Source organism: Acetobacter garciniae, assembly GCF_017377735.1.
Classification (GTDB): Bacteria; Pseudomonadota; Alphaproteobacteria; order Acetobacterales; family Acetobacteraceae; genus Acetobacter; species Acetobacter garciniae.
Genome location: NZ_JAFVMH010000001.1, coordinates 399350 through 456601, shown reverse-complemented (window position 1 = coordinate 456601; position 57252 = coordinate 399350). Strand labels below are relative to the sequence as shown.

Genomic DNA, 57252 nt, shown 5'->3' with positions numbered 1-57252 from the left:
GCCCGATAAGAGCCTGTTTCGACAGTTGGGGGTGGAGTGCTGGCGAGGGATTTTTTCGCCACAAAAGACGCGCCGAGGTCCACCTGACTGACTTTTGAACCCCTCTCCAGGCCCGCCGGGGCGGACCGGCCCTGCCCCCGCGCGCCGTCCGGGCGTAAGGGATGCGTGCCAAAGACCCGTACCGCCACACCCGCCCCTGCCATATGTGCGGCGGGTGGGGCTGTTCTTCCCCCGGGCCGCCTTTTCGCCCGGCAGAGCATGTGATAGACTGGGCGGAGTACAATATTGGACTGACCATGACCCGTTTTCCGCGCCTTGTTTCATCCGCCCTGCTTGCCTGTAGCCTGTCGATGCTCGCCACCGCACCGGCCTGGGCTTCTGACGAGGAAGATCAGGCCGCTGCCGAGGAAGCCCAGCAGAAAGCCGAGAGCGCGAAAGCCGCCAAGCGTGCTGCTCCCCCGGCTGCCATTCCGGGTGCAGCGGGCATGGATGAGGATAGCGGCGACCATGCCAGCCGGGATGTGGAGCCGACAGTCGCCCTGTTCGACGCCATCAACCGGGGCAGCGTAACCGCGGCGCGCGAAGCCATCAATCGCGGTGCCGATCTGCACGGCCATAATATTCTGGGACAGACGCCGCTGGATATGTCCATCGACCTGAACCGCAATCCCATCACCTTTTTCCTGCTTTCCCTGCGCGGTTCGGATAGCACGGTCGGCGGTGCAGGCACCACCATGATCGGTAACGACATGGACGGGGCGACTGGCGATAACGGATCGTATGGTGGCAGGCATGGCGGCCGGGCGGAAAATACGAGCGGCATTCCGCAGCCCAGCATCGGCTTTCTGGGCTTTGGCGGAAGCTGAACAGGACCGTTCAAAGCCGCCATTCGGGGTAGAAAGAGCGATTACGTGCCCGTTCAGGCACAAAAGACCGCCCCTGCCCGATCCGCTTGCCCCGCGAACAGCGTAAGCCCTGGTGAACCGCCTGCTGCGGCATGCACCCCATAACAGCGTATATATCGCAGCAGGGCGTGCAGATGCCGCCTCTACCGGACAAGTTCAGGCCGCGGGGCTGAGTTTTCCTTGCCCCTGCCGCGGTTCAGCCCGCGGCCATGGCGCGCAGGCTTTGCTGGCGCAGATCGTCGAGCGGGCATAGCACGCCCCCACGCTCGAAATGCCAGAAGGTCCAGCCATTGCAGGACGGGGCATTGGTCAACAACGCACCGATCTTGTGGATGGAGCCGCGCTGCGCACCGCTGACCAGTGTTCCGTCAGGGGCCACGGTCGCATTGATACGCTGGCGCTTGTCGTACACCACCGTGCCCGCCACGATCAGCCCCTGTTCCACCAGGCTGCCGAATGGCACGCGTGGGGCCTCGCGCTTGTCCTGCGTGGTCTGGACCGTATCGTCCGCCAGCGGCACTTCACGCGCGACACGGGCCATGGCGGCCTCGACATAGTCGGGGTGGCGTTCGATGCCGACAAAATGGCGGCGCAGGCGGCGGGCCATGGCCGCAGTCGTGCCCGAACCCGAAAACGGGTCGAGCACCACGTCCTTGACCGTGGTGGACGCCAGCAGCACGCGATGCAGCAGGCTTTCGGGCTTCTGGGTCGGATGCAGTTTCAGCCCGTGTTCGTTGCGCAGCCGTTCATTGCCCGTGCACAAGGGCAGGTACCAGTCCGAACGCATCTGCACGTCATCGTTCAGGGCCTTCATGGCCTGGTAGTTGAAGCGATAACGGCTATCCTGCCCGCGTGCCGCCCAGATCAGCGTTTCATGGGCATTGGTAAACCGCCGCCCCCGGAAATTGGGCATGGGGTTGGATTTGCGCCAGACGATATCGTTCAGGATCCAGAACCCCAGATCCTGGAGAATGGCGCCAAGGCGGAAAATATTGTGATAGGAGCCGATCACCCAGATCGTGCCGTCCTTGTGCAGAAGGCGGCGCGCCTCGCCCAGCCAGGCGCGGGTAAAACGATCATATTCCGCAAGGTCGGAGAACTTGTCCCAGTCGTCATCCACCCCGTCGACCAGCGAGTCATCGGGGCGGCGCAGTTCGCCACGCAGTTGCAGGTTATAGGGCGGGTCGGCAAAAATGCAGTCCACCGAACCGGTCGGCAGCGTGCGCATGACATCCACACATTCGCCACGCAGGATCTGATCGAGCGGAAGCTCCATGGAAACCGATTTTGCCCCGCTCATACCTGCTCCTCCGTCAAGATCATGCTCATCCGCAACCGCACCGAGCCGAATGTTTTTCTGTGGTGGGGGGAAATACCCGCCCGCTCCAGCCCCTGCTGGTGCGCGTCCGTGCCGTAACCCGCGTTGCGGGCCCAGCCGTAATGCGGCCAGCGGGCATCAAGCCGCGTCATGATGCGATCACGCAGCACCTTGGCGACGATCGAGGCCGCGGCAATGGACAGGCTGATGCCGTCCCCACCAACCACGGCCTGCGCGCTGCATCCGAAATCGGGCATCTTGTTGCCATCCACCAGCACATGGTCGGGCACGCGCGGCAGGCGGGCCACCGCGCGCAACATGGCCAGATGCGCCGCATGGTAGATGTTCAGCCGGTCGATTTCGTTGCAGGACGCGGCACCCACGCCAATTTCCACCCCCGCCACCTTGGGCAGGCGGGCGGCTATGGCTTCGCGCAGGGCGGGCTTGAGTTTTTTGGAATCATCGATGATGGCGGCAAGGTCATGCGGCACACCGGCCCCGAACACCACGGCAGCGGCGACGACGGGACCGGCCAGCGGGCCACGGCCCACTTCGTCCACTCCGGCGACTCGACCACCATGCTTTTGTTCGAGCAAAAGGCCCGGCATTGCTTCTCCATCCATCCATTTGAAGCGACTCGGCTAAAATTGCCGAGTCGCTTCAACCGCGACTCCGCGGACAAGGAGAAGCATTTTTTTACCCGGGAGCGCAAGAGTCCGGGCAAAATGATTTTTTAAAGATCACTTGCGGCGGGGGATCAGCAGCCAGCCCAGAAGCAGGCTGACAGCCGAAACAAGCCCGATGGAGAGCAGGGGCTTGTCGCGCACGAAGGTCACGGCTTTTTCCACCACACCTTCGCCTTCGTCGTAAAGATCGGCGAAATCCTGCTGCATATGGCCCGTGAACTGGTCGAACTTGCCACTGACCTGCAGACCGATATCCCCTGTAAGGCCACCGGCGGCATCCTTGACATGCCCCTTGATATCGGTAGCCACACCTTCGATCTTGTCTTCGGTTTTCTTGATTTTATCGTCAGCCATGACGTAGTCCTTCCATCGTTGAACCGTGCGGCCTTCGGGCCATGGCGCCTTGGGTGCAGCCCCGGGCAGCACGATTGTGTGTTGCATCAGACCGCAAAAACACGCCTCTGGCTAGGCATGGCTAGTGTAACACATTCGCAGCTCACCGCGCTGACTGTCTCATCCATGCTGTTCATGGAGCAGATGGACGGCACCGTGCTGGCCACGGCCCTGCCCTCCATCGCGCAGTCGCTGCATGTGGGCACGGTCGCAACGTCGGTCGCACTGACCTCCTACATTATCGGGCTCGCCATTTTCATTCCCGCGTCCGGCGCGCTGGCCGACAGGCTGGGCAGCCGCACGGTGCTGATGGCGGCCATCGGCATGTTCGTGTGCAGTTCGCTGCTGTGCGCGCGTGCGCAGTCCCTGCCCTTTCTGGCGGTCATGCGCATGCTCCAGGGCGTGGGCGGGGCCCTGATGGTGCCGGTCGGGCGGCTGGCCATTATTCGCGGCACCCCGCGCGACCAGCTCGTGCGCGTCATGACATGGATGATGCTGCCCGCGACCCTGGGCCCCCTGCTGGGTCCGGTGGTAGGCGGCTTCATTACCACCTGGCTGTCTTGGCGGTGGAATTTCTACCTCAACGTGCCGGTAGGGCTGCTGGGCCTGGCCATGACATGGCGTTTCATTCCCGAAATCCGGGACACCGATACCCCGCCCTTCGACCTGAAAGGCCTGTGGCTGGCCGGGGGCGGGCTGGCTGTCCTGTCCATTTTCGCCGAACTGTTCAGCCATGCGCAGGGAAGCTGGGCGCTGTGGCTGGGCCTGCTGGGCACGGGGGGGCTGCTGCTCGGGCTCTATGCCCGGCATGCAAGCCACACGACCGCCCCGCTGCTGGATTTCGGCCTCATGCGCTTTGCCACCTTCCGCATATCGGTCCTGGCGGGGGCGGCATCGCGCATTGCGGTGGGGTCGCTGCCGTTCCTGCTGCCCACCTTCCTGCAAATCGGGACGGGGCTGAACGCCGCGCAAAGCGGGATTGTCACCTTTGTCGCCCCTGTGGGCGCCATTGTCACACGCCCGCTGGTGCCCGCCGTGCTCAAACGCTGGGGGTTTCGGCGCGTGCTGATGGTCAACGGCGTTTCGGCGGCGGTCATTTTCATCATGATCGCGGCATTCCAGCCTTCCCAACCGCTCTGGACCCTCTCCCTGATCCTGGTGATCGCGGGGGGTGCGCAGGCGGTGCAGTTTACGGCGTACAACACCGTGGCGTATGCGGATATTCCCGCAGCCCATATGAGTGCGGCCACCAGCCTGTATTCCACCATGCAGCAGATCATGCTCTCGGGCGGGATCTGCGTGGCGGCGGGCACGCTGACCGTCATGGGCAGCCTGCAAGGCCATGCCGAACCGACCTTGGGCGATTTTTCGACCGCGTTCCTGGTAACCGGCCTTGTCTCCCTGCTGGCGGCCCCGCTTAGCGCGCGGCTTTCGCCCTCGGCCGGGGCGGATATGAGCGGCAACCGCGGCTGACCCGCGACTGCCCGACGCCCGGATAGACTGCGCACCCTGCCGCTGGGCCTGCCCTTGATCCCAGGCCGTGCCCTTTGGCTTTGGCCTTTGACCTTGCCTTCTGGCCGCATTCCGGCCCGTACCCGGCCCGCGTACGGGCGGCACTTGCACGGCGCATTCGCGCGCTGGCACATACCCCCGCAATTTTTAACGATATTACGTAATTATAATTTGGATTTTATGTTGTAAATTTCGGCAACAGACTTGATCTTCTCCTCCCGGCCCCGCACAGAAGATATGACGTACGATAGACATAATCAGACAATATTTCCCCTTGTGCCCAGGCCACTCCTGTCTGCCCCATAGAATTCAGGTAAACGAGAAACGCGCTGCATGGACGAACACAGTCAGGCCACCCCTTCGCCTTCCCCTACTGCCATCCCGCCCGCTCCACGCAGAAAATGGCTTATGCTTGCGGGCGTGGTCCTAGTCGGGGCTGGTGTGCTCGGCTTTGCCTTCCTGCGCCCCCACAGCAGCACCACCGGTTCGCATGGCGGCCGGCACAGCCGTAGCGGCGGTGCCGGCAGCACGGCCCAGCCCGTGGCGGTGCAGACCGTCCATGCCGGGGCCATGCCCGTGGTGCTGACGGAACTGGGCACGGTGGTGCCCGTCACCAACGTGACCGTGCAGACCCGCGTGGACGGCTACCTGACCGATGTGCTGTTCACCGAAGGCCAGCATGTCCATAAAGGCGACCTGCTGGCGATCATCGACCCCCGCCCCTACCAGGTTCTGCTAGACCAGTACCAGGGCCAGCTTGACAGCGCGAAGGCGCAGTTGGAGCAGGCGCGGGTGGACAATGCGCGCTACCAGCGGCTGATCAAGCAGGACAGTATCGACGCCAAGACCGCGCGGGACCAGGAATTCACGGTCGAGCAGCTTGAAGGGACGGTCAAGGCCGACCAGGCGCTGGTGGATAATGAAAAACTGCAACTGATCTACTGCCATATCACCGCCCCGGTCGATGGGCGCATTGGCATTCGCGCGGTGGACCGCGGCAATTACGTGACGGCCGCGCAATCGGGCGGACTTGCGATTTTGACGCAAATGCAACCGATCTCGGTCATCTTCACCCTGCCCCAGGACCAGCTTCCCCAGGTGCTTGACGAATTGCAGGCCAACAGGCCGCTTGCGGTCGAAGCCTGGAACAGTGCCAACACCCAGAAAATTGCTGATGGCACGGTCAGCGCGCTCGATAGCGCCATCGACACCGCAACGGGCACCGTGCGCCTGCGCGCCATTTTCCCCAATGCGGATGAACATCTGTTCCCCAACCAGTTCGTCAATGCGCGCCTGCTGGTCAAGACGCTGGACAACGTGCTGCTGCTGCCGGTCACGGCGTTGCAGACGGGCCCGTCCGGCCAGTTTGTCTATGTGGTCAAGCCCGACAGCACGGTAGGTGTGCAGCCCGTCGCCACCACCGTGTCGGACGGAACCAACACGGTCGTGACCACGGGGCTGAAGGATGGCGATCGCGTGGTAACGGACGGCACCGACCACCTGCGCGACGGCTCGAAGGTCACCATACCCGACGCCACCCCTGCCAGCGCGCAGGGCAGCACGGCGACGCAACCGCAGACCCCTGCGGCCCCTGACGCGGCGCCTGCCGGCACCTCCGCCATTCCCTCCGGCACGCCTTCTGGCGCTCCTTCTGGCACGTCTTCCGGTTCGGCTCCGGGTGTTCCGGCTGGCTCACCGCCGGGCACGCCCCCCGGAACGTCGCCCGCCCAGGGCGGCGCCCCCGGTAGCGCGCAGGGTGGTTCGACACCGTGAACCCTTCAGCCCTTTTCATCCGCAGGCCGGTCGCCACCACCCTGCTGATGCTGGCCATTTTCCTGGTCGGCCTGCTGGGCTACCATTTCCTGCCCGTATCAGCCCTGCCGCAGGTGGATTACCCCACCATTACGGTGCAGACCTTCTACCCCGGCGCCGGCCCCGACGTGATGGAAACCTCCGTCACCGCGCCGCTGGAAACCCAGTTCGGGCAGATGCCCGGGCTGGACCAGATGACATCGCGTTCATCGGGCGGGGCATCCATCATCACGCTGCGCTTCGGGCTGTCCATGTCCATGGACGTGGCGGAGCAGGAGGTGCAGGCCGCCATCAACCAGGCCAATTCCCTGCTGCCCACCGACCTGCCCGCCCCCCCGATCTACGCCAAGATCAACCCGGCTGACGCGCCGGTGCTGACACTGGGCATTTCATCCTCCACCATCCCCCTGCCGGAGGTGGAAGACTACGTGGACACCCGCCTGGCGCAGAAGATCAGCCAGATTTCGGGCGTGGGGCTGGTGACCCTGTCGGGCGGCAACCGCAAGGCCATACGGGTGCGGGTGAACGTGCCCAAGCTGACATCCTACGGCATCGACATGGACACGCTGCGCACGACCATCGGCAACGTGAACATCAATTCCCCCACAGGCACGTTCGACGGGCCCAAGCGGGCGGCGACCTTGCGGGTCGATGGCCAGATCACCAACACGGACATGCTGCTCAACCAGGTGATCGCGTATCAGGATAGCGGGCCGGTGCGCGTGCGCGATATCGCCACGGTGGTGATCGGGGCGGAAAACACGCAGCTTGCCGCGTGGTCGAACCTGACCCCGGCCCTGGTCATGAACGTGCAGCGCCAGCCCGGTGCGAACGTGATCGAGGTGGTGGACAACATCAAGGCCGCTCTGCCCGCCCTGCGCGAAACCCTGCCGCCGGGCATCGATGTCACGCCGCTGACGGACCGCACCACCACCATCCGCGCATCGGTGGCCGATGTACAGGTCGAACTGTTTCTAGCCCTTGTGCTGGTCGTGGCCGTCATTTTCGTGTTCCTGCGCAATATCCCGGCCACCATCATCCCCAGCCTGTCCGTGCCGCTTTCCATTATCGGCACGCTGGCGATCATGTACCTGCTGGGCTTTTCGCTCGATAACCTCTCGCTCATGGCGCTGACCATCGCCACCGGCTTCGTGGTGGACGACGCCATCGTGATGATCGAGAACATCTCGCGCTACGTGGAAGCGGGTGAGGACCGAATGACCGCGGCCCTCAAGGGTTCGGGGGAGATCGGGTTCACCATCATCTCGCTGACGATCTCGCTGATCGCGGTGCTGATCCCGCTTTTGTTCATGAGCGACGTGGTGGGCCGCCTGTTCCATGAATTCGCGCTGACCCTGTCTGCGACCATCATCATTTCCGCCGTGGTGTCCCTGACACTGGTGCCCATGATGTGCGCGCGCATCCTGTCCGAACGCCCCCATGACACGACGCAGGCCGCGACATTCTTCCAGCGCCTGTCCGCGCGGATGGAGATCGCGACCGAAAAGCTGATCGCGGGATATGACCGCATGCTCGACGTGGTCCTGCTCCACCGGCGGCTTACACTCGGGGTGGCCGTGGGCACGCTGGTGCTGACGGGCATTCTGGGCTGGTTCATTCCCAAGGGGTTCTTTCCCGTGCAGGATACGGGGATCATCCAGGGCATTTCCGTTGCGGAACAGACCATTTCCTTCGACAGCATGAAGGAACACCAGCAGGAACTGGCCCGCGTCCTGCTCAAGGACCCCGATGTGGTCTCGCTCTCCTCCTTCGTGGGGGTGGACGGGCAGAACGCGACCCTCAACCAGGGCCGTTTCCTGATCAACCTCAAGGCCCATGACGACCGCAGCGGATCGGCAACGCAGATCGCCCAGCGCTTGGAACAGGAAACCGCACAGGTGCCCGGCATCAGGCTGTATCTGCAACCCGTGCAGGATCTTTCGCTCGATACGACCGTAACAGCGACACAATACCAGTTCCTGCTCGAAAACCCCGATTACAACGCGTTCAAGACCTGGGTGCCCAAGCTGATCGAGCGCCTGCAGGCCGAGCCCTCGCTCATGGACGTGACATCGGACCTGCAGGCGGCGGGGCTGGTCGCGCGCGTCACGCTGGACCGGGCGACGGGGGCACGCTACTCCATTACCCCGCAGACGGTCGATAACGTGCTGTATGACAGTTTCGGCCAGCGGCAGATTTCCACCATCTATACCCAGGCCAACCAGTACCGCGTGATCCTGGAGGCCGATCCGCGCTTCCAGCGTTCGCTGACATCGCTCGACCAGCTTTACCTGCCCGGCATCAGCGGCAATGCGGGGGAAAGCTCGTCCGGCCCCACGCGTTCGCCCACCTCCGGGCTGGTGCCGCTGGCCGCCGTCACCACCGTCACGCGGGAGACGGCCCCCCTGCTGCTGACCCATTTCGGGCAGTTCCCGGCCACGACCATTTCCTTCAACATCCGCCCCGGCTACGCGCTGGGGGATGCGACGGCGGCCATCCGCCGGGTGGAAAAGGAGATCGGCCTGCCGTCGGCCTTCCAGACATCGTTCCAGGGAACGGCGGCGGCCTTCGAAGGCTCGCTGGGCAATGAAATGTTCCTGGTGGTGGCCGCCCTTGTCGCGGTCTATATCGTGCTGGGCGTTCTGTACGAAAGCTTCATCCACCCGATCACCATCCTGTCCACGTTGCCATCGGCGGCTATCGGCGCGCTGCTCACGCTCATGGTCGCGGGGGCGGGGCTGGATGTCATGGGCATTATCGGCATCGTGCTGCTGATCGGCATCGTCAAGAAAAACGCCATCATGATGATCGACTTCGCCCTGGATGCCGAACGCGAACACGGCATGGATTCCCTGCAATCCATCCGAACCGCCGCAACCCTGCGTTTTCGCCCTATCCTTATGACGACACTGGCCGCCATGCTGGGGGCGGTGCCCATGGTCATCTCGCACGGGACGGGTTCGGAACTGCGCTTCCCGCTCGGGCTGGCCATTATCGGCGGGCTGGCGCTGTCGCAACTGCTGACGCTGTTCACGACACCGGTCATTTACCTGACACTCGACACCTGGGCGCATAAATGGAAGACGCGCCACCCGACCCCACCGGCCCAACCCACGACCGGGCCCGCTCACCCGTGAGCATCAGCCGGTTTTTCATTGCCCGGCCGGTCGCCACCACCCTGCTGGCCATGGCGCTGGTCCTGGCGGGGCTGCTGGGCTATCGCAGCCTGCCGGTCTCGGACCTGCCCAATGTGGACCTGCCGGTGATCCAGATCCAGGCGCGCCAGCCCGGTGGCTCGCCCGAGGAAGTGGCGAGTGCGGTGGCAGCCCCGCTGGAGCGCCATCTGGGCCAGATTGCCGATGTCACGGAAATGACATCCCAGTCCTCGGACAGCCAGACGCGGATTACGCTGCAATTCTCGCTCAACCGCGATATCAACGGCGCCGCGCGCGATGTGGAGGCCGCACTCCAGGCCGCGCGGGCGGACATGCCCTCCACCCTGCGGCAGAACCCCAGCTACCGCAAAGCAAACCCCAACGGCGCGCCGATCCTGATCTTCACGCTGACATCGGCCACCCATACCCGCGCGCAGCTTTACGACTACGCCACCAATGTGCTGCTCCAGCACCTTTCCGCCATTGACGGCGTGGGCCAGGTCGATATCAGCGGCAGCGCCCTGCCCGCCATCCGGGCCGAAATCAACCCCCTGCCCCTGTTCCGCTACGGTGTCAGCTTCGAGGATATCCGCGCAGCCCTTGCCTCGGCCAATGCGCATACGCCCAAGGGGATCATAGACCAGAACGGCATGCGCTTTACCCTGGACACGAACGACCAGGTCAGCCAGGCCCAGGGCTATCGCGACCTGATCATTGCCTGGCGCAACAGCCGCCCCGTCCGCCTGGCCGACGTGGCCGAGGTGCGCGACAGCGTGGAAGACCTGCGCAACGCCGGCTATTACAACGGCCAGCCTTCCATTATTGCCGTGGCCTTCGCCCAGGCCGGGGCCAACGTGATCCGCACGGTCGACCAGATCAACGCGCAACTGCCCATGCTGGAATCGGCCCTGCCCGGCGGGGTGGACCTGCATGTGGCCCTTGACCGGTCGCTGACCATTCGCGCGGCCTTGGCGGATACGCAGCTCACGCTGATCATTTCGGTGGTGCTGGTGGTGCTGGTGGTGCTGTTTTTCCTGCATTCGGCCCGCATGACACTGATCCCCGCCGTGGTGGTGCCCACATCCATCATCGCGACCTTCGGCTTCATGGCGCTGTGCGGCTTTTCGCTGGACAACATGTCGCTCATGGCGCTGACGGTCTCCACCGGCTTCGTGGTGGATGACGCCATCGTGGTGACGGAAAACATCGCCCGCTACATAGAGCAGGGCTTCCCCCCGCGTGAGGCCGCCATCAAGGGCAGTAGCGAGGTCGCCTTTACGGTTACCTCCATTTCCATCTCGCTGGTGGCGGTGTTCCTGCCCATCATGCTCATGGGTGGGCTGGCGGGGCGGCTGTTCCATGAATTCGCCATCACCATCACCATCACCATCATGATCTCGCTGGTGCTGTCGCTGACCCTCACCCCCATGATGGCGGCGTATCTGCTGCGGCCGTCTGGCAAGCCGGCGGGTGGGACGACGGGGGGATCGAGGCTCTACCGCGCCATCACCGGCGGCATCCTGCGTTTTCTGGACATGTTGCAGGCAGGCTATGCGCGTTCGCTGGACGTGGCCCTGCGCCACAACCGGCTGGTGCTGTGCAGCATACCCGCGACACTGGTGCTGATCGTGGCGCTGTTCCTGCAAATGCCCAAGGGGTTTTTCCCCGTCGAGGATACGGGCATCATGATGGGCCACCTGATGGGTGACCAGTCGGTATCCTTCGCGGCGCTGAGCGAAAAGCTGACCGGCGTGCAGGATGTGCTGATCCACGACAAGGACGTGCAGAGCGTTTCGTCCTTTATCGGCGGCCGTGGTTCTTCCAACCAGGCCAACCTGTTCCTTCAGCTCAAGGACAAGAGCGAACGCACCGACACCCCAACGGACCTGATCGCCCGCGTCAACCGCAAGCTGCGCAAGCTGGTGGGCGCGCAGTTCTTCCTGATGGAGCCGGGCAGTATCCGCACCGGGGCGCGCCAGAGCAACGCGGCCTACCAGTATTCGCTCTCGGGCAATGACGCCACAAGCCTTTATAGCTGGACGGACAAGCTGCTGGCGGCCCTGCGCACCCACCCCGAACTGACGGACCTGTCGTCGGACGTGCAGGAGGCGGGCAGCGCGATCAACACCCAGATCGATCGCGATACGTCATCACGCGTCAATATCACGCCCCAGCTTCTGTCCAACACGCTCTACGATGCATTTGGCCAGCGTTCGGCATCGGTCATCTACAACCGGCTGAACCAGTACCGTGTCATCATGGAAGCCGATCCCGCCAAATGGTCCAGCCCGGAAAGCCTCAAGCAGGTATGGATCAGCGTGTCGGGCGGTTCGGCGTCCGGCGGCACGGCGTCGAACACCATCCGTGTCAGAAACGCCACCGACACCAGCGTCACCAGCACATCGACCAGCCAGAGTGCGCTGTCCTTCAAGAACCAGATCGCCAACTCCCTGGCGGGCGGGGCCGGGGCTTCCAGCGGCTCGGCCGTCAGCACCTCGTCCGAAGCCATGGTGCCGCTGACACTGGTCTCGACCCTGGTGCCCACGCATACGGCCCTGTCGGTCAACCATGACGGCCAGGCCGTGGCGGCGACCATCTCCTTCAACCTGGCCAAGGGTGTCTCGCTGGGGCAGGCAACCCAGATCATCAACGAAACACGGGTCGCCCTGCATATGCCCAATACGGTGCAGGGCAGTTTCGCAGGCAATGCGGCGCAGTTCCAGAAATCGGTCAATAACGAACCGGTGCTGATCCTGGCAGCGCTTGTTGCGGTCTATGTCACGCTGGGCATCCTGTACGAAAGCTACGTGCATCCGCTGACGATCCTGTCCACCCTGCCTTCGGCCGGGGTGGGTGCGCTGCTGGCGTTGCAGATGGCGGGGGAGGAATTCTCCCTTATCGCGCTGATCGGGGTTATCCTGCTGATCGGTATCGTCAAGAAAAACGCCATCATGCTGGTCGATTTCGCCATTACGGCCGAGCGCGAGGGCGGGCACACGCCGCTGGACGCCATACGCTCGGCCTGCCTGCTGCGCTTTCGTCCCATTATCATGACCTCGGCCGCCGCAGCGCTGGGGGCGGCCCCCCTTATCGTCGCCCATGGATACGGGTCCGAATTGCGCCGCCCGCTGGGTATTGCCATTGTAGGCGGGTTGATTGTCAGCCAGGCGCTGACCCTTTACACCACGCCTGTCATTTACCTGACACTCGACAGATTACGACTGCGAGCCCTGAACCTGCGCCTTCGCCCGTTCTTTTTCCGCACCACCAAGCAGGATAGCTGATGCCTCCGTCATCTTTCTTTTCGTCCCGTAGCGGCTTCTGGCGCATTGGCACGCTGCTGACCCCGCTGGTCCTGACCGGGTGCATGGTCGGGCCGAATTACAAGCGGCCCGCAGCCATTGTTTCCCCCCAGTTCAAGGAACTGCGCCCTGCCCCCGGCTGGGACTACGCCAAGCCGCAGATGGCCAGCCTGCCCAAGGGGGCGTGGTGGACGATCTATAACGACCCGGTGCTGAGCGGGCTGGAAGCCCAGGTCGAAATCAACAACCAGAACGTGGCGCAGTACGAAGCCCGCTACCGCAATGCACGTGCGACCATCAACGCCGTGCGCGCGCAGCTTTTCCCCACCCTGAGCGGGGCTTTGTCCTTCAACCGCCAAAGCTCCGGGCGTGGTTCGCGCTCTTCTGGCACCATCATCAATTATGGCGGCACGGAAACCAGTGCGGCCTCCAATTCGACCGAGAACACCTATGCCATGGGGCCCACCGCATCGTGGGATCTGGATCTGTGGGGCAAGATCCGCCGCCAGATCCAGGCCCAGGTGACCGAGGCCCAGGCCAGTGCGGCCGACCTGGCCAATGCCAGGCTGTCCTACCAGGCCCAGTTGGCCACGGCCTATTTCAACATGCGCTACGAGGACAGCCTGCGCGACCTGCTGGACCGCAACGTGGCGTTTTACGAACGCTCCTACCAGATCACCCAGAACCAGTATAACGCGGGCACGGCCGACCCCACGACGCTCATGCAGGCCAAGACCCAGCTTGAACAGACACGGGCCCAGGCCACCGCCACAGATGCCGCGCGCGCGCAGTACGAACACGCCATCGCCATCCTGATCGGCAAGCCCCCGGCAGAACTTTCCATCCCGCGCGGCGCGCTCTCTCGCACCATTCCGCCCATTCCGGTGACTGTGCCCGCCCAGTTGCTGGAACGCAGGCCCGATATTGCGGCGGCCGAACGCCGGATGGAGGAATATAACGCCCAGATCGGTGCAGCCATTGCCGCCTTCTACCCGGATGTGAAGCTGACGGCCTCCTATTCCTACAGCGGCGACCCGGTGGGCGCGCTGGTGCAGGTGGCCAACCGGATCTGGTCGCTGGGCGCTTCGGCCACGGAGACCCTGTTCTCGGGCGGTTCAAGAACCGCCGCGGTGCGTGAGGCGGATACGAATTACGATTACTATACCGCCGCCTATCGCCAGACGGTCCTGACCGCCCTGCAGGAAGTGGAAGACCAGTTGGCCAATCTGCGGGTGCTGTCGGACCAGGCCACCCAGCAGGCCGTGGCCCTGGACGCCGCCACCCGCGCGGCCAGCATTGCGTTCAACCAGTATATGGCGGGCACACAGATCTATACCACCGTCATCACGGCCGAAGTCACGGCCCTGTCCAATGCACAGACCGCGCTGTCGATCCAGCAGAGCCGCATGCTGGACTCCGTCAGCCTGGTCAGCGCGCTTGGCGGCGGGTGGGAGGCATCGGAACTGCCCAGCAAGGATTCCATGCAGACGGACAATCCGTTCCTGCCGTCCTTTATCCAGAAAGACAAAAATTAACCCGGGCACCGATTACCGGCACCCGGGTTTTGTCATTCCTGTTGCTGAAAGCCTGAAAAGCCCACCGCGCGGTCTTCTCGTGCGGTGGGCTTTTTGCTGCGTTTTTTCCCGCGCGCCCTATTTCATGACCGAACGGCCGAAGAGAAGGGCGACCACGAGAAAGGCCACGAACAGAATGATGGCCAGGAAAAACAGGATTTTCGCCACTCCTGCCGCCGCGGAAGAAATGCCGCCAAAGCCGAACACACCCGCGACAAGCGAGACGACAAGAAAAAATAAAGCCAGTTTCAACATACGAGACAGCCTCCTGTTTTTCCCCTGCCATCCCCCAAGGGAAGGGCAGGACCAATTATTGACGGCGTTTGAGCAAGGCCCCGGCAAGGAAGCCCGCGAAAGCGCTGGTGGCAAGAGCAAGGCCCGGCTGGTCGATCACGATATCCCTGCACGCCTCGCTTGCCGCACAGCGTGAGTGGGGCTGCAAGGCATCGTAACTTTTCAGCCGGCTGAAAAGACCCTCCACGCCATCCTGCACACTTCCAACGCCCTCTTCCAGCACATAATGAACTTTACGATCAGCGCTCATTGAAAAACGTCCTTCCACACAAAGGGTTTAGGGAGCGTTAACATAACGGCACCCTTGCGTTCCGCCCATGCCCGGCCAGGCTACCCCAGCAGCGCCACAACGTCATGCTAGGCCAGGGCACGTGCCGGGGCTAACGCCAGTCCTGTAACGCCTGTCCTGCCGGCCCGGCCTTCCCTAGATTTCGGCCGAACGCCAATATGGCGCACCACCCGGATCGGGCTCACCCCCGATCATGGCCCGCAGCCGCGCCGCATAGGTTCTGAAAGCGGGGCTGTCGGGGCTACGGTCAGGCAGATTCAGCACGATCTCGCCCGTTATATGGGCGGGCGGGCCGCCGGCCAGCACCACCACACGGGTCGCCAGACGCAGGGCTTCCTCTATGTCGTGGGTCACGAACAGAACGGTCTTGCGTGTCTGCGCCCAGATCCGGCCCAGTTCTTCCTGCAAGCCGCTGCGCGTTATGGGGTCCAGGGCGCCGAATGGTTCGTCCATCAGCAGCAGGTCGGGGTCCACGGTCAGTGCCCGGGCAACCCCCACGCGCTGCCTCTGCCCACCTGACAGGCGCCGGGGCCAGCGCGTGGCCTCACCTTCCAGTCCGACCAGTTGCAGCGCCTTCAACGCCCGCTCACGCCGGGCCGTAGCCGCAAGGCCAAGCCCTTCAAGCCCGAATTCCACATTGCGCATGACCGAACGCCACGGCATCAGCCTGGCGTCCTGGAACACCATGGCCCGGCTGCGTCGTCCGCCCTCCACCTGACCGGACCCCACGGCACAGGCCCGCCCGCCCACCAGCCCTTCGGTCGGGCGGACCAGCCCCATCAGCACCCGCAGCAGGGTGGACTTGCCAACGCCCGACGGACCCAGAACGGCCACGAATTCCCCATGCCGCAGGCTGAGGCTGACATCGCGGAAAACAAAGCTTTTCCCGCCATCATGCGAAAAGCCCACCTTGTCCAGGCGGGCCACCATGTCTGCCTCGGTCATGGTTGCCACCGGAGAACCCAGTTGCGAACGAGACCGAACAGGAAATCGGTAATTGCGTACAACAAAGCCATGGTCAGCATGTAAACGACGACCACGTCCGTCGCCAAGAGGCTGGATGCCTGCATCATGCGTGCGCCAATGCCCGGCACGCCGAAAAGCTCCGCCGCCACCACGGACATCCACCCCTGCCCTAGCCCGGTGCGCAGCCCTGCCATGATGCCGGGCGCCGATGCGGGCAGCACGACCTTGAGCAACCGGCCCCAGAAACCGCCATGCCCGAAGGCTGCCGACAATTCGAACAGTTCCGGGTCAACCCCGCGCACAGCACTATGGGCGGCGTAGAAATTGATCCAGAAAACCGAGATCGCGATCACGAAGGTCGCCCCGGCGGTGTTCAGCCCGAACCACAGAATGGCAAACGGCACCCAGGCCAGGCCGGGCACCGGCCGCAACAGGCGCACCACCCCTTCGAGCAGATTGTCCAGCACGGCACCCATGCCGCACAGAATACCCATGCCAGCCCCTAGGACGGAGCCGATCAGCAGCCCGAGGCAATAATGGTGCAGGCTGTCCAGAATGGCCTGCTGCCAGAAACCGCCGCGAATTTCGGCCAGCCAGGCCGGTCCCAGATCGCTTGGCGCGGGTACCATGCCAGCCGGCAAGGCACCCAGACGCACGGCAATTTCCCACCCGCCGAAGAAAAGAACCAGCCCGAGAAGACTCAGCCCGATACGCGTTGAACGACCCAATCCTTCCTTCACTGCTGGGCCTGCCGCCATAATGTGAGGTCAAACAGGTCTTCCACCGGCTGTTCCTGGCGCAGCAGCCCCTGGGCTACCTCGAAAGCCTGAAGCTCCTTCACCGAGCCTTCGATCCGCGCGGGATCGCTGACAAAATCCGGGGCCGAACGCTCCAGCGCCTTTTTCATGATATCATCGCTCAGCAGGCCGCCGCCCAATGCCTTCTGCACGTAAGGTGCCGCATCGTCGGGCTTTTGCGCCAGCAGGGTGGTGGCCCGCACGAACAGGGCGGTCAGCGTCTTGGCCCAGGCCTGGTGATCGGGCGTATTGGGGCGGACAATCGCCAGCACGGACCCCGGCTGATCGGGCATCATGTCATGCCCGGTGGCAAAAATCCGCGCACCGGGAACGCGCGCCGTCACCACCGTCACCGCAGGTTCACGCAGGACGGCGGCATCCACCGCACCCGCCAGGAACGCCTGCTGCGCCGCGTCGATATCCAACCCGACAATGGACGCCACAGAGTTGATATCCGCAACGCCAAGCTGCTTCTTCAGCCAGTAGCGCGCCAGCGTGTCCGGCACGGAACCGGGGGGCTGGGCAGCCAGCTTCGCTACATGTCCCTGCGTCTTGCTGAACTGGCCCAGCGCGTCCTTCATGCCCTGCGCGGACAGCCCGCCCGCCGATCCAGCCTGCTGGCCAACCTGCTGGGCGGCTGCGGCAAGTGCCCCGCGTGCGACGACCGAGAGTTCCTCGACCGAGCCCACGGCCACCACCTTGACATCCACGCCGTGCGCGCGTGCCTGCAACAGCGGCAGAACGCCCGCCACATAGGCATCGATCCGGCCTGACACCAGGGCCTGAATGGCCTGCGGGCCAGAGGTAAAGCGTACAAGCTGCACGTCCAGCCCGGCCTGTTTGGCCCAGCCCATTCCGTCCAGAACGAACAGGGCAGACGAACCCAGAACCGGAATGTAACCGACACGCACGGTCTCATTCGCTTCGGCCCGGCCCGACACCCCTGCCGCGAACAGGCTGACACCCACAAGCAGCTTCAGAAATAAACGTCTCATATCATTACCACCCCGCCCTGGCAGGCTATATACTCACCACACATCGTGGAGCGCCACATTATCTCACACTTTATATAAGTGAAAATATAAAATTTCCTTGTTTTTACAGAATTTAGATCACTTCCACGCTTCAAAATCGACTGAACATAAAAAAAGCCGGCCCGAAATTCGAGCCAGCTTTTTTAAAAGCAACGGGTTAGTGCCGATCAGGCAGCCAGATCCTGCTTATCTTCAACCTCAGGGCGGGGGCCGCTATCCTGGCCCTTCGCGCTGACATCGCGATCCACCAGTTCGATCACCGCCATCGGGGCCGCATCGCCATAGCGCACGCCAGCGCGCAGGACGCGCGTGTAACCACCCGCACGGGCCTTGTAGCGCTCGGCAATTGCCGCAAACAGCTTGCGAACGATCACATCGTCACGCAGCACGGCATGGGCCTGACGACGGGCGTGCAGGTCGCCGCGCTTGCCGAGCGTAATCAGCTTTTCCACCACGGGGCGAAGTTCCTTCGCCTTGGGCAGGGTCGTGGTGATCTGCTCGTGCTTGATCAGGGCCACAGCCATGTTGCGGAACATGGCTGCACGATGGGAAGAAGTAACGCCGAGCTTCCTGCCGGCAATACGGTGACGCATGGTTCAGTTCCTAGATGTCTGAAAAGGTGACTTAAAACGGCTCATCAAGCCGCTTGGCCAGCTCTTCGATATTTTCCGGCGGCCAGGCCGGCACATTCATACCCAAGGACAGCCCCATGGAGGTCAGAACTTCCTTGATTTCGTTCAGGGACTTGCGGCCGAAGTTCGGCGTGCGCAGCATTTCCTGCTCGCTCTTCTGAACCAGGTCCCCGATATAGATGATGTTGTCGTTCTTCAGGCAGTTGGCACTGCGCACCGACAGCTCAAGCTCATCGACCTTGCGCAGCAGGTTGCGGTTGAACGGCAGGTCATCTTCCGGCTCATCCGCCTGGACCGGGCGCGGCTCATCGAAGTTGATGAAGAGCTGGAGCTGGTCCTGCAGGATGCGCGCGGCCAGGGCCACGGCGTCTTCCGGCGTTACCGCGCCATTCGTCTCAACCGTCAGCAGCAGCTTGTCATAATCGGTGACCTGCCCCACACGCGTGGGCTCCACCTTGTAGGACACGCGCTTGACGGGCGAATAAATGGCATCCACCGGAATAAGGCCGATCGGCGCATCTTCCGGGCGGTTGGACGCCGCCGCAACATAGCCCTTGCCCGTATTGACGATGAATTCCATGCCAAGCTTCACGCCGTCATCCAGCGTGCAGATCACGAGATCGGGATTCATGATTTCGATATCATGCCCGGTCTGGATCTGGCTGGCGCGAATTTCGCCCGGGCCGGTCGCCGTCAGCACCATGCGCTTGGGCCCTTCGCCGTGCATGCGCAACGCCAGCTGCTTGATGTTGAGGACGATGTCGGTGACATCTTCGCGCACACCCGCAACAGACGAGAACTCATGCAGCACGCCGTCGATCTGCACTGCGGTGACAGCCGCCCCCTGAAGGGAAGACAGCAGCACGCGACGCAGCGCATTGCCCAGCGTCATGCCGAAACCGCGCTCCAGAGGCTCCGCCACGACGGTTGCGATGCGGGCGGGCTCGACACCGGATTCGACTTCAAGCTTCTCTGGCTTGATCAGAGATTGCCAGTTTTTCTGAAGGACCAAGGTACCGGCCTTTCAATAGGAAAAATCACTGCCGGGCAGCGATTTCTCTGAAGTGGACACAACAACTGAAAAGCGGCCCCTGCGCAGGGGGCCGCTTCCCGCTCAGGCGTTAGACGCGACGGCGCTTGCGCGGCCGGCAGCCATTGTGCGGAACCGGCGTCATATCACGAATGGAGGTAATGACAAAACCAACAGCCTGCAGTGCCCGAAGAGCGCTCTCACGCCCCGAACCGGGACCGGAAACTTCGATCTCGAGCGTTTCCATGCCGTGTTCGCGGGCCTTGCGGCCGGCATCCTCGGCAGCCACCTGCGCCGCATACGGCGTGGACTTGCGTGACCCCTTGAAGCCCTGCGCACCAGCGGAAGACCAGGAGATCGCATTCCCCTGCGCGTCCGAAATGGTGATCATGGTGTTGTTGAATGTGGAGAGCACGTGCGCCACGCCAGAAATAATGTTCTTACGTTCTTTTTTGCGAACACGCGGTGTTGCGGCTTTCGCCATGTCTTTTCTACCCCAGCCCCTGCCCGGATCCTGCATGTGCAGGCCGGGCTTTTAGCAAAAATTGGATTAACGCGTGACTTTCTTCTTGCCGGCGATCGCCACGGCCTTGCCCTTGCGGGTGCGGGCGTTGGTGTGGGTCCGCTGACCACGCACCGGCAGGCCACGACGGTGGCGCAGGCCACGGTAGCAGCCCAGGTCCATCAGGCGCTTGATGTTCATCGCCACTTCGCGGCGAAGGTCGCCCTCCACGCGGTAATCGCCATCGATCACTTCGCGCAGCTTCTGGATTTCATCGTCGCTCAGCTCGTTCACGCGCTTGGCTTCGGAAATACCCGTCGCCTTGCAGATGTCCGCAGCCCTTGTCGCGCCAATCCCGTAAATATACTGAAGCCCGATCACAACCCGCTTGGTGGTCGGGACATTCACGCCGGCAATACGTGCCACGCCTTATACTCCTGTTCGCCCGCCTTGTCGGCGAACGGCTCATAGCCCTTCTATGGGCGGATTTCACTTGGTGGCCGCGAAATATACCGACCACCGGCACAAGTCAACGAAAACTGTTCACTTCTTCGTGAGCGCAGGGTTTTCCCCAAGCGCTGCTTCGATTTCCGCGGTCACGCCTTCAGCGGGAAGCATCCCGTTTATGGTGTGGAGAAGACCCAGTTTTTCATAAAACGGTAGAATCGGCGCCGTCAGCTTCCGATACTCCTTCAACCGCTCCACGACTGTCTCACGCTTGTCGTCGGCACGGCGCTTGAATTCATGGCTGCCACAGGCATCGCACACGCCGGCCTGCTTGGGCGGGTTGGAGACCTCGTTATAGGTCCGCCCGCAATTCGCGCAGGTGAAACGACCGGAAATCCGGTCGGCCAGGATTTCCTCATCCACGTTCAGGAACAGCACCACGTCGATGCGCTTCCCGTCCGCCTTGAGCATCTGGTCCAGTTCCTCGGCCTGCGCGAGCGTGCGCGGAAAGCCGTCTAGGATAAACCCGTTCTGGCAATCCTTCTGGGCGATACGATCCTTGAGCATGGCAATGATCAGGGCGTCGGGCACGAGCTTGCCGGCATGCATCAGGGCCTTCGCCTCCGCCCCGATGGCGGAGCCGCTGGCCACTTCGGCACGCAGCATGTCCCCGGTCGAGATCTGTACCAGCCCATAACGCTCTTCCAGCAGTTTGGACTGTGTTCCCTTGCCGGCACCCGGGGGGCCCAGGAAAATGATGTTCATCGCCGGATAATCCTCTGCTTCCTCGCACCCCGTCCCTTGCGCATCAGACCCTGGTACTGGTGCGCCACCAGGTGCGATTGAATCTGCGTGACCGTATCAATCGTGACCGAGACGATAATGATCAGGCTCGTCCCGCCAAAGTAGAACGGCACATTATAGTGGCTGATCAGTATCTGTGGCAGAAGACACACGGCAACCATGTAGGCGGCGCCGATTGTCGTCAGCCGCGTCAGTATCCGGTCGAAATAGGATGCCGTCGCAGCGCCGGGGCGCACGCCGGGAATAAAGCCACCCTGCTTGCGCAGGTTATCGGCCGTTTCCGTCGGGTTGAAAGTGACCGCCGCATAGAAATACGAAAAGAAGATGATCATCAGCGCATAGAACAGCATATAGAGCGGCTGCCCCTGCCCCAGTTCCTCACCCAGGAAGGACACCCAGCCCGGCAGGGACTTCCCGTTCATCAACCCCGCCAGCGTGACGGGAATAAGCAGCACGGATGAGGCGAAAATGGGCGGGATGACCCCGGCCGTATTCACCTTGAGCGGCATATGCGTCGTATCGCCGCCGAACATGCGCTGGCCCATCTGCCGTTTGGGATACTGGATCACCACGCGACGCTGCGCCTGTTCCATGAAGACGATGAACATGATCGTCACCGCCGCCAGGACAAGGAACAGCAGCACGAAAATAGGTGAAAGTGCCCCGGTGTACCCCAGTTCGAAGAGGCTGGCCAAGGCGTGCGGCAGGTTGGCGACAATACCGGCGAAAATGATCAGCGATATGCCGTTGCCCACGCCGCGCGACGTAATCTGCTCGCCCAGCCACATGAGGAACATGGTACCCCCCACCAGGGCGGTCACACAGGTGACCAGGAACAACGGGCCAGGATTGACCACCGCAGCCCCGCTCTGCACGTTCTCCAGCCCCAGGGCGATGCCATAAGCCTGGAAGACGGCGATCAGCACCGTCAGGTAGCGCGTGTAGGCGTTGAGCTTCTTGCGCCCAGACTCCCCTTCCTTCTTGAGCGATTCAAGCGAGGGGATGGCGGTCGACATCAACTGCACGATAATCGACGCTGAAATGTAGGGCATGATATTCAGGGCGAACACCGTCATGCGCCCCAGCGCACCGCCGGTGAACATGTTGAACATGCCCAGAATACCGCCCTGATGCTGCGCAAGCAGCTGCCCCATAACCGTGGCGTCCACTCCGGGAACCGGAATGTAGGTGCCCAGGCGATAAACAATCAGGGCACCCAGCGTAAACCAGATCCGCTTCTTGAGTTCTGTCGCCTTGGCGAACGAGCCGACGTTAAAGTTGGCAGCCAGTTGTTCGGCCGCGGAAGCCATGCATCCGTCCTTTCACACAAACAGCGCCACCACGGGGTGTGGCGACGCTGGCATGTCGGCCCGGAAAATCCAGGCCGCATTTCCGATACGAACAGGAAAAAGGGAGAACAGTTGCAAGCACCGTTCTCCCCTGCCCATGATCAGGAGGCGCTGGCTTCCACCACCGGAGCCGCCAGCAGCGTGATGCTGCCGCCGACCTTCTCGATAGCCGCCCGGGCCGAGGCCGAAACGCCCGACACTTCGAACGTGACGCCCTTTGTCAGCTCACCCTCGCCCAGGATACGCACCCCGGCGTACTTGCCGGTGCCGACTAGGCCAGCCTTCTTGAGCGCTTCTTCCGTCACCGGAGCACCGTTTTCAAGCTTGCCATCCGCCAGGGCCTGTTCGATCGCACCCAGATTAACGGGGGCATAGACCTTGCGAAAGATGTTCTTGAAACCGCGCTTGGGCAGACGACGATAGATGGGGAGCTGACCACCTTCAAACCCGTTCAGGGACACACCCTCACGTGCCTTCTGGCCCTTCACACCCTTACCGGACGTCTTGCCCTTGCCGGAACCGATACCGCGCCCAAGGCGCTTCTTGCGGTAGCGCGAGCCTTCGTTATCGCGAAGTTCATTCAGTTTCATGTCAATCCTCCACCTTCACCAGGTGGGCTACCTTGCGGACCATACCCCGTGTGGACGGGGTATCTTCCAGAACCTTCTCACGGCCGATCTTGTTCAGACCCAGCCCGATCAGGGTTTCTTTCTGGCCGGGCTTGCGACCGTTTCCGGAGGCAACCTGCACGACCTTGAAGGTTTTTTTCTCAGACATCGGCGGCCTCCGCACCGGCAGCCTGGTCACGCTTGCCGAAAATCTCAGCCACTTTCTTGCCACGACGGTTGGCGACAGCACGGGGGCTGGCGCAGCGCGTCAGGGCGTCGAACGTCGCCTTGACCATGTTGTGGGGGTTCCGGGTCCCCAGGGACTTGGCCACCACGTCATTGATCCCGAGGCTTTCAAACACGGCGCGCATCGGCCCACCCGCGATGATACCCGTCCCGGCTTCCGCCGAACGCAGGATCACCTTGCCGGCACCGAAATGGCCCGCCACGTCATGATGCAGCGTGCGCCCTTCCTTCATGGGCACACGGATCATGGCGCGCTTGGCACGTTCCGTCGCCTTGCGGATCGCCTCAGGCACTTCACGGGCCTTGCCCGCGCCGAAGCCCACACGCCCCTTCTGGTCACCAACGACGACCAGAGCAGCAAAGGCAAAGCGCCGACCACCCTTCACAACTTTCGCGACGCGATTGATGGTAACCAGCTTGTCTACCAGCTCATCAGCTTCGCGCTCACGCTCACGGCCGCCACGACCGCCTTCTCTTGGTTCACGAGCCATTGCGTGATCCTTTCCTCAGAAGGAGAGACCGCCCTCTCGGGCCGCCTCCGCCAGGGCCTTCACACGCCCGTGATAAAGATAAGATCCCCGGTCGAAAACAACCTGGGAGACGCCAGCCGCAACGGCACGCTGTGCAACCAGCTTGCCAACAGCACCAGCGCTGTCCTGCGTTGCGCCGGTCTTGAGGCCAGCCCGCAGTTCCTTATCCAGCGTGGACGCCGAAGCGAGGGTGATACCCTGCGCGTCGTCGATCACCTGAGCGTAAATATTCTTGCCAGACCGGAAGACCGACAGACGAGGACGGCCACCAGCCTTGCGGCGAAGCTGGAAACGAAGGCGCGCACGCCGCCGGTTCCGCAATTCCTGCTGAGTGCTCATTATTTCTTCTTGCCTTCCTTGCGACGAATGGTCTCCGTATCATAACGCACGCCCTTGCCCTTGTAGGGTTCCGGCTTGCGGTAGCTACGAATGTCCAGTGCCACCTGACCCACACGCTGCTTATCAATCCCCTCTACCACGACAGCCGTCGGCCGCGGGGTGGAAATCTTGATACCAGCCGGGATCGGATAGACCACGTCGTGGGAAAAACCGAGATTGAGCACCAGGTTGGAGCCCTGCACGGCTGCACGATAACCGGTGCCGTTGATTTCCAGGGTCTTGGAGAACCCTTCGGAAACACCCTTGACGGCAGACGCGATCAGCGCACGCGTGGTGCCCCACATCATGCGCGCCTGGCTGGCGGTGCCAACCGGCTGCACGACGACCTTGCTGTCCTGCACTTCCGCGGTAACGTGCGAGGAAATCGGCAGGGACAACTCGCCCAGCTTACCTTTGGCCTTGAACAGGCCATCCACGATGGAAACGCTGACCCCTGCCGGCACATCCACGGGATACTTGCCTACACGTGACATGTATGTATCCCCCTTAGAATACGCGGCAGAGGACTTCGCCGCCAACATTGGCGGCCCGTGCCTCTACATCGGACAGAACACCACGCGGCGTGGACAGGATGGAAACACCCAGCCCGGCGCGCACGCGCGGCAGTTCCTTGATTTTGGAATAAACGCGGCGGCCAGGGCGGGAAACGCGCTGGATTTCACGAATGACCGGCTCACCCTCGGCGTATTTCAGCTCGATGTGAAGCTGAGCGATACCCTTGCGGATTTCCTCACGCTTGTAGCCACGGATGTAACCCTCGCGCTGCAGCGCCTCAAGCACATTGGCACGCAGGCTGGACGCCGGAGCCACGCAGGAGTTGTGACGCGCACGCTGAGCGTTACGAATACGGGTGAGCATATCACCCAACGGATCAGAAAGTGACATGTCCCGCCCTTACCAGCTTGCTTTCACCACTCCCGGAATCTGGCCGGTAGACGCCAGATCACGGAAAGCGATACGACACAGCTCGAACTTGCGGTAGTTACCGCGAGAACGGCCGGTCAGCTTGCAACGCAGCCGAACGCGCACGCGAGAGCCGTTACGCGGCAATTCAGCCAGTTTCAGGGACGCGTCAAACCGGTCTTCCACGGGCAGAGACCGGTCCATTACGATATTCTTGAGAGCGGTACGCTTCTCTTTATCCCGTGCCGCCATGCGCGCGCGCTTCGCATTACGCAGGATGGCAGATGTTTTAGCCATACAACTTTACCTCCGGAACCCTTCGAAAACCTTCGATGGTTTTCCAAGATCACACAATTACGCCAGCCTGTATCACCCCACGAAGGGAAGATCAAATGCCTTCAGCAGAGCCTTGGCTTCCGCATCGGTTTTAGCGCTGGTTACAAACACGACGTCCATGCCGCGCACATCATCCACCTTGTCGTAATCGATTTCGGGGAAGATGATCTGCTCTTTCAGGCCCAGCGCGAAGTTGCCGCGTCCGTCAAAGCCTTTTGTCGCGGGCAGGCCGCGGAAATCGCGGATACGCGGCATGGCGATCGTCACCAGGCGGTCGAGAAATTCGTACATTCTCACCCGGCGCAGGGTCACCTTGCAGCCAATCGGCAGACCTTCACGGATCTTGAAACCCGCGATCGCCTTCTTGGCCAGCGTCTTCACGGGCTTCTGGCCCGCGATCAGCGTCATTTCCGCAACAGCGGCATCAAGCTTCTTCTGGTCACCCGCGGCTTCGCCAACGCCCATGTTCAGGACGATCTTCTCGAGCCGGGGCACCTGCATTTCATTGCTGTAGCCAAACTGCTCTTTCAGCTTGGCCCGCATTTCGTCCTTGTAGCGCTGTTGAAGGCGCGGAAGGGAACGACTTTCGTTATGCGCACTCATTCCAGGTCTCTCAGCTTTCAATCACTTCGCCAGTTGCTTTCGCAACACGAACTTTCTTGCCGTTTTCCAGCACCCTGAAACCAACGCGGGTCGGCTTCTTGGAGGCCGGATCAACCAGCTTCAGATTGGAGAGATGAACGGGCGCTTCACGAGCAATAATGCCGCCTTCTTCACCCATGCGGGTCGCACGCTGGTGGCGCTTGGCAATCGCCACGCCACGAACCACGGCGCGATCCTCGGAAGGACGAACTTCCAGAACCTCTCCCTGCGTCCCCTTGGAGGAACCGCTGATGACGAGAACCGTATCGCCTTTTTTAATACGGGCAGCCATTACAGCACCTCCGGCGCCAGAGAGATGATCTTCATGAACTTCTTTGCGCGCAGTTCACGCACAACCGGTCCAAAAATACGCGTGCCGATCGGCTCCTGCTGCTTGTTGATCAGCACGGCCGCGTTCCGGTCGAAGCGGATGGCGCTCCCATCGGGACGGCGGACGGGATAAGATGTCCGCACGATAACCGCCTGGTGAACGTCGCCCTTCTTCACCTTCCCACGGGGGATGGCTTCCTTGACGGAAACGACGATCACGTCGCCGACCGAGGCGGACTTCCTCTTGGAACCGCCCAGCACCTTGATGCACTGCACCTGACGCGCGCCGGAATTGTCGGCGACCTCAAGGTTGGTCTCGGGATGGATCATAACCTAATATCCTTACGTTAGGCCGAAGCGACCGCTTCCGCGCCCACGGCGTCGCCGTTGCGGGAAACCACGGTCCACGTCTTGCGCCGCGAAATGGGAGGACATTCCTCAATCCGCACGGTATCCCCGACCTTGCAGATATTGTCTTCGTCATGCGCCGCGTACTTCTTGGAACGGCGAATGAACTTCTTATACAGCGGATGCATGACGCGCCGATCGACAAGAACCGTAACGGTCTTGTCCATCTTGTCGCTGGTCACACGCCCGGTCAGGACGCGCTTGGGCATCGGCTAACTCCTCAGGCATTGGCGGCGGATGTTTTTGCACCCGCCACTGGCTTAGTATTTTGCGCGACAATCGTCTTGATGCGCGCAATTTCACGACGAACCGTACGGATACGGCTCAGGGACTCGTTCTGGCCCGTGGCCTGCTGGAAACGCAGGTTGAGCTGTTCACGCTTCAGCTCGACAAGAAGGCTCTGCAGCTCGTCAGCGGTCTTCGCACGCAAATCAGCCGGCTTCGTTGCCTTTGCCATCTCACGCATCTCCAATTCGGGTCACGAACTTGGTCTTGATCGGCAGCTTTGCCGCACCAAGAGCCAGCGCTTCACGCGCCAGTTCCGGCGGCACACCTTCGATCTCGAACAGGATGCGACCAGGCTTCACACGGGCCACCCAGTATTCCGGGGAACCTTTACCGGAGCCCATACGCACTTCCGCGGGCTTTGTCGAGACCGGAATGTCCGGAAAGATACGAATCCAGACACGACCGGCACGCTTCATCGCGCGGGTGATGGCCCGGCGGGAAGCTTCGATCTGGCGCGCGGTGATCCGTTCGGGCTGAAGCGCCTTGAGACCAAACGTGCCGAAGTTCAGCGTGGTGCCGCTTTTGGCAAGACCGTGAATGCGGCCTTTATGAGCTTTACGGAATTTTGTCCGCTTCGGGGAAAGCATTGTATTTTATCCCTCTCCTCAGCGCTGAGGAGCCTGTTCGGCCGCCCTGCGATCCTGAGCCAACGGATCATGGGCCAGAATTTCGCCCTTGAAGATCCAGACCTTCACACCGCATGCACCATAGGTGGTCATGGCGGTTGCCGTGCCGTAATCAATATCGGCGCGCAGCGTGTGCAGCGGCACGCGACCTTCGCGATACCACTCGATGCGGGCGATTTCCGCCCCGCCCAGACGGCCGGAGCAGTTGATACGAATGCCCTGCGCGCCAAGGCGCATGGCGGACTGCACGGCGCGCTTCATGGCGCGACGGAAAGCCACACGACGTTCGAGCTGCTGGGCGATGTTCTCGGCCACCAGGGTCGCGTCGATTTCCGGCTTGCGGATCTCGACGATGTTCAGCGCAACATCGGTGCCAGCCATACGGGTCAGCTCCTTGCGCAGCGCGTCGATGTCCTGACCCTTCTTGCCGATCACCACGCCAGGACGTGCCGCGTAGATGGTCACGCGCGGCTTCTTGGCCGGGCGTTCGATCACCACGCGGGACACACCCGCACCCGCCAGCCGACGGCGCAGGAAGGCGCGCAGCTTCAGGTCTTCGTGCAGCAGGCGGGAATAGTCGCTGTCTGCGTACCAGCGGCTGTCCCACGTGCGGTTGATACCGAGCCGCAGCCCGATCGGATTGACTTTATGTCCCATACCTCAGGCCGCCTTCTGCTCGGTGGAAGCCGCTTCAGGCTCGACCGCCCGCTCAGCTACAACAATCTTCAGGTGACTGAAAAACTTCTCAACGCGTGCGGAACGGCCACGCCCACGGGCGTGGAAACGCCGCATGACAATGGACTTGCCCACTTCGGCCGTCTTGACCACCAGCTGATCGACATCGAGCTGATGGTTGTTTTCCGCGTTGGCGATCGCGCTTTCCAGCGTTTTCTTGACCTGCTGGGCAATGCGACGCTTGGAGAATGTCAGCGTCGCAATTGCCTGGGAGGCAGGTTTGTTGCGGATCAGGCCGGCCACAAGATTAAGCTTGCGGGGGCTGACCCGGATATTACGCGTGATAGCTTGCGCTTCTGTTTCCGCGAGCGTGCGCGGATGCTTCGGCTTGCTCATCTGTGGTCTCAGCCCCGCTTCGACTTCTTGTCAGCGCCATGCCCGTGAAAGGTGCGGGTGGGAGAAAATTCGCCAAACTTATGGCCAACCATGTTCTCCGTCACCTGCACAGGCAGGAACTTCTGACCGTTGTAAACACCGAATGTCAGTCCCACGAACTGAGGAAGAATCGTGGAACGACGTGACCAGATCTTGATCACTTCATTGCGGCCCGATGCGCGGGATGCCTCAGCCTTGCTCAGCAGATACCCGTCGACGAACGGACCTTTCCAGACGGAACGTGCCATCTTCTATTGCCCCTTACTTGCCGGTCTTCCGGCGACGGATAATCAGACCGTCCGTCCGCTTGTTGACCCGAGTTTTGTAACCTTTGGTGGGCTTGCCCCACGGCGTAACCGGATGACGGCCACCGGACGTACGTCCTTCACCACCACCATGCGGGTGATCGACCGGGTTCATGACGACGCCGCGGTTATGCGGACGACGACCCAGCCAGCGACCGCGACCGGCCTTGCCCATGTGCTGGTTCATGTTGTCGGGGTTCGAGACCGCGCCAACCGTCGCCATGCATTCACCGCGCACGACACGCAGTTCACCGGACTGGAGCTTGAGCTGGGCATAGCCCGCGTCCTTGCCCACCAGCTGCGCATACGTGCCGGCCGAACGTGCCATCTTGCCGCCAGCGCCCTGCTTCAGCTCGATGTTGTGCACGATGGTCCCCACCGGAATGGCGGCCAGCGGCATGGCGTTGCCCGGCTTGATGTCAACGCGCGCACCCGCGATGATGGAGTCGCCCACCTTCAGGCGCTGCGGAGCCAGGATATAAGCCAGTTCGCCGTCTTCGTACTTGATCAGCGCAATGAACGCCGTGCGGTTCGGATCGTATTCAAGACGCTCCACCGTGCCGACAACGTCGAACTTGCGACGCTTGAAGTCGACATAACGGTAGGACTGCTTGTGCCCGCCGCCACGGAACCGCGACGTGATACGGCCATTGTTGTTACGGCCGCCCGTCTTGTTCTTGCCTTCAGTCAACTGCTTGACCGGCTTGCCCTTCCAAAGGTCGGACCGGTCGATCAGAACCGTACCACGCAGGCTGGGCGTGACAGGATTAAAGTGCTTCAGTGCCATTAGTTTCTACCCCTGGTCACGCCAGCTTTGCCGTCAGATCGATCGACTGACCTTCGGCAAGCTGAACAAACGCCTTCTTCACGTCGGAACGCTGACCCAGACGCCCCTTGAAGCGCTTGGCCTTGCCCTTCTGGATCAGGGTGTTGACGCCAACAACCTTCACCCCGAACAGCGTTTCGACGGCGACCTTGATTTCAGGCTTGCTGGCCGACATCGCGACCTTGAACACAACCTGGTTCTTTTCGGAAAGCGCGGTCGCCTTCTCGGTAATCACGGGAGTGCGCACGATATCGTACAACGCCTCCCGCGAGAGACGCGCGGCTTTCTTGCGCAGCGCAAGAATGTTGGTCATGCCAGGCGCTCCTTCAGTCCTTCAAGGCCGGCCTGCGTGATCGCAAGCACCTCGTGGTTCAAAATATCGTACACGTTCGCGCCGATCGTGGGCAGAACGTCGATGCGCGGCAGGTTCCGCGCGGCGCGCACGAAGTTCTCGTCAACCGCACCGTCGACAATGAGCGCCGACACCAGGCCAAGTCCCTTGAGCTTGACAGCCAGTTCGCTGGTCTTGCTCACGCCGGTCGCGGACTGCAGGACGATCAGCTTGCCGTCGCGTGCCTTCTGCGACAGGGCGGAGATCAGACCCAGGCGACGGACCTTCTTGGGCAGGTCGTAGCCATGATCGCGCGAAACGGGACCATGCACCGCACCACCTGTCCGGTACTGCGGCGCGCGCAGCGAACCCTGACGTGCGCTACCCGTGCCTTTCTGGCGGTAGGGCTTCTTGGTCGTGCCGGACACTTCGCCCATGCCCTTGACCTTGTGCGTGCCCGCACGGCGCTTGGAAAGCTGCCAGTGCACGACGCGTGCCATGATGTCCGCGCGGGGTGCGACGGCAAAAATCTCGTCAGGCAGCGTGGCGGAGCCAGCGGTGCCGTTATCAAGTGTCTTGATTTCGATTTCCATGATCTCAGCCCTCCGCCGTCACAAGGCCGGCCGGATAAGGCGCGTCACCATGGCGGGCTTTCTTGATCGCGTCACGGATGAGAACGACACTGTTCTTGGCACCGGGAATGGAGCCACGAACCATGATGAGATTCTTTTCCGGATCGACCGCAGCGATTTCCAGATTCAAGGTGGTCACGCGTTCATCGCCCAGGTGACCGGCCATTTTCTTGTTCTTGAAGGTCTTGCCGGGATCCTGGCGGTTACCGGTCGAACCATGCGAACGATGCGAAATGGACACACCGTGCGAGGCTTCCAGACCGGCAAAATTCCAGCGCTTCATGGCGCCAGCAAATCCCTTGCCCTTGCTGGTCCCCGTCACGTCGACCTTCTGGCCGACCACGAAATGGGACGCAGACAAAGTAGCGCCGATTTCCAGAGCGGCATCCGCCGCCACCCGGAATTCACGAACCACTTTCTTGGGCTCAACCTTCACGCGGGCAAAATGGCCACGATTGGGCTTCGTTACGTTCTTCACCTTGGCCTTGCCCATACCAAGCTGCACGGCAACATAGCCGTCACGCTCTTCTGTACGGGCGTCGACCACCTGCACGTCATCAACATGCAAGACGGTGACAGGCACATGCGTGCCATCTTCCTTGAACAGTCGGGACATGCCCAACTTCTTTGCGATCAATCCGGTGCGCATCGTCTGGACCTTAGAGTTTGATCTCGACATCCACGCCAGCGGCGAGGTCGAGCTTCATGAGAGCGTCCACGGTCTGCGGAGTAGGCTCAACAATATCGAGCAGGCGGCGATGAGTCCGAATTTCGAACTGCTCGCGGCTCTTCTTGTCAACGTGGGGAGAACGGTTAACCGTAAACCGTTCGATATGCGTCGGCAGCGGGATAGGACCCCGAACCCGCGCACCCGTACGCTTCGCCGTATTTACAATCTCCTTCGTGCTGTTGTCGAGCACGCGGTGATCGTACGCTTTCAGGCGAATGCGGATGTTCTGGTTGTCCATTTGTTTCTTAGTCCAACACTTAACTTGTCCGGGAAACCCGGCCGCCAAGTAAGACCCCGGCCGAACAACTCAGCCGGGGCCACTCAGTCTCGTATCCGTTATCGATTACTCGACAATGGTAGCAACAACGCCAGCACCAACCGTGCGGCCACCTTCGCGGATAGCGAAGCGCAGGCCTTCATCCATGGCGATCGGAGCGATCAGCTCCACATCCATGGCGCAGTTGTCGCCCGGCATCACCATTTCGGTGCCTTCGGGCAGATGCACAACACCCGTCACGTCCGTCGTACGGAAGTAGAACTGGGGACGATAGTTGGTGAAGAACGGCGTATGACGACCGCCTTCTTCCTTCGTCAGGATGTAGGCTTCAGCCTTGAACTTCTTGTGCGGGGTGATGGAGCCGGGCTTCGCCAGAACCTGGCCACGCTCGACGTCTTCACGCTTCGTGCCGCGCAGCAGGGCACCGATGTTGTCGCCGGCTTCACCGCGGTCAAGCAGCTTGCGGAACATTTCCACACCAGTCACGGTCGTCTTGACCGTCGGCTTCAGGCCAACGATTTCGATTTCGTCACCGACGTTCACCACGCCACGTTCGACACGGCCCGTCACCACGGTGCCACGACCGGAGATGGAGAACACGTCTTCGATCGGCATCAGGAACGGACGGTCAACCGGACGCTCGGGCTGCGGGATGTAGGAGTCAACCGCATCCATCAGGTCGAGAACGCGGTTTTCACCGATTTCCGGGTCACCGTCTTCGAGGGTCACCAGAGCGGAGCCCTTGACGATCGGCACATCGTCGCCGGGGAACTGATAGGAAGACAGAAGTTCACGAACTTCCATTTCCACCAGCTCGAGCAGTTCGGGATCGTCAACCTGGTCAACCTTGTTCAGGAACACGACCAGAGCCGGCACACCGACCTGACGGGCAAGCAGGATGTGCTCGCGGGTCTGGGGCATCGGGCCGTCAGCCGCGGACACAACCAGGATCGCGCCGTCCATCTGCGCCGCACCCGTGATCATGTTCTTCACGTAGTCGGCGTGTCCGGGGCAGTCGACATGCGCATAGTGACGCTTGTCGGTTTCGTATTCCACGTGAGCGGTGGAGATGGTGATGCCACGAGCGCGTTCTTCGGGAGCCGCGTCGATCTGGTCATACGCCTTGAACTCGGCGCCGCCCTTCTTTGCCAGCGTCTTGGTGATCGCTGCCGTCAGGGACGTCTTGCCATGGTCAACGTGACCGATGGTGCCGATGTTGCAGTGCGGTTTGTTCCGCTCAAATTTAGCCTTAGCCATTGTCTACTCCATACCCCAAAAAATATTCGGGCTGCAGTTGTTACAAGCACGCCTTCCCCGCCCAGGGGAAAGCAGAACTCTCATGGATTACCAGCGGTAGTGACTGAACGCCTTGTTGGCTTCAGCCATACGATGCGTGTCTTCGCGCTTCTTCACGGCCGCGCCGCGATTGTTCACGGCGTCAAGCAGCTCGTTGGACAGGCGGTCCTGCATGGTGTTCTCACCGCGCTTGCGCGCAGCGTCGATCAACCAGCGGATAGCCAGCGCCTGACGGCGGTCCGTGCGAACTTCGACCGGCACCTGGTAGGTGGCGCCACCAACACGGCGCGAACGCACCTCTACGGCCGGCTTCACGTTGTCCAGCGCACTGTGGAACAGCGCGATCGGATCAGACGCATTGCCGCTACGGCGTGCCATGGCATCAAGCGCGTCATAGACGATCTTTTCTGCGGTGGACTTTTTACCATCGTACATCAGGGCGTTCATGAAACGCGTGATGACGACATCTCCGAACTTCGGATCGGGAAGGATCTCGCGCTTTACGGCGCGATGACGGCGACTCATACCTGGACTTCCTCTTACTTCGGACGCTTGGCGCCATAGAGCGACCGCCGCTGGCGCCGCTTGGCGATACCCTGCGTATCGAGAACACCACGAAGGATGTGATAACGAACACCCGGCAAGTCCTTCACACGACCGCCGCGGATCAGCACAACGCTATGTTCCTGAAGGTTGTGACCTTCACCAGGAATATAGCTAACCACCTCATAGCCGTTCGTCAGACGCACCTTGGCGACTTTACGCAGTGCGGAGTTCGGCTTCTTAGGTGTCGTCGTGTAGACGCGGGTGCAAACGCCGCGCTTTTGGGGGCACCCTTGCAGCGCGGGCACTTTATTGCGCTTCACCGCAGGCTTGCGCCCCTTGGCAATGAGCTGGTTGATGGTCGGCATGCGCCTTTCCCGATCCTTACACAATTCGGCCGGCCAGTCCTGTTCCGACTGCCGACTTTCATTAAAAAGATCCCATTCGGCATTCGCCGGAATGAGGCTATATTGACATCCGGCTCCGCTTCCGCCGGAAGCCGACCGCATGCTTGAAACTCGTACAGAAAACCTGCTTGCTCGAACCACCCCGGGGGATGGCCGTAGCTGAGGGCTGCTAACTACCCTTCCCCCCCATGGAAGTCAAGCGTTGCCCGACGATTCTCTTGTCCAATCGTCGTTCGGACAAAAAAAGGGCCGGACCACGTCCGACCCTTTTCCCTGGCCTGACAGGCCAGCGCTTATTCGGCCGCGGAACGGCTGACGCGCTGGCGATCCTGCTCGGCGGCAATCGCGCGCAGGCGCTTCATCACACTGCCCGTGCCGGCCGGGATAAGACGCCCGACAATCACGTTTTCCTTCAGGCCCATGAGCTTGTCGACCTTGCCGGCTGTCGCCGCTTCGGTCAGCACGCGCGTGGTTTCCTGGAAGGATGCGGCAGAGATGAAGGACTGGGTCTGCAGAGACGCCTTGGTGATACCCTGCAGCACCGGCATGGCCTGTGCCGGACGCTCACCGGCGTTCAGGCACTTGGTGTTCTCCATCTCGAACTCGATCCGGTCAACGGTTTCGCCGATCAGGTAGGTCGTGTCACCGGGCTCCAGGATTTCAACCTTCTGGAGCATCTGGCGCACAATCACCTCGATATGCTTGTCGTTGATCTTCACGCCCTGCAGACGATAGACATCCTGAATTTCGTTGATGAGGTAGTCGGACAGCGCCTCGACCCCCATCACCTTCAGGATATCATGCGGCACGCGCGGACCGTCGACCAGCGGGTCACCCTTTTCGACAAAGTCACCTTCCTGCACGGAAATATGCTTGCCCTTGGGGATGAGGTATTCCTGCTCCTCGCTGGTCTCGTCGTTTTTGACGACGATGCGGCGCTTGGACTTGTAGTCCTTGCCGAATTCGACCCGGCCTTCCATTTCCGCGATGATGGCGTGATCCTTCGGGCGCCGGGCTTCGAACAGCTCGGCCACACGCGGCAGACCACCCGTAATGTCACGGGTCTTGGAGCCTTCACGCGGCAGGCGGGCCAGCACGTCACCTGCGGCGACCGAAGCACCGTTCTCCACCGACAGCAGGGTTTCGGGGGAGAGGAAGTAACGGGCATCAGAGCCGTTATCGAGCTTCACCACTTCGCCGTTGGCGTCCTTGAGCTGGAGGCGCGGACGCAGATCGACGCCCTTGCCTGCCTGCTTGTAGTCCACCACCACCTTGGAGGTCAGGCCCGTGACTTCGTCCATACGCTCGACAAGCGTGATGGAGTCGATCAGGTCGAGATATTCGACCTTACCAGCCTTCTCGGTAATGATCGGCAGGGTGTAGGGATCCCACTCGGCCAGCTTCTGGCCGCGGGCCACCTGCGCGCCATCGGTGATGAGCAGTCGCGCACCGTAAGGCACACGGTAACGGGCCTTTTCGGCACCGTTGTCATCCGTCAGCAGCACTTCGCAGTTACGGGCCATGACGATTGGCACGTTCTGACTGTTATGCACGACGTTGCGGTTGCGGATAACCACCCGCCCTTCGCGCGATGCCTCGATCATGGACTGCTCGGCACCACGCTGCGCCGCACCACCGATATGGAAGGTACGCATGGTCAGCTGCGTGCCGGGCTCACCGATGGACTGTGCGGCGATAACACCCACTGCCTCGCCGATGTTCACCGGCGTGCCGCGGGCCAGGTCGCGGCCGTAACACGCACCGCAGACGCCCACGCGGCTGTCGCAGGTCAGGACGGAGCGGATATGCACCACTTCCACCCCGGCGTTCTCGATCCGCTCTGCATCCGCTTCGTCGATCAGGTGGTTGCGCGCGATCAGCACATCGCCCGTTGCCGGGTCGATGATATCGCTCGCCACCGTCCGGCCCAGGATCCGCTCGGACAGGGAGGCCACGACCTCGCCACCGTCCATGACGGCGCGCACGGTCAGACCGCGTTCGCTCTCGCAGTCTTCCTCGATGATGATGCTGTCCTGCGCCACGTCGACCAGACGGCGTGTCAGGTAGCCCGAGTTCGCGGTTTTCAGCGCGGTATCGGCCAGCCCCTTACGCGCACCGTGGGTGGAGGTGAAGTAATCGAGAACCGACAGGCCTTCCTTGAAGTTGGCGATAATCGGCTGTTCGATAATTTCACCGGACGGCTTGGCCATCAGGCCGCGCATACCGGCAAGCTGCTTCATCTGCGCCGGCGACCCACGGGCCCCGGAATGGCTCATCATCCACACGGAGTTGATGGGCTTGCCGATTTCCTGCCGCGAGATTTCCTTGGTCATGGCGGCCTGCACTTCATCCGTGCAGCGCGACCAGGCATCCACCACCTTGTTGTAGCGTTCGCCAGCCGTGATTAGACCGTCCTGATACTGCTGTTCGAACTCCTTGACCTCGGCTGCCGTGCGATCGACCAGTTCCTTCTTTTCAGCCGGGATGATCATGTCATCCTTGCCGAAGGAAATGCCCGCCTTGGCGGCATGACGGAAGCCGAGCGCCATGAGCCGGTCGCAGAAAATGACCGCCTCTTTCTGCCCGCAATGACGATAGACGGTGTCGATCACGTCAGAGACGGCTTTTTTCGTCAACTGACGGTTGATCAGCCCGAAGGGAACCGCCTCGTTCTTGGGCAGGATCTGCGCGATCAGCACGCGTCCGGGCGTGGTGATGGCCATTTCATAGGACAGCTTGCCGTCGGCATCCACACGCTCGATCCGCGCGCGGATCTTGTCATGCAGTTTCAGCGCGCCGGCACTAAGCGCGTATTCCACTTCCTTGACGGAAGCGAACGTGGTCGCACCCGCCTTGATCAGCGCGCCGGTCTTGTCGTCATATTCGCTGCGATCGGGCGTTGCCTTGAATTCAGGCGTTTCAAGGCTGAGGTAATACAGCCCCAGAACAATATCCTGCGACGGCACGATGATCGGCTTGCCGTTCGCGGGGCTGAGGATGTTGTTGGTCGACATCATCAGCACGCGGGCTTCAAGCTGTGCTTCAAGGCTGAGCGGTACATGGACGGCCATCTGGTCGCCGTCGAAGTCAGCATTGAAGGCGGTGCAGACCAGCGGGTGAAGCTGGATGGCCTTGCCTTCGACCAGAACCGGCTCGAACGCCTGGATGCCAAGACGGTGCAGCGTAGGCGCACGGTTCAGCAGCACGGGGTGTTCGCGAATGACTTCTTCAAGAATATCCCACACTTCGGGACGTTCTTTTTCCACCATCCGCTTGGCGGCCTTGATGGTGGTGGCGTGGCCGTATTTTTCCAGCTTGGCGTAAATGAACGGCTTGAACAGTTCCAGCGCCATCTTCTTGGGCAGGCCACACTGGTGCAGTTTCAGCTCGGGGCCGACCACGATGACCGAACGGCCGGAATAGTCGACGCGCTTGCCCAGAAGGTTCTGACGGAAGCGGCCCTGCTTGCCCTTGAGCATGTCGGACAGCGACTTCAGCGGGCGCTTGTTCGCACCCGTAATGGCGCGGCCACGACGACCGTTATCGAACAGCGCATCCACCGCTTCCTGCAACATGCGCTTTTCGTTACGCACGATGATATCGGGCGCGCGCAGTTCCATCAGCCGCTTGAGACGGTTGTTACGATTGATGACGCGACGATACAGGTCGTTCAGGTCGGAGGTCGCGAAGCGACCGCCATCCAGCGGCACCAGCGGACGCAGTTCCGGCGGAATGACCGGCACCATGTCCAGGATCATCCATTCCGGACGCGAGCCGCTTTCGGCAAAGGCTTCGATCAGCTTGAGGCGCTTGACCAGCTTCTTGCGCTTGGCTTCGGACGTGGTTTCCTTGAGTTCCTGGCGCAGTTCGACCTTTTCAGCGTCGCAGTCGATGCGTTCGAGAACCTTCTTGATCGCTTCCGCACCGATCCCGACTTCAACGCCCTCGTCACCATATTCGTCCATGGCGTCGAGATACTGTTCCTCGGTCAGCAGGGAATACTGCTTGAGCGGCGAGGTACCGGGTTCGAGAACCAGATAGCTCTCGAAATACAGGACCTTTTCAAGATCCTTCAGCGTCAGGTCCACCATCAGCCCGATGCGGCTGGGCAGCGACTTCAGGAACCAGATATGGGCGACCGGGCTGGCAAGCTGGATATGACCCATGCGCTCGCGGCGCACCTTGGCCAACGTGACTTCCACACCGCATTTTTCGCAGATGATGCCGCGAAACTTCATGCGCTTGTACTTGCCGCACAGGCATTCGTAGTCCTTGATCGGACCGAAGATGCGCGCGCAGAACAGGCCGTCGCGCTCGGGCTTGAACGTACGGTAGTTTATGGTCTCGGGCTTCTTGATTTCACCGAAGGACCAGGACCGGATCTGCTCGGGTGAGGCAAGCTGGATCTTGATCTGGTCGAAGGTCATCGCCTGGCCGGTCTGGCCAAGAATTTTCATGAGTTCATTCATGTGCAGAAGCCCCCAAAGGGAAACGGAGAGCCAAAGCCGTGGCCTTGGCCTCTCCCTTGAAATAAGAATGGATCAAAGCGGGGAAATCCACCGTCACTCGGCCCCCTGCTCCAGCTCCACGTTCAGACCCAGGGACTTGAGTTCCTTGATCAGCACGTTGAAGCTTTCGGGGATACCGGCCTCGAAATCGTCCTGCTCGCGCACAATGGCTTCGTAGACCTTTGTACGACCCGAGACGTCGTCCGACTTCACGGTCAGCATTTCCTGCAATGTGTAGGCAGCGCCATACGCTTCAAGCGCCCACACTTCCATTTCACCAAAGCGCTGGCCACCGAACTGGGCCTTGCCACCCAGCGGCTGCTGGGTCACCAGCGAGTATGGCCCAATGGAACGGGCATGGATCTTGTCGTCGACAAGGTGATGCAGCTTGAGCATGTAGATGTAGCCGACCGTCGTCTTGCGCTCGAACATCTCGCCCGTGCGCCCGTCGATCAACTGCGACTGCCCGCTCTTGGCAACACCCGCCTTTTCCAGCATGGCTTCGATATCGGGAATGGAGGCACCGTCGAACACCGGGGTTGCAATCGGCACGCCCTTGCGCAGATTGCCCGATAGTTCGATCAGTTCTTCATTCGTCATGTCGGCAATGGCGTCGGCATAGACCTTGTCACCATAGACATCCTTCAGACGATCCAGCAGTTCCTGACGCTTTTCGCCGGTTCTCTGGTATTCATCGACCAGATCGCCGATGCCACGGCCGATATTGGCACAGGCCCAGCCCAGATGGGTTTCGAGAATCTGCCCGACATTCATGCGCGAGGGCACGCCCAGCGGGTTGAGAACCAGATCGACCGGCGTGCCGTCCTCAAGGAACGGCATGTCTTCGACCGGCACCACGCGTGAAACGACACCCTTGTTGCCGTGACGACCGGCCATCTTGTCGCCCGGCTGCAGCTTGCGCTTCACCGCCACGAATACCTTGACCATCTTCATCACGCCAGGCGGCAGTTCATCGCCACGCTGGAGCTTTTCCACCTTGCTTTCGAAACGGGCCTGGATCCGGGCGATCGCGGCATCGAATTCACGGCGCAGGGTTTCCAGTTCCGCCATGACGCTGTCGGACGCCACGACGATTTGACGCCACACGGCACGCGGATGTTCGTCCAGCACGGCATCGGTAATGAGCGTGCCAGCCTTGATCCCCTTGAAACCCGCACCGGCCGTCTGGTCGAGCAGCTTTTCACGCAGGCGGCTGTAGAAGGAGCGTTCCTGAATGGCGCGCTCGTCGTCACGGTCCTTGGCGAGATGCTCGATTTCCGAACGCTCGATGGCCATGGCGCGCTCGTCCTTGTCCACGCCACGACGGGAGAACACGCGCACATCCACGATCGTACCGGTCGTGCCAGGCGGCAGACGCAGCGACGTGTCGCGCACATCCGATGCCTTTTCCCCGAAGATGGCGCGCAGGAGCTTTTCTTCCGGCGTCATCGGGCTTTCGCCCTTGGGGGTGACCTTGCCGATCAGGATATCGCCCGGATTGACCTCGGCGCCGACATAGACAATGCCCGCCTCGTCAAGATTGCGCAGGGCTTCCTCACCGACATTGGGGATGTCGCGGGTGATTTCTTCCTGACCCAGCTTGGTGTCACGGGCCATGACTTCGAATTCCTCGATATGGATCGAGGTGAAGACGTCGTCCTTGGCGATCCGTTCGGAAATCAGGATCGAATCTTCGAAGTTGTAGCCGTTCCAGGGCATGAACGCGACCAGCACGTTGCGGCCCAGAGCCAGTTCGCCCAGTTCGGTGGACGGACCATCGGCAATGATGTCGCCCGCCTTGACGTTGTCGCCCACGAAAACCAGCGGACGCTGGTTGATGCAGGTGGACTGGTTGGAGCGGGAGTATTTGCGCAGGCGGTAGATATCCACCCCCTGCGTGGCACCGTTGCTGTCGGTCGCCCGCACCACGATACGCGCACCATCGATCTGATCGATGATACCGTCGCGCTTGGCAACGATTGTCGCACCCGAATCCCGGGCCACGGCCGCTTCCATGCCGGTGCCGACCAGGGGCGCGTCCGAACGCACCAGCGGCACGGCCTGACGCTGCATGTTCGAGCCCATGAGCGCGCGGTTCGCGTCATCGTTCTCAAGGAACGGGATCAGGGCCGCGGCCACGGAGACAAGCTGCTTGGGAGACACGTCGCACGCCGTCACTTCCGTGGGGGGCACGAGACGGAAGTCACCGTTACGACGGACAGAGACGAGATCGCTCGTAAGCGCGCCCTTGTCATCCACCTTGGCATCGGCCTGGGCGACGACGAGCTTCTCTTCCTCCATGGCGGAAAGATATTTCCAGCCATCCTGCAGCGAACCGTCCTTCACCAGGCGATAGGGGGTTTCGATAAACCCGTACTTGTTCACCTTGGCATAGGTCGCGAGCGAGTTGATCAGACCGATATTCGGGCCTTCAGGCGTTTCAATCGGGCAGATACGGCCATAATGCGTGGGATGCACGTCACGCACTTCAAAGCCTGCGCGCTCACGCGTCAAACCACCCGGGCCAAGGGCCGAGAGACGACGCTTGTGCGTGACCTCGGACAGCGGGTTGGTCTGGTCCATGAACTGGCTGAGCTGCGAGGAGCCGAAGAATTCACGCACCGCGGCAGCCGCCGGCTTGGCGTTGATCAGGTCATGGGGCATGACCGTATCGATATCGACCGAGCCCATGCGTTCGCGAATGGCGCGTTCCATGCGCAGCAGGCCGATGCGATACTGGTTTTCCATCAGTTCGCCCACGGAGCGGACGCGACGGTTGCCCAGGTTATCGATATCGTCGATCTGGCCACGACCGTCCTTGAGGTCGCACAGCACCTTGATGGTGCGCAGGATATCGTCCTTGCGCAGCACCCGCACGGTGTCGGGCACGTCGATATCGAGGCGCATGTTCATCTTGACGCGGCCGACAGCGGACAGGTCATAACGGTCGGGGTCGAAGAACAGCCCCTGCAACATGGCTTCCGCCGTCTCGGCCGTGGGCGGTTCACCCGGGCGCATGACACGGTAGATATCGATCAGCGCTTCGTCGCGGCTGGTATTCTTGTCCACCGTCAGCGTGTTGCGGATCCACGGGCCTTTTGCGGCGTCGATCGCCAGAACCGGCAGTTCGGTGATCCCGGCTTCTTCCAGCGCGGTCAGGCGCGCTTCGGTAATTTCCTCACCCGCTTCGCCGTAGATTTCACCCGTGGTCAGGTTGACGATATCCTGGGCGATGAAACGCCCGATCAGGTCAACGTCGCCCACCAGCACTTCGCGGGTCTTTTCCGCGATCTTGCGCACCAGACGGGTAGTCAGCTTGGTTTCCGCATCCGCGACGACTTCGCCCGTTTCCGCATCGACCAGAGGGGCGAGCAGCTTGAGCCCACGGAAGGATTCCGCGTCAAACGGACGCGCCCACCCCTTGGCCGTCTTGGTGAAGGTCACCGCATCGTAGAAATAGGACAGGATTTCGTTGGGATCCATGCCACGGATTTCCATGGCATCCACATCCCCGCCTTCGGCCTGCTTGGCCTGGCGCGCCGCCTGCGAGGCAGCGCTTTCCATGGCGTAGAGCAGGGTCGTGACCGGTAGCTTGCGCTTGCGGTCGATGCGGACATAGAGCAGGTCCTTGGCGTCGAATTCGAAATCGAGCCAGGAACCGCGATAGGGGATGACGCGGGCCGCGAACAGGTATTTGCCCGAGGAATGCGTCTTGCCCTTGTCGTGATCGAAGAACACGCCGGGCGAGCGGTGCATCTGGCTGACGATCACACGCTCGGTGCCGTTGACGATAAAGGTGCCGTTGTCGGTCATGAGCGGCATGTCGCCCATATAGACCGGCTGTTCCTTGATATCGCGGATGGAGCGTGAGCCCGTATCCTCGTCCACATCCCATACGATCAGGCGCAGAAAGACCTTCAGGGGCGCTGCATAAGTCAGGCCGCGCTGAATGCACTCTTCCACATCGTATTTGGGTTCTTCAAATTCGTAGCTGACAAACTCCAGCCGCCCCCGACCCGCAAAGTCGTTAATGGGGAAAACGGAGCGAAAAACCTCCTGCAAACCTGTCGGTACACGCGCATCAGGCGACACATTGGCCTGAAGAAATGTCTCGTAAGACGCGCGCTGCACGTCGATCAGGTTTGGCATCGGGGCGATTTCGGGAATCCGCCCGAAACTTTTGCGAATCCGTTTCCGTCCTGTGAACGATTTGGTGATTGCGTTCATCGTCGCTCCTGCCCCCGCCCTTGTCTCGGACCATCAGGCTCGCAGCACACCGCGAGCCTGATGGTCCGACCTGTTTCGGCCTTGATCGCCTGCCAGATTACCTGGCCGGCCCTGCCCCGGGTCCGTACCCGAAACAGGCAAACGGGCAGAGGTTTGCACCCCTACCCGAAAACCCTGATGTCATAACCCCGGACCATGCGACCGGGAATATGGCAGCCTTACTTAATTTCGACGGTCGCGCCGTTGTCTTCAAGAAGCTTCTTGATCTTGTCCGCTTCTTCCTTGTTGACGCCTTCCTTGACCACCTTCGGAGCACCTTCAACCAGGTCCTTCGCTTCCTTCAGGCCCAGGCCGGTGATGCCGCGGATTTCCTTGATCACGTTGATCTTCTTTTCGCCAGCGGCGGCCAGGATCACGTTGAACTCGGTCTTTTCTTCGGCAGCCGGAGCAGCCGCACCGGCGGGCGCCGCAGCAACGGCAACCGGAGCAGCAGCGGACACGCCCCACTTTTCTTCGAGGAGCTTGGACAGTTCGGCCGCTTCGAGAACGGTCAGAGCGGACAGGTCTTCAACAAGCTTAGCAAGATCAGCCATGGTTAGTCTTCCTAATATAAATACTGGTTTGCAGAACACAACCCCCTGCATGGAGGATGCGTGGATATCGTGAACAGTCCTTCAAGCGAAGGGAGGCGTTCAGGCAGCTTCACCCGTTTTGGCATAGGCCCCAAAAACACGAGCAAGCTGGGCCGCGGGCGCCTGAGTAACCGCTGCGATACGGGTCGCCGGCGTGGAGATAAGCCCCACCAGCTGCGCACGCAGGGTATCAAGCGACGGCAGCTCGGCCAGAGCCTTGATTCCGTCGGCGTTCAACACCTGGGAACCAAGAGAACCACCAAGCACCACAAGCTTGTCATTGGTTTTGGCGAACTCAACGATCACCTTCGCCACGGCCACCGGGTCATCCGCCCACGCAAGCGCGGTCGGTCCCTTCAGCATAGGCGCGATGCCGCTGAACTGGGTCCCATCCAGGGCGAGAGTTGCCAGCCGGTTTTTAGCGACTTTGTAGTTCGCACCCGCTGCACGCACCTTGCGCCGCAGATCGGTCACGCTGGCCACGGTCAACCCGGCATTCTGGGTGACCACAACCATGGACGTCTGGGCGAAAACGGCGGCCAGAGAGGCGACAAAAGCCTTCTTTTCCGTACGGTCCAAATCCCGTCTCCATCTTGTTCCGCCCGACACAAGGCCAGACAGAACGGGTTGCCCTTTGGGCTCCACCACAAGGATGAAACCCGCTCGCCTGTCCTTGAAACGGAATATCTGGGCCTGCCGCGCACTGTCAGCCTGCATCCAGCATCCCCGTCATACCACTCGCCAGCGTAATGCCGATTAAGGCCTGAAAGGCCGCGCATGGTTTCGGACAGGTAAAAAGAAGACACCTAGGCGGTATCTTCATATGCGCCACCCCGCATTGCGGCGGGGTGGCGGCATTCTTGCTCAGCCCGCGAAGACCGAGACGTCAACCTGAACGCCGGGCCCCATGGTCGAGGACAGGGCGGCTTTCTTCAGGTATGTGCCCTTGGCACCCGTGGGACGGGCCTTCTGGACGGCATCGACAAACGCGCGGATGTTTTCCGCCAGCTTGTCCCCGCCGAAGGACGCCTTGCCCACGCCGGCATGCACGATACCGGTCTTTTCAGCGCGGTATTCCACCTGGCCGGACTTCGCGGCCTCGACGGCACCCTTCACGTCCATGGTCACTGTGCCGAGCTTGGGGTTCGGCATCAGCCCGCGCGGGCCGAGGATCTTGCCCAGGCGACCGACGAGACCCATCATGTCGGGGGTGGCGATGCAGCGGTCGAAAGCGATTTCGCCAGCCTGCACCTTTTCCATCAGGTCTTCCGCACCGACAACGTCGGCACCGGCGGCCGTGGCTTCCTCAGCCTTGGGGCCGCGTGCGAACACACCCACGCGCAGGGTCTTGCCCGTGCCGTTGGGCAGGGACACGAAGCCACGCACCATCTGGTCGGCGTGACGCGGGTCGATACCCAGGTTCAGGGCCAGTTCGATGGTTTCGTCAAACTTGGCGGTCGCATTGCTCTTCACCAGCGTGACGGCTTCATCCAGCCCGTAGGCCTTGCCCGCGACAACCTTGGCGGCCGCTGCGGCCAGACGCTTGTTCTTCGCCATGATATCAGCCCTCCACCACATCAAGACCCATGGACCGGGCGGAGCCGACCAGCATGCGCACGGCGCCGTCCAGGTCATTGGCGTTCATGTCCTGCTGCTTCTGTTCAGCAATTTCACGAAGCTGCGCCATGGTCACCTTGCCAACAGCCGCACCCTTGCCCACGGTCTGGCTGCCCTTGGAAATCTTGGCGGCCTTGAGCAGGAAATACGTGTTCGGCGGGGTCTTGGTGATGAAGCTGAACGTACGGTCAGCAAAGGCAGTGATCACCACGGGAATCGGCATGCCAGGTTCCAGGCCCTGGGTCTTGGCGTTGAACGCCTTGCAGAATTCCATGATATTCAGACCGCGCTGACCCAGCGCCGGACCAACCGGCGGAGAAGGGTTGGCCTTGCCGGCGGGAATCTGAAGCTTGATGTAGCCAACAACTTTTTTGGCCATATCCGGGACTCCTCATAATTGAACCCGGACCGCGGTTCATGCGATTCCGCACCGGCACATGCGCGCCGGGCGGAACCTCCCGCGTTCCGATCAGGAAAGGGGCGCTTACCGGTGTGTGGCGCCCGTGTCAAGGGGGATGGACGGCTTTGGCGCATCGGGCGCGCCGCTTGCAAGGTCGAGCGAGGCCGGATCGGTCTGCGTGCTGATGCCCCCTGCCGCGGGTGCCTGATGCAGGTTTTCATACTGCAATGCCTTGAAGGGCATGATCGTACCCTCCCCCGCGGGAAGCTGGGCGCGCGACCAGCCGCCACCGAAGGCGCGAATAAGCTGCACCCTGGCATCGACCTCGCGCGTTTGGGCCTGCACCAGCGCGATACGCGCATTCAGGGCCGCAACCTGGGCCACCACCACGTCGAGGTAATTGGTCAGCCCGCCCGTATACAGGGCCATGGTCATGCCCTGCGTGCGCAAGGCGGCATCCACCGCCGAGTGGTCCTGCCCAACCTGGGTTTTCAACCGGTTGACGCGGGTCAGCGAGTCCTCGACCTCCTGGAACGCATCCAGGACCGTGGAGCGGTAGGAATCCTCGGTCTCGCGGTAATGCGACCAGGTCCGTTGCAGGTCCGCCCGGCGCAGCCCGCCTTGGAACAAGGGCAGGACCGCCTGCGCGCCGAACTGGTACATGGCGTTATAGAGCGAAGCCAGGTCGAAGCCGTTATCCATGAAGCCGGTCATGGCGTTGAAGGTCACATGCGGATAGAAGGCCGCGCGCGACACGCCTATGGCGCGGTTGGCCTGCGCCATGCGCCGTTCGGCCGCGGCAATGTCGGGCCTGCGTTCCAGCAGTGTGGAAGGCAGGGCAACCGGCGGGTAGACGGTCGTGAAGGACAGGGTATTGACCGGGGCGATATGGAAGGTGGCCGGGGCCTGATTGACCAGCACGGCTATGGCATGTTCCATGATATCGCGCTGGGTGCGGATATCCGTCTCCTGCGCCTGGGTCGCGTAAAGCTGCGCCTGCGCGCGCGAGACATCCATGCCCGGGGCAATGGCGCCCGACAGCCGCAACTGCGTGATTTCGACCGCCGCCTGGTAGGATTTGATGGAATCCTTGTACACGGCGTCCTGCGCATCCAGGCCGCGCAGCATCACATAGTCACTGGCCAGTTCCGCCTGGAGGCTGAGCCGGGCCGAGGCGAACTGGGCCGCGCGTTCCTGCACGCCCTGCTTGGCCATGCGGGTGCGGTTGCGAATGGCGGACCAGAAATCCGGCTCCCATGTCGCGCTGGCCCAATACTGTTCGGACGACATGTACATGGGCCCGGTCGAGCCCGCACCGCGCCACAGCCGATGGGCCGACCCCTTGTATTTTTCGCCCCCTGCCCCGCCATTCAACTGCGGATACAACTGCGAGCGGGTTTCCATCGCCAGGTCGCGCGATTGCAGGAATTGCTCCGCCTGTGCCTGCAGGTCGGGGTTCAGGCGCATGGCCTGCTCTTCCAGACGGTCAAGCTCGGGATCACCCAGCATGGTCCACCAGTCGGCCCGCACGGCGTCATCCGCCGGGTTTGCGGGCTTCATGACCCCGCTGCCCCCCCAGTTATCGGGCAGGACGAATTTCGCGGGCTTGTAGCGGGGGGCCAGGTCGCACCCGCTCACCAGAACGCAAAGGGCGGCACTCAGCGCCAGACGCGCACGCAACCCGCCGGGGCGCTGGCTTGCACCGGTCATCAGCGCCCCCCGGATTCAGGCATGGGCCGGTTGTCCTCGGGCATGGCCCGGGTGTCGTCATTGGGGTTGACGGGCTTGGCGGGGGGGGCAGCGGCCTTCTGGGTCGGGGTGTAGCCCGGCGTATCCTTGACGATACGGACTTCCTGCCCGTCAAGCAGCCCCGCAGACGGGCTGGCGACGATACGGTCTGTCTTTTTCACACCATTGCGGATCTGGATGGTCTGGCCGTAATTGGTGCCCACCTGCACGCTGATAAGATGCACATGGTTGGTGTCATCCACCACGGCAACCTGCGTGCCCTCGGCGCGGAACAGGATACTGCCCAGGGGCAGCGCCAGTTCATTCGGGTCGCCCGGCGCGTGGAACGTGGCCGTGGCGTAGGAATTGGGCCAGAGTTCGCCGGTCTTGTTATCCAGCACCAGTTCTGTCGTCACCGTGCGGGTGTTGGGGTTGAAGGCTGTGGCCGTGGCCAGGAAACGCGCCTTGAACCGCCGGTCGGGATACTGCGGAACGCTCAGTTCCGCCTCCAGCCGGGGGGAGATGATATCGGCATAATCCTGCGGGACCGCGACAAACACACGCATGGCGTGCACATCCGCAACACTGAACAGTTCGGTGGCATTGCCCTGGCTTGTCACGTCGCCCCGGCCCGCATTGACGTAATCACCCACATCGGCCAGACGCGTGGTCACGACGCCATCGAAGGGGGCGACGATCTTCTTGAACCCTTCAAGGGCTGCAAACCGTTCGACCTCGTGCTGGGCTGCTTCCACCTGCGCCTGCTGGGCCTCGGCATTGGCGGCCTGCACATCCACTTCCTGTTGCGAGACCGCCTGCGTGCCTTGCAGGGCTTTCCAGCGCTTGGCCGTAATCTGTGCGAGCTTGTAGCGCGCGGCGGCCACGTTCAGGTTGGCCTGGGCGGTCGCGTACTGGGCATCCAGTCCCGGCGTGTCGATAATGGCCAAAACGTCGCCCGTTTTGACCCGCGCGCCGAAGTCCTTGTACCACATTTTCACGTAGCCCGAGACCTGAGCATAGATCGGCGCCTGATACCAGGCCGCGATATTGGCCGGCAGGGACAGGGTGCGCTCGTCCGGCCCCGGCAGGGGGTAGGTGATCTGCACGGCGGGCACAGCGCTCTGGCGGGTCTCGTTCGCCAGCTTCACGTAGGAGGAATGGCGCTGCACAATGCCGGACACCGCCAGAAACCCCGCGACACCCGCAGCAATGGCAAGCCACATCTTTCTTTTGCGGGCGGACTGGGCCGTGGCATCGGTCCCGGCAGTTTTTTCATGCTCTGGGCTCATGCCACAGTCTCCTCTTTTTCAGTCTTGTCCGGCTTTCCCCTACCGTGCAGCAGGGTAAAGACGCATGGCACAAACAGCAGGGTCGCGACCGTGGCGACAATCAGCCCCCCCATGACCGCCTTGCCCAGCGGCGCGTTCTGCGAATTGCTCAGCGACATGGGCAGCATGCCGATCACCATGGCGGACGCGGTCATCAGCACGGGGCGGATACGCTCGAACCCGGCTTCCAATGCGGCTTGCAGGGCGTCTCCGTGTTCCTCCAGCCGTTCACGCGCGAACGACACCACCAGAATGGCGTTGGCCGTGGCCGTGCCCATGCACATGATGGCCCCCGTCAGCGCTGGCACGGACAGGGTGGTATGGGTCAGGAACAGGCTCCAGGCGATACCGGCCAGCGCTCCGGGCAGGGCGGTGATGATGATGAACGGGTCCAGCCAGGACTGGAAGTTCACCACGATCAGCAGGTACACGAGCAGGATGGACATGGCCAGCCCGCCTATAAGCTGGACATAGGCATTGTTCATGGTCACGGCCTGGCCGCGCACGCTCAGGGACGAACCGCGCGGCAGGTCGGCCCGGGCCTCATCCACGATCCGGTTGACCTGGCGCGAAACTGCCCCAAGGTCCAGCCCGACATTGGTGGCATAGATGTCGAACACCGGCATGATGTTGTAATGCGCGACCTCCGCCGGCGTGCCGACCTGCGCGATCTCGCTCAGCCCGCCCAGGATCTGCGGCTGCTGGCCGGTCGGATTGCCGTCCCCCTTGTCGATGGGGGTCAGTTCCAGGTCGTTCATGGTCTGCAGGAAGGGGGCCGGGGTCTGGATATCGATCAGATGCGAAACCCCGGTTGCCGTATCCAGCCAGTAGACCTGCCCGACCTGCGAACTGCCCGAGAGGGAGACCAGGGCGTTATCGGCCACATCGGCTTCTGAAATACCCGTGCCCAGGGCGTAGATACGCCGGGCGTTCACCCGCAGGGTGGGCGCGGTCATGGGCTCCTGCACGGAAATATCGGTCAGACCCGGCAGGTGGCGCAGCCTTTCGGCCAGCCGGTTGGCGAAGCGGAAATTGCCTTCCAGATCACGCCCCACCACCTGCACATCGACTGGCGAGGGCAGGCCGAAGTTCAGTATCTTGGCTGTCAGATCGCCTGGCAGGAAGGAAAACTGCGTGCCCGGAAATGCCTCACCCAGATCATGGCGCAGGAGGCTGCGATATTCCGCCACGGGAGAGGCCGGGTTTTTCAGCGAAATGGTAATGTCGCAATCCTGCGTGCCCACCGTAGGAGTAGGAATATAGGCCTGGTTGAGCGGGCTGAACGGCAGGCCGCAATTATCGACGATGGATTCAACCTGCCCGGGCAGCGTGCGGTCCACCTGCGCGTTCACAAGCTGGGAAATCTTGCCTGCTTCTTCCAGCCGGGTGCCGATGGGGGCGCGCATATGCAGGGCGATGACATCGGAATCCACTTCGGGGAAGAAATCCTGGCCGACAAAGACCAGCAGGCCCAGCGAACTGACCGAACACAGGATGAACACGGCCACGAACTTGCCGCCCAGCGACAGGAGAAAGCTCAGGAACTCCCGGTAAAGGTGGCGGAATTTCTCGAACTGATGCTCGAACCCGCGCTGGAAGCGGCCAAAGATATTCTTCGGCTCGACAGGCCCGTGCGCATGGGCCGCCACCTGGGCCGCCAGCATGTATTTGGCCATGGTCGGCACCAGCGTGCGCGACAGGATGAACGAGGCCAGCATGGCGAAGATGATGGCTTCGGCCATGGGCATGAACAGCCAGCCCGCGACACCCGTAAGCTGGAAAAGCGGCATCCAGACAATGCAGATGCACAGGGTGGAGACGAAGGTGGGGATGACGATCTGGTTGGCCGCATCGATAATGGCCGTCTCCAGGTCTTTTTCCATTTCCAGATGCGCGTCGATATTCTCGATCATGACCGTGGCGTCATCGACCAAGATACCCACCGCCAGCGCCAACCCGCCCAGCGTCATGACATTGATGGTCTGCCCAGCCCAGCCCAGCCCGATGACCGAGCACAGCATGGCCAGGGGAATGGATGTGGCGATAATGACCGTAGACCGCCACGACCCCAGGAACAGCAGGACCACAAGGCCCGTCAGGCACGCGGCTGTCAGCATTTCGCGCAGCACGTCGTAGACGGAATCCTTCACGAAGGTCGAAGCATCGTTCAGGACCTTGATCTCGACCCCCGGCGGCAGGGTCTGGACAATGCCGGGCAGCAGCGCCTTGACCCCGGCCACCACGTCCAGTGTCGAGGCATCCCCCCCTTTCATGACCACGATCAGAACGCCCTGCTGCCCCTTGACGAGCACGAGGTTGGTCTGCGGCGGTCCCCCCGGATGCACCCACGCCACGTCGCGCAGGCGCACCACGGCCGTGCCGATCTGCTTGACCGGCAGGTTGTTCAGGTCATCCATCGTGCGGGCGGCGGCGTTGGTCTGCACCATCCAGTCGAACGGGCCGATCCGCTGGTCGCCTGCGGGCACGACAATATTCTGGCTGGCCAGCGCACGCGATACGTCCGCGGGTGAGAGCTTGTGCGCGAGCAGCTTGATCGGGTCGAGATCGACCATGACGTTGCCGGGCTGCCCGCCATACGGGTTGGGAATGGCCGCCCCCGCCACGGATACCAGCGCCGGGCGGATAAGGTTGGACGACATGTCGTAAATTTCGGATGCCGTCATGGAACTGGACGACACCTGCAAGGTTACAACCGGCACGGAGGATGCGTTATAGGCCAGCACCAGCGGCGGGGTGGAGCCGGTGGGCATCTGCTTGATGACCGTCTGCGACACCGAGGTGATCTGGCTCTGCGCGACCGAGGTATCGGTGCCGGGCTGGAAGAAGATCTTGACGATGCCGCGCCCGTAATAGGACTGGCTTTCGATATGTTCGATATTGTTGACCGTCGCAGTCAGGGCGCGTTCGTAATAATACACCACGCGGCCCGACATGTCCTCGGGCATCAGGCCCGCATACTGCCAGACCACCGCCACGACCGGAATGCGGATACTGGGGAACACGTCCGTGGGCGTGGTGAAAATGCCCCGGACCCCGAAGACCACGATCAGGACCGAGAGCACCACAAAGGTATACGGCTTCTTGAGCGCCGTAACGACAATTTCGTTCATGCTGCGACCTCCCGCATCATGGCAGGCGCAACACTGTATGCGACGACGGTAACCATGTTGTTACGAAATACATATCCACTCCGAGCCCCGCCAATGACGTTGCAGTTAAATTCAGCGTCATCTCGTGACATTTTGACCTGACCTGAAATTGGAATAAGCCGCCCCCGATGGCATGGTGACATGACGCTCATTGCTGGACGGGAAAGGTGATGTAAAAACAGGTGCCCGTGCCGTCAGGCCCGCTTTCTATGCTTACATCCGCCTCGTGCAGGTGGGCTATGGCGCAGACAAGGCTAAGCCCCAAGCCGCTGCCCGAGACATGTCGGCTCTTGTCCGAACGGTAAAAGCGCGACAGGACCGCCTGGCGCTCGTCCGGCGCGATACCCACGCCGTTATCGGTCACCATAAGGACGGCCTCGCCCGCCCGCTCCCGCATTCCCAAGGTTATGCTGCCTCCTTCGGGGGTGAACTTGATGGCGTTGTCAACCAGGTTGGCCAGCAATTCTATCAGCAGGTGCCGATCGCCCCAGACCTGCAGGCCGGGCGGACCGGGCTGGGCAAGCAGGCGCTTGCCCTCCGTTTCGGCAATGGGTTCGTACAGGTCGAACACATCGGCAATCAGATCGCTCAGGACAACATGGCCGAACCCGGCCTTTCTGCGACTATTCTCCAACTCCGCAATGCGCAGCAGCGCGGTGATAATCCCCAGGCACTGGTCCAGATCGTCCACCGCGCGGCCGATCGTGGCGTTCAGCGCATCCGCATCCAGCCCTGCCGCACCCGCGCGTTCCAGCCTGGCCCGCACGCGTGACAGCGGTGTGCGCAGATCATGCGCGATATCGTTGCCGACCTCGCGCATGCCGTCCATCAGCCGTTCCAGCCGGTCGAGCATGCGGTTCACGCTGCCCGCCAGCCGTTCCACGTCGTCCCGCTCCCGCGCGGCGGGCAGGCGTTCGTGGATATCGCCCGCCATGATACGGTCTATCGCCTCGTGCATGTCCTTCACGCGCGACAGGGCCCGGTGGCTCAGGGCGATCCCCAGGAACAGCGCGAACAGGAAGGTCGGCATGGCCGCCACCAGCATGGTATGCCGGAGCATGAGCTTCTGTTCGGCCAGCAGGTGGAAACTGCGCCCCAGAACGAGAATGGTTCTATCCGGTAGCGTAACGGCCAGCAGCCGTAAAGGATAGGGAGCACCTTCCTCGGGATAAATTTCTATGTTCTGCGGCTTGGCATCGGCCACAAGCCCGCGGGGCCATGTATGCAGGTCGCCTGCGATCAGCGCGTGCCCCGCATCGAACAGCCCCGCACTGCTGATGATCAGCCGCAGGTCGCCCGTAGCCCTGCGCCTGATCACATATTCGAGATGTTCGGGGGACATCTGCGCCAGCAACGATGCCTCCCCTTCGAGCAGTTCGGTCGAACGGCGGGATTCGACCGCCTCCATCTGCGCGTAGACAAGCCCGAACTGCATCAACATGACCCCGGCCATCGCAGCCAGGGCCATCAGGGTTATACGGAAGGTGGCAGTACGAAAAAGCTCAGTCAGGAACACGCAGCAAAAACCCTGTCCCGCGTATGCTCTGGATAAGCGGCTCCTCCGATGGGGCGTCGACCTTGCGGCGCAGCTTGCCGATATGCACGTCGACAAGGTTTGTTCTGGGAATAAAACGATACTGCCAGACATCCTCCAGCAGCATCGAACGGGTCAGGACCTGGCCCGGCCTGCGCATGAGATATTCCAGAAGCCGGAATTCGCGCGGCAGCAGTTCGATCTCGCGCCCGTCACGCCAGACACGGCGTTCGATCAGATCCATCTCAAGCGCGCCCGCACGCAGGCGGGTGGCGCGCGTATCGTCCGGGCGGCGCAGCAGGGCTTCGATCCGCGCCACCAGTTCCTCGATCGCGAAGGGTTTGGTCAGGTAGTCATCGCCCCCCGCCTTCAGCCCGGTCACCCGGTCATCCACGGCGGAAAGGGCGGAAAGCACCAGCACGGGTGTGCGCACGCCCTGCTGGCGCATGCTCTCGATAACGCTAAGCCCGTCCATGCCCGGCAGAAGCCGGTCCACGATCATGACATCGGCCTCACCCGTCAGGGCCCTGTCCAGCCCCGCCTTGCCGTTTGCCTCATGCCGGACATGAAAACCACGGGCTGTCAGGTCAGCGACAATTTCTTCGGCAATCGTGCTGTCATCTTCCACCAGCAGAACCGTTCTATCCTCCTGAGGGCGGACCGCGGCGTCCTCTGTCATCATATCCATGTTCCTGTGTTCTTGCCCCCGTCATGCAGGCCACACACACATTATACCAGTAAATTAGGTTTCAGAGTCCGGCTCGGGCTCGGGGTCGGCATCCAGCCCGTCCAGTGCTTTCAGCCTGCCGCTGACCGCGCGCGTGCGCCTGCGGGCCTCCTCGATCGAGAATGACATGGACTGCGCATTTTTGGCCAGTTTCTCCAGCACGCCGTCCATGCGCAGCATTTCCTGGCGTGTGGCGCCCAGCAGCCGGGCAATGCTTTCCGTGCGTTGTTCCAGGGCCAGGGTCACGTAGCCAAGATGAATGGTCCGCAGCATGGCGGGCATGAGGGCGGGCCCCATGACCATGACCCGGAACTGCCGCCCCACCTCATCGATCAGGCCGGGAATGCGTGCGACTTCCGTATAAAGTCCGTCGGTCGGCAGATAGAGCACCGCGAATTCCACCGTCGCGGGGGGCCGGATGTATTTTGTCGCGATCTTGCGCGCTTCGAACCGCACGGTGCTTTCCAGCGCCTTGCGGGCGGCTTTTTCCGCGCTGCCATCGCCTTCTTCGGCGGCGTTGAGCAGTTTTTCATACGCTTCGGTCGGGAATTTGCTGTCCACCGGCAAAAGCGGGGCAACTGCTGCCCTGACCGGCATGCGGATGGCGAATTCCACCACCTCGCCCCCCTCGCCCACACGCGCGTTGCTTTCATAGGCACCGGGCGGCAGCACGTCGTCCAGAATGGCCTTGAGCTGGGCCTCCCCCCAGCCGCCGCGTGTCTTGACATTGCCGAACAGGCGCTTGAGGTCGCTGATCTGCGCGGTCATGGCGCGCACTTCGCCCATGGCGGTCTGCATGGCCGAAAACTGTTCCAGCACGCGCTGGAACGATGTCTGCATCTGCTGCTCGACCGCTGCGTGCAACTGCTCCCCCACCGCATGGCGGATCGCACCCAGTTGCTGGGCCGACGCCTCGGCCATGCTTTGCAGGGCCTCCGCCTGGGCGGCGCGGGCTTCGGCCTGTTCGCGCCCCATCGCCCCCCTTAGCGCGCCAAGCTGTTCGGCCAGCGTCGCGTGCATGCGCTCGATCCGCCCCGCCACGGCGCGCTCCATATCCGCAAGCGTTGCGCGCTGGGCCGCAAAGTCGGACTGGATGATCGCGGCCTCGCGCTCGGTCCTGACATAAAGACGGGCCAGCAGGTCGCCATCGGCCCCATTCCGGCGGCCCAAAAGCAGGCCCAGCCCCACGCCCAGGCCGAAGGCCGCCACCACACAGCTTACAAGAACAATTATGGAACTCATGCGCCTGTTGTGCCCCGTGACGAAAGCTGCCGCAAGCCTCCTTCAACGCCTGCCAGCCCATGGGCCGCAGGAAGAATGAAAGGTGGGTTGCGGCCCTTCATCACCATTGCGCGTTCCCTGGATGGGCGGAATGGCCATGGCTGTGCAATGGTGATATGCAAGCCGATCAACGGAGCCATGTTCAGAACCAGAACGATAAACTGAACACGTGGGGGAAAACTTGAATACGGCACAACGCATTCGCGGGATACTCGCGGGCTCGGCGGGGAACCTGCTCGAATATTTCGACTGGTATGTCTACTCGTCCTTCACCATTTACTTCGCGCATGCGTTCTTCCCGCGGGGGAACGCCACCGCCGAGTTGCTGAATGCCGCCGCCGTGTTCGCGGTCGGGTTTTTCATGCGGCCTGTGGGCGGGTGGCTGCTGGGGGTGGCCGCGGATAAATACGGCAGGCGGACCGCGCTGACATTTTCCGTGCTGGCCATGTGCCTGGGGTCGCTGGCCATAGCGGTCTGCCCCACCTACACCCAGATCGGCCTGCTGTCCCCCATCGTGCTGGTGGTGGCACGCCTGTTCCAGGGGCTGAGCCTGGGGGGCGAATACGGGGCTTCGGCCACCTATCTGGCCGAGGTTTCATCGCCCCGGCACAGGGGGTTCTGGTCGGGTTTCCTGTACGTAACACTGGTCATGGGGCAGTTGCTGGCCCTGCTGCTGCTCCTGTTCATGCAATATGTGGTGCTGACCCCGCAGCAGATTGCGGACTGGGGCTGGCGTGTGCCGTTTCTGGTGGGGTCGGGCGGGGCTATCCTGGTCTTCTGGCTGCGTCGGCAGATGGTGGAGAGCAACAGTTTCGAAAAAGCGCAGGAACGCCAGGACAAGGGTGGGATCAAGGTTCTGGCGCAATACTGGCGGTCGGTACTGCGGGTGTGCGGCCTGACCATGGGCGGGACCGTCGCCTTTTACACCTATACCATCTACATGCAGAAATACCTTGCCAACAGCCTTGGTTTTTCCAAGGAAAGTGCGACCCTGATCTCGGCCGTCAGCCTGCTGGTATTCGCCGCCATGCAGCCTGCCTTCGGTGCCGTGTCGGACAAGATCGGTCGCAGGCCGCTGCTGCTGTTCTTTGGTTTCGGGGCGACATTCGGCACCGTCCCGCTGCTGGGCGCACTGGGCAACGCGCAGTCGGCCTGGGCCGCACTGGGCCTTATCATCGCAGCCCTTTTCGTGGCCTCGGGCTATACGTCCATCAACGCGGTGGTGAAGGCGGAACTGTTCCCCACCCGCATACGCGCTTTGGGGGTTGCCTTCCCTTACGCGCTGACTGTCTCGCTTTTTGGTGGCACGGCAGAATATATCGCCCTGTGGTGCAAGCAGGCCGGGCATGAGAACTGGTTTGCCTGGTACGTTTCCGCCACGGCGGCGGTCACGCTGTTCACGGTCCTCACCCTCAAACCCACGGACAGGATTTCGGAAGAACAGGGCTGAACGGCCCCACCGCCCACGCATCTTCAAGAAATGGCTTCCGATAAATAGCCCGGCGAGCGCCTTTAATTTGCCATAA

General features: G+C 61.9%; 58 protein-coding genes (1 of these 58 running past the window's edge). 8 read left to right on the top strand and 50 right to left on the bottom strand.

Annotated features, from left to right (window positions below; all coding sequences use genetic code 11):
- Together J2D77_RS02065 and J2D77_RS02060 are read left to right on the top strand one after the other, a co-directional pair.
- On the top strand, positions 1-9 hold the end of the coding sequence (locus tag J2D77_RS02065) for a VWA domain-containing protein (protein ID WP_207844598.1). It extends 2154 nt beyond the left edge of the window; 9 of the gene's 2163 nt are visible here — the last part of the coding sequence; its start codon lies off the left edge, out of view; the stop codon is at positions 7-9.
- Positions 10-296: 287 nt separating this feature from the next.
- Positions 297-866 carry an ankyrin repeat domain-containing protein gene (locus J2D77_RS02060; RefSeq protein WP_230975404.1) on the top strand — a complete coding sequence of 190 codons (570 nt, stop codon included), beginning with the start codon at positions 297-299 and terminating at the stop codon, positions 864-866.
- 235 nt (positions 867-1101) lie between these two features.
- Here the strand turns inward: J2D77_RS02060 and J2D77_RS02055 are convergent, their stop codons facing one another.
- From J2D77_RS02055 to J2D77_RS02045, 3 genes are all read right to left on the bottom strand, one after another.
- Positions 1102-2205 (bottom strand): site-specific DNA-methyltransferase, encoded by a 1104-nt coding sequence (locus J2D77_RS02055; RefSeq protein ID WP_331000044.1) that lies wholly within the window; start codon positions 2203-2205, stop codon positions 1102-1104.
- On the bottom strand, positions 2202-2846 hold the full coding sequence (locus J2D77_RS02050; protein WP_407927063.1) for a ribonuclease HII: 645 nt from the start codon (positions 2844-2846) through the stop codon (positions 2202-2204). The genes J2D77_RS02055 and J2D77_RS02050 overlap by 4 nt, the downstream gene beginning before the upstream one ends.
- 117 nt (positions 2847-2963) lie before the next feature.
- Entirely contained in the window at positions 2964-3263 is a 300-nt protein-coding gene (locus tag J2D77_RS02045; protein ID WP_207844594.1) for a CsbD family protein, read from the bottom strand.
- Between the two features lie 117 nt (positions 3264-3380).
- On the opposite strand from J2D77_RS02045, the gene J2D77_RS02040 reads away from it, so the two are divergent.
- The 5 genes from J2D77_RS02040 to J2D77_RS02020 all read left to right on the top strand — a co-directional run bounded on the left by J2D77_RS02040 (position 3381) and on the right by J2D77_RS02020 (position 14618).
- Entirely contained in the window at positions 3381-4775 is a 1395-nt protein-coding gene (locus J2D77_RS02040) for an MFS transporter (protein ID WP_207844592.1), read from the top strand.
- A gap of 372 nt (positions 4776-5147) precedes the next feature.
- Positions 5148-6587, top strand: coding sequence for an efflux RND transporter periplasmic adaptor subunit (locus J2D77_RS02035; protein ID WP_207844590.1), 1440 nt, complete (start codon positions 5148-5150; stop codon positions 6585-6587).
- Positions 6584-9763, top strand: a complete 3180-nt coding sequence (locus J2D77_RS02030) for an efflux RND transporter permease subunit (RefSeq protein WP_207844588.1) — start codon at positions 6584-6586, stop codon at positions 9761-9763. Before J2D77_RS02035 ends, J2D77_RS02030 begins: the two co-directional genes overlap by 4 nt.
- Positions 9760-13065 (top strand): efflux RND transporter permease subunit, encoded by a 3306-nt coding sequence (locus J2D77_RS02025; protein ID WP_331000058.1) that lies wholly within the window; start codon positions 9760-9762, stop codon positions 13063-13065. The genes J2D77_RS02030 and J2D77_RS02025 overlap by 4 nt, the downstream gene beginning before the upstream one ends.
- Entirely contained in the window at positions 13065-14618 is a 1554-nt protein-coding gene (locus J2D77_RS02020) for an efflux transporter outer membrane subunit (protein WP_207844584.1), read from the top strand. The genes J2D77_RS02025 and J2D77_RS02020 overlap by 1 nt, the downstream gene beginning before the upstream one ends.
- Before the next feature lie 117 nt (positions 14619-14735).
- Here the strand turns inward: J2D77_RS02020 and J2D77_RS02015 are convergent, their stop codons facing one another.
- The 47 genes from J2D77_RS02015 to J2D77_RS01785 all read right to left on the bottom strand — a co-directional run bounded on the left by J2D77_RS02015 (position 14736) and on the right by J2D77_RS01785 (position 55687).
- Positions 14736-14912: a DUF1328 domain-containing protein gene (locus tag J2D77_RS02015; protein ID WP_207844583.1), complete on the bottom strand. Its 177-nt coding sequence runs from the start codon at positions 14910-14912 to the stop codon at positions 14736-14738.
- 55 nt (positions 14913-14967) lie between these two features.
- Positions 14968-15201: a hypothetical protein gene (locus J2D77_RS02010; protein ID WP_207844581.1), complete on the bottom strand. Its 234-nt coding sequence runs from the start codon at positions 15199-15201 to the stop codon at positions 14968-14970.
- Positions 15202-15375: 174 nt separating this feature from the next.
- Positions 15376-16194, bottom strand: coding sequence for an ABC transporter ATP-binding protein (locus tag J2D77_RS02005; RefSeq protein ID WP_207844579.1), 819 nt, complete (start codon positions 16192-16194; stop codon positions 15376-15378).
- Positions 16182-16964, bottom strand: coding sequence for an ABC transporter permease (locus J2D77_RS02000; protein WP_230975402.1), 783 nt, complete (start codon positions 16962-16964; stop codon positions 16182-16184). Before J2D77_RS02000 ends, J2D77_RS02005 begins: the two co-directional genes overlap by 13 nt.
- On the bottom strand, positions 16943-17998 hold the full coding sequence (locus tag J2D77_RS01995) for an ABC transporter substrate-binding protein (RefSeq protein WP_207844575.1): 1056 nt from the start codon (positions 17996-17998) through the stop codon (positions 16943-16945). Before J2D77_RS01995 ends, J2D77_RS02000 begins: the two co-directional genes overlap by 22 nt.
- Before the next feature lie 206 nt (positions 17999-18204).
- Positions 18205-18630, bottom strand: coding sequence for a 50S ribosomal protein L17 (gene rplQ / locus J2D77_RS01990; RefSeq protein WP_207844573.1), 426 nt, complete (start codon positions 18628-18630; stop codon positions 18205-18207).
- 31 nt (positions 18631-18661) lie between these two features.
- Positions 18662-19681, bottom strand: a complete 1020-nt coding sequence (locus J2D77_RS01985) for a DNA-directed RNA polymerase subunit alpha (RefSeq protein ID WP_207844571.1) — start codon at positions 19679-19681, stop codon at positions 18662-18664.
- Positions 19682-19790: 109 nt separating this feature from the next.
- Positions 19791-20183 (bottom strand): 30S ribosomal protein S11, encoded by a 393-nt coding sequence (rpsK, locus tag J2D77_RS01980; RefSeq protein ID WP_207844569.1) that lies wholly within the window; start codon positions 20181-20183, stop codon positions 19791-19793.
- A 66-nt stretch (positions 20184-20249) separates the two neighbouring features.
- Positions 20250-20627 (bottom strand): 30S ribosomal protein S13, encoded by a 378-nt coding sequence (gene rpsM / locus J2D77_RS01975; RefSeq protein WP_207844567.1) that lies wholly within the window; start codon positions 20625-20627, stop codon positions 20250-20252.
- Positions 20628-20744: 117 nt separating this feature from the next.
- Positions 20745-21413 (bottom strand): adenylate kinase, encoded by a 669-nt coding sequence (locus J2D77_RS01970; RefSeq protein ID WP_207844565.1) that lies wholly within the window; start codon positions 21411-21413, stop codon positions 20745-20747.
- Positions 21410-22762 carry a preprotein translocase subunit SecY gene (gene secY, locus J2D77_RS01965; RefSeq protein ID WP_207844563.1) on the bottom strand — a complete coding sequence of 451 codons (1353 nt, stop codon included), beginning with the start codon at positions 22760-22762 and terminating at the stop codon, positions 21410-21412. The genes J2D77_RS01970 and secY overlap by 4 nt, the downstream gene beginning before the upstream one ends.
- 140 nt (positions 22763-22902) lie before the next feature.
- Positions 22903-23391 (bottom strand): 50S ribosomal protein L15, encoded by a 489-nt coding sequence (gene rplO / locus J2D77_RS01960; RefSeq protein WP_207844561.1) that lies wholly within the window; start codon positions 23389-23391, stop codon positions 22903-22905.
- Position 23392: 1 nt separating this feature from the next.
- Positions 23393-23578 carry a 50S ribosomal protein L30 gene (gene rpmD / locus J2D77_RS01955; protein WP_141374292.1) on the bottom strand — a complete coding sequence of 62 codons (186 nt, stop codon included), beginning with the start codon at positions 23576-23578 and terminating at the stop codon, positions 23393-23395.
- The gene (rpsE, locus tag J2D77_RS01950; protein WP_207844559.1) at positions 23571-24146 is read right to left on the bottom strand and encodes a 30S ribosomal protein S5; all 576 of its coding nucleotides are present in this window, start codon (positions 24144-24146) and stop codon (positions 23571-23573) included. Before rpsE ends, rpmD begins: the two co-directional genes overlap by 8 nt.
- A gap of 15 nt (positions 24147-24161) precedes the next feature.
- Positions 24162-24524 (bottom strand): 50S ribosomal protein L18, encoded by a 363-nt coding sequence (gene rplR, locus J2D77_RS01945; protein WP_207844557.1) that lies wholly within the window; start codon positions 24522-24524, stop codon positions 24162-24164.
- Positions 24524-25057 carry a 50S ribosomal protein L6 gene (rplF, locus tag J2D77_RS01940; protein WP_207844555.1) on the bottom strand — a complete coding sequence of 178 codons (534 nt, stop codon included), beginning with the start codon at positions 25055-25057 and terminating at the stop codon, positions 24524-24526. Before rplF ends, rplR begins: the two co-directional genes overlap by 1 nt.
- Positions 25058-25070: 13 nt before the next feature.
- Positions 25071-25469: a 30S ribosomal protein S8 gene (rpsH, locus tag J2D77_RS01935; protein WP_207844553.1), complete on the bottom strand. Its 399-nt coding sequence runs from the start codon at positions 25467-25469 to the stop codon at positions 25071-25073.
- A 9-nt stretch (positions 25470-25478) separates the two neighbouring features.
- Entirely contained in the window at positions 25479-25784 is a 306-nt protein-coding gene (gene rpsN, locus J2D77_RS01930) for a 30S ribosomal protein S14 (protein WP_207844551.1), read from the bottom strand.
- Between the two features lie 72 nt (positions 25785-25856).
- On the bottom strand, positions 25857-26426 hold the full coding sequence (gene rplE / locus J2D77_RS01925) for a 50S ribosomal protein L5 (RefSeq protein WP_207844549.1): 570 nt from the start codon (positions 26424-26426) through the stop codon (positions 25857-25859).
- Positions 26427-26436: 10 nt separating this feature from the next.
- On the bottom strand, positions 26437-26757 hold the full coding sequence (rplX, locus tag J2D77_RS01920; protein WP_207844547.1) for a 50S ribosomal protein L24: 321 nt from the start codon (positions 26755-26757) through the stop codon (positions 26437-26439).
- Entirely contained in the window at positions 26757-27125 is a 369-nt protein-coding gene (gene rplN / locus J2D77_RS01915; RefSeq protein ID WP_207844545.1) for a 50S ribosomal protein L14, read from the bottom strand. The genes rplX and rplN overlap by 1 nt, the downstream gene beginning before the upstream one ends.
- Before the next feature lie 17 nt (positions 27126-27142).
- Complete coding sequence (rpsQ, locus tag J2D77_RS01910; RefSeq protein WP_207844543.1) at positions 27143-27412, bottom strand: 30S ribosomal protein S17; 270 nt, start codon at positions 27410-27412, stop codon at positions 27143-27145.
- A gap of 11 nt (positions 27413-27423) precedes the next feature.
- A complete protein-coding gene (rpmC, locus tag J2D77_RS01905; protein WP_207844541.1) occupies positions 27424-27660 on the bottom strand; it encodes a 50S ribosomal protein L29 in 237 nt (78 codons plus the stop codon).
- Position 27661: 1 nt separating this feature from the next.
- Entirely contained in the window at positions 27662-28078 is a 417-nt protein-coding gene (rplP, locus tag J2D77_RS01900) for a 50S ribosomal protein L16 (RefSeq protein WP_048852983.1), read from the bottom strand.
- 18 nt (positions 28079-28096) lie between these two features.
- Entirely contained in the window at positions 28097-28774 is a 678-nt protein-coding gene (rpsC, locus tag J2D77_RS01895; protein WP_207844539.1) for a 30S ribosomal protein S3, read from the bottom strand.
- 3 nt (positions 28775-28777) lie between these two features.
- Positions 28778-29188 carry a 50S ribosomal protein L22 gene (gene rplV / locus J2D77_RS01890; RefSeq protein ID WP_207844537.1) on the bottom strand — a complete coding sequence of 137 codons (411 nt, stop codon included), beginning with the start codon at positions 29186-29188 and terminating at the stop codon, positions 28778-28780.
- Positions 29189-29196: 8 nt separating this feature from the next.
- A complete protein-coding gene (rpsS, locus tag J2D77_RS01885; protein ID WP_006557760.1) occupies positions 29197-29475 on the bottom strand; it encodes a 30S ribosomal protein S19 in 279 nt (92 codons plus the stop codon).
- Between the two features lie 13 nt (positions 29476-29488).
- Positions 29489-30319: a 50S ribosomal protein L2 gene (gene rplB, locus J2D77_RS01880; RefSeq protein ID WP_207844536.1), complete on the bottom strand. Its 831-nt coding sequence runs from the start codon at positions 30317-30319 to the stop codon at positions 29489-29491.
- Positions 30320-30335: 16 nt separating this feature from the next.
- Positions 30336-30671, bottom strand: a complete 336-nt coding sequence (locus J2D77_RS01875) for a 50S ribosomal protein L23 (protein WP_207844534.1) — start codon at positions 30669-30671, stop codon at positions 30336-30338.
- Positions 30668-31282 (bottom strand): 50S ribosomal protein L4, encoded by a 615-nt coding sequence (gene rplD, locus J2D77_RS01870; RefSeq protein WP_207844532.1) that lies wholly within the window; start codon positions 31280-31282, stop codon positions 30668-30670. Before rplD ends, J2D77_RS01875 begins: the two co-directional genes overlap by 4 nt.
- 4 nt (positions 31283-31286) lie before the next feature.
- Positions 31287-31970, bottom strand: coding sequence for a 50S ribosomal protein L3 (rplC, locus tag J2D77_RS01865; RefSeq protein WP_207844530.1), 684 nt, complete (start codon positions 31968-31970; stop codon positions 31287-31289).
- A gap of 10 nt (positions 31971-31980) precedes the next feature.
- The gene (rpsJ, locus tag J2D77_RS01860; protein ID WP_007282720.1) at positions 31981-32289 is read right to left on the bottom strand and encodes a 30S ribosomal protein S10; all 309 of its coding nucleotides are present in this window, start codon (positions 32287-32289) and stop codon (positions 31981-31983) included.
- Positions 32290-32394: 105 nt separating this feature from the next.
- Positions 32395-33585: an elongation factor Tu gene (gene tuf / locus J2D77_RS01855; RefSeq protein ID WP_207844527.1), complete on the bottom strand. Its 1191-nt coding sequence runs from the start codon at positions 33583-33585 to the stop codon at positions 32395-32397.
- Positions 33586-33672: 87 nt separating this feature from the next.
- Positions 33673-34149, bottom strand: coding sequence for a 30S ribosomal protein S7 (gene rpsG, locus J2D77_RS01850; RefSeq protein ID WP_207844525.1), 477 nt, complete (start codon positions 34147-34149; stop codon positions 33673-33675).
- 14 nt (positions 34150-34163) lie between these two features.
- Complete coding sequence (rpsL, locus tag J2D77_RS01845; protein WP_003622698.1) at positions 34164-34535, bottom strand: 30S ribosomal protein S12; 372 nt, start codon at positions 34533-34535, stop codon at positions 34164-34166.
- A 332-nt stretch (positions 34536-34867) separates the two neighbouring features.
- Positions 34868-39043 carry a DNA-directed RNA polymerase subunit beta' gene (gene rpoC, locus J2D77_RS01840; RefSeq protein WP_207844523.1) on the bottom strand — a complete coding sequence of 1392 codons (4176 nt, stop codon included), beginning with the start codon at positions 39041-39043 and terminating at the stop codon, positions 34868-34870.
- Positions 39044-39136: 93 nt separating this feature from the next.
- Positions 39137-43309 carry a DNA-directed RNA polymerase subunit beta gene (rpoB, locus tag J2D77_RS01835; RefSeq protein WP_207844521.1) on the bottom strand — a complete coding sequence of 1391 codons (4173 nt, stop codon included), beginning with the start codon at positions 43307-43309 and terminating at the stop codon, positions 39137-39139.
- Between the two features lie 218 nt (positions 43310-43527).
- Complete coding sequence (gene rplL / locus J2D77_RS01830; protein WP_207844519.1) at positions 43528-43902, bottom strand: 50S ribosomal protein L7/L12; 375 nt, start codon at positions 43900-43902, stop codon at positions 43528-43530.
- Between the two features lie 99 nt (positions 43903-44001).
- Entirely contained in the window at positions 44002-44520 is a 519-nt protein-coding gene (rplJ, locus tag J2D77_RS01825) for a 50S ribosomal protein L10 (RefSeq protein ID WP_207844517.1), read from the bottom strand.
- A gap of 285 nt (positions 44521-44805) precedes the next feature.
- Complete coding sequence (rplA, locus tag J2D77_RS01820; protein WP_207844515.1) at positions 44806-45498, bottom strand: 50S ribosomal protein L1; 693 nt, start codon at positions 45496-45498, stop codon at positions 44806-44808.
- A gap of 4 nt (positions 45499-45502) precedes the next feature.
- Complete coding sequence (gene rplK, locus J2D77_RS01815; protein WP_207844513.1) at positions 45503-45937, bottom strand: 50S ribosomal protein L11; 435 nt, start codon at positions 45935-45937, stop codon at positions 45503-45505.
- A gap of 105 nt (positions 45938-46042) precedes the next feature.
- Positions 46043-47668, bottom strand: coding sequence for an efflux transporter outer membrane subunit (locus J2D77_RS01810; RefSeq protein WP_207844511.1), 1626 nt, complete (start codon positions 47666-47668; stop codon positions 46043-46045).
- Positions 47668-48975, bottom strand: a complete 1308-nt coding sequence (locus J2D77_RS01805) for an efflux RND transporter periplasmic adaptor subunit (protein ID WP_207844509.1) — start codon at positions 48973-48975, stop codon at positions 47668-47670. The genes J2D77_RS01810 and J2D77_RS01805 overlap by 1 nt, the downstream gene beginning before the upstream one ends.
- Positions 48972-52145: an efflux RND transporter permease subunit gene (locus tag J2D77_RS01800; RefSeq protein ID WP_207844507.1), complete on the bottom strand. Its 3174-nt coding sequence runs from the start codon at positions 52143-52145 to the stop codon at positions 48972-48974. Before J2D77_RS01800 ends, J2D77_RS01805 begins: the two co-directional genes overlap by 4 nt.
- Before the next feature lie 187 nt (positions 52146-52332).
- The gene (locus J2D77_RS01795; RefSeq protein ID WP_207844505.1) at positions 52333-53700 is read right to left on the bottom strand and encodes a sensor histidine kinase; all 1368 of its coding nucleotides are present in this window, start codon (positions 53698-53700) and stop codon (positions 52333-52335) included.
- Positions 53687-54406: a response regulator transcription factor gene (locus J2D77_RS01790; protein ID WP_207844503.1), complete on the bottom strand. Its 720-nt coding sequence runs from the start codon at positions 54404-54406 to the stop codon at positions 53687-53689. Before J2D77_RS01790 ends, J2D77_RS01795 begins: the two co-directional genes overlap by 14 nt.
- Positions 54407-54460: 54 nt before the next feature.
- The gene (locus J2D77_RS01785; RefSeq protein ID WP_207844501.1) at positions 54461-55687 is read right to left on the bottom strand and encodes a DNA recombination protein RmuC; all 1227 of its coding nucleotides are present in this window, start codon (positions 55685-55687) and stop codon (positions 54461-54463) included.
- A 220-nt stretch (positions 55688-55907) separates the two neighbouring features.
- Between J2D77_RS01785 and J2D77_RS01780 the strand changes: the two genes are divergently transcribed.
- Positions 55908-57176, top strand: a complete 1269-nt coding sequence (locus J2D77_RS01780) for an MFS transporter (protein WP_207844499.1) — start codon at positions 55908-55910, stop codon at positions 57174-57176.
- Positions 57177-57252: the final 76 nt, after the last annotated feature.

Coding starts and splice junctions, on each gene's coding strand:
- rplX (WP_207844547.1), bottom strand. CDS start 26,757: ATGGCTGCCCGTATTAAAAAAGGCGATACGGTTCTCGTCATCAGCGGT.
- J2D77_RS02035 (WP_207844590.1), top strand. CDS start 5,148: ATGGACGAACACAGTCAGGCCACCCCTTCGCCTTCCCCTACTGCCATC.
- J2D77_RS02050 (WP_407927063.1), bottom strand. CDS start 2,846: ATGGATGGAGAAGCAATGCCGGGCCTTTTGCTCGAACAAAAGCATGGT.
- rplL (WP_207844519.1), bottom strand. CDS start 43,902: ATGGCTGATCTTGCTAAGCTTGTTGAAGACCTGTCCGCTCTGACCGTT.
- rplA (WP_207844515.1), bottom strand. CDS start 45,498: ATGGCGAAGAACAAGCGTCTGGCCGCAGCGGCCGCCAAGGTTGTCGCG.
- rpsE (WP_207844559.1), bottom strand. CDS start 24,146: ATGGCTCGTGAACCAAGAGAAGGCGGTCGTGGCGGCCGTGAGCGTGAG.
- rpsQ (WP_207844543.1), bottom strand. CDS start 27,412: ATGCCCAAGCGCGTCCTGACCGGGCGTGTGACCAGCGACAAGATGGAC.
- rplF (WP_207844555.1), bottom strand. CDS start 25,057: ATGTCACGTGTAGGCAAGTATCCCGTGGATGTGCCGGCAGGGGTCAGC.
- rplO (WP_207844561.1), bottom strand. CDS start 23,391: ATGAAACTGAATGAACTTCGCGATAACGAAGGCTCGCGCTACCGCAAG.
- tuf (WP_207844527.1), bottom strand. CDS start 33,585: ATGGCTAAGGCTAAATTTGAGCGGAACAAACCGCACTGCAACATCGGC.
- J2D77_RS02060 (WP_230975404.1), top strand. CDS start 297: ATGACCCGTTTTCCGCGCCTTGTTTCATCCGCCCTGCTTGCCTGTAGC.
- J2D77_RS01875 (WP_207844534.1), bottom strand. CDS start 30,671: ATGACCAACATTCTTGCGCTGCGCAAGAAAGCCGCGCGTCTCTCGCGG.
- rpsH (WP_207844553.1), bottom strand. CDS start 25,469: ATGTCACTTTCTGATCCGTTGGGTGATATGCTCACCCGTATTCGTAAC.
- J2D77_RS02010 (WP_207844581.1), bottom strand. CDS start 15,201: ATGAGCGCTGATCGTAAAGTTCATTATGTGCTGGAAGAGGGCGTTGGA.
- J2D77_RS01800 (WP_207844507.1), bottom strand. CDS start 52,145: ATGAACGAAATTGTCGTTACGGCGCTCAAGAAGCCGTATACCTTTGTG.
- rplN (WP_207844545.1), bottom strand. CDS start 27,125: ATGATCCATCCCGAGACCAACCTTGAGGTCGCCGACAATTCCGGCGCG.
- J2D77_RS01805 (WP_207844509.1), bottom strand. CDS start 48,975: ATGAGCCCAGAGCATGAAAAAACTGCCGGGACCGATGCCACGGCCCAG.
- rplQ (WP_207844573.1), bottom strand. CDS start 18,630: ATGCGTCACCGTATTGCCGGCAGGAAGCTCGGCGTTACTTCTTCCCAT.
- rplV (WP_207844537.1), bottom strand. CDS start 29,188: ATGAGCAAGCCGAAGCATCCGCGCACGCTCGCGGAAACAGAAGCGCAA.
- rplD (WP_207844532.1), bottom strand. CDS start 31,282: ATGGAAATCGAAATCAAGACACTTGATAACGGCACCGCTGGCTCCGCC.
- rpsK (WP_207844569.1), bottom strand. CDS start 20,183: ATGGCGAAAGCCGCAACACCGCGTGTTCGCAAAAAAGAACGTAAGAAC.
- rpmD (WP_141374292.1), bottom strand. CDS start 23,578: ATGTCTGAGAAAAAAACCTTCAAGGTCGTGCAGGTTGCCTCCGGAAAC.
- J2D77_RS02015 (WP_207844583.1), bottom strand. CDS start 14,912: ATGTTGAAACTGGCTTTATTTTTTCTTGTCGTCTCGCTTGTCGCGGGT.
- rpsN (WP_207844551.1), bottom strand. CDS start 25,784: ATGGCTAAAACATCTGCCATCCTGCGTAATGCGAAGCGCGCGCGCATG.
- J2D77_RS02000 (WP_230975402.1), bottom strand. CDS start 16,964: ATGGCGGCAGGCCCAGCAGTGAAGGAAGGATTGGGTCGTTCAACGCGT.
- rplC (WP_207844530.1), bottom strand. CDS start 31,970: ATGCGCACCGGATTGATCGCAAAGAAGTTGGGCATGTCCCGACTGTTC.
- rpsJ (WP_007282720.1), bottom strand. CDS start 32,289: ATGGACAACCAGAACATCCGCATTCGCCTGAAAGCGTACGATCACCGC.
- rplB (WP_207844536.1), bottom strand. CDS start 30,319: ATGGCACTGAAGCACTTTAATCCTGTCACGCCCAGCCTGCGTGGTACG.
- J2D77_RS02055 (WP_331000044.1), bottom strand. CDS start 2,205: ATGAGCGGGGCAAAATCGGTTTCCATGGAGCTTCCGCTCGATCAGATC.
- J2D77_RS01810 (WP_207844511.1), bottom strand. CDS start 47,668: ATGACCGGTGCAAGCCAGCGCCCCGGCGGGTTGCGTGCGCGTCTGGCG.
- rpsL (WP_003622698.1), bottom strand. CDS start 34,535: ATGCCGACCATCAACCAGCTCATTGCCAAGGGGCGCAAGCCTGCGGTG.
- rpoC (WP_207844523.1), bottom strand. CDS start 39,043: ATGAATGAACTCATGAAAATTCTTGGCCAGACCGGCCAGGCGATGACC.
- rpsG (WP_207844525.1), bottom strand. CDS start 34,149: ATGAGTCGCCGTCATCGCGCCGTAAAGCGCGAGATCCTTCCCGATCCG.
- secY (WP_207844563.1), bottom strand. CDS start 22,762: ATGGCTTCCGCGGCCGAACAACTGGCTGCCAACTTTAACGTCGGCTCG.
- J2D77_RS02045 (WP_207844594.1), bottom strand. CDS start 3,263: ATGGCTGACGATAAAATCAAGAAAACCGAAGACAAGATCGAAGGTGTG.
- rpsS (WP_006557760.1), bottom strand. CDS start 29,475: ATGGCACGTTCCGTCTGGAAAGGTCCGTTCGTCGACGGGTATCTGCTG.
- rpoB (WP_207844521.1), bottom strand. CDS start 43,309: ATGAACGCAATCACCAAATCGTTCACAGGACGGAAACGGATTCGCAAA.
- J2D77_RS01970 (WP_207844565.1), bottom strand. CDS start 21,413: ATGAACATCATTTTCCTGGGCCCCCCGGGTGCCGGCAAGGGAACACAG.
- J2D77_RS01790 (WP_207844503.1), bottom strand. CDS start 54,406: ATGGATATGATGACAGAGGACGCCGCGGTCCGCCCTCAGGAGGATAGA.
- rplK (WP_207844513.1), bottom strand. CDS start 45,937: ATGGCCAAAAAAGTTGTTGGCTACATCAAGCTTCAGATTCCCGCCGGC.
- rpmC (WP_207844541.1), bottom strand. CDS start 27,660: ATGGCAAAGGCAACGAAGCCGGCTGATTTGCGTGCGAAGACCGCTGAC.
- J2D77_RS02040 (WP_207844592.1), top strand. CDS start 3,381: ATGGCTAGTGTAACACATTCGCAGCTCACCGCGCTGACTGTCTCATCC.
- rpsC (WP_207844539.1), bottom strand. CDS start 28,774: ATGGGACATAAAGTCAATCCGATCGGGCTGCGGCTCGGTATCAACCGC.
- J2D77_RS02020 (WP_207844584.1), top strand. CDS start 13,065: ATGCCTCCGTCATCTTTCTTTTCGTCCCGTAGCGGCTTCTGGCGCATT.
- J2D77_RS01995 (WP_207844575.1), bottom strand. CDS start 17,998: ATGAGACGTTTATTTCTGAAGCTGCTTGTGGGTGTCAGCCTGTTCGCG.
- rplR (WP_207844557.1), bottom strand. CDS start 24,524: ATGAGCACTCAGCAGGAATTGCGGAACCGGCGGCGTGCGCGCCTTCGT.
- rplE (WP_207844549.1), bottom strand. CDS start 26,426: ATGAGTGCGCATAACGAAAGTCGTTCCCTTCCGCGCCTTCAACAGCGC.
- J2D77_RS01785 (WP_207844501.1), bottom strand. CDS start 55,687: ATGAGTTCCATAATTGTTCTTGTAAGCTGTGTGGTGGCGGCCTTCGGC.
- rplP (WP_048852983.1), bottom strand. CDS start 28,078: ATGCTTTCCCCGAAGCGGACAAAATTCCGTAAAGCTCATAAAGGCCGC.